Origin of the sequence: Nocardia colli (genome assembly GCF_008704205.1) — a bacterium.
In the GTDB taxonomy this organism is placed as follows: domain Bacteria; phylum Actinomycetota; class Actinomycetes; order Mycobacteriales; family Mycobacteriaceae; genus Nocardia; species Nocardia colli.
Map to the genome: position 1 here is coordinate 230,687 of NZ_VXLC01000014.1, position 56,506 is coordinate 287,192.

Annotated in this window: 53 protein-coding genes; 29 read left to right on the plus strand and 24 right to left on the minus strand. The window is 67.7% G+C overall.

Going from position 1 to position 56,506, the window contains the following annotated elements:
- The first annotated feature begins 131 nt into the window (after positions 1-131).
- Positions 132-293 (plus strand): hypothetical protein, encoded by a 162-nt coding sequence (locus tag F3087_RS46060; RefSeq protein WP_191094131.1) that lies wholly within the window; start codon positions 132-134, stop codon positions 291-293.
- A gap of 7 nt (positions 294-300) precedes the next feature.
- Here F3087_RS46060 and F3087_RS25490 read toward each other — a convergent pair whose 3' ends face one another.
- The gene (locus tag F3087_RS25490; RefSeq protein WP_150404555.1) at positions 301-1,212 is read right to left on the minus strand and encodes a RecB family exonuclease; all 912 of its coding nucleotides are present in this window, start codon (positions 1,210-1,212) and stop codon (positions 301-303) included.
- Between the two features lie 81 nt (positions 1,213-1,293).
- Between F3087_RS25490 and F3087_RS25495 the strand changes: the two genes are divergently transcribed.
- Positions 1,294-2,127: a tRNA (adenine-N1)-methyltransferase gene (locus tag F3087_RS25495; protein ID WP_150404556.1), complete on the plus strand. Its 834-nt coding sequence runs from the start codon at positions 1,294-1,296 to the stop codon at positions 2,125-2,127.
- Positions 2,128-2,184: 57 nt separating this feature from the next.
- On the opposite strand, the gene F3087_RS25500 is transcribed toward F3087_RS25495, so the two are convergent.
- The gene (locus F3087_RS25500) at positions 2,185-2,571 is read right to left on the minus strand and encodes a hypothetical protein (protein WP_223885324.1); all 387 of its coding nucleotides are present in this window, start codon (positions 2,569-2,571) and stop codon (positions 2,185-2,187) included.
- Between the two features lie 311 nt (positions 2,572-2,882).
- Here F3087_RS25500 and arc point away from each other — a divergent pair, with 311 nt between their 5' ends.
- A complete protein-coding gene (arc, locus tag F3087_RS25505; protein ID WP_150404558.1) occupies positions 2,883-4,643 on the plus strand; it encodes a proteasome ATPase in 1,761 nt (586 codons plus the stop codon).
- A gap of 52 nt (positions 4,644-4,695) precedes the next feature.
- Here arc and F3087_RS25510 read toward each other — a convergent pair whose 3' ends face one another.
- Entirely contained in the window at positions 4,696-6,708 is a 2,013-nt protein-coding gene (locus tag F3087_RS25510) for an ATP-binding protein (RefSeq protein ID WP_150404559.1), read from the minus strand.
- Between the two features lie 329 nt (positions 6,709-7,037).
- Here F3087_RS25510 and F3087_RS25515 point away from each other — a divergent pair, with 329 nt between their 5' ends.
- The 6 genes from F3087_RS25515 to F3087_RS25540 all read left to right on the plus strand — a co-directional run bounded on the left by F3087_RS25515 (position 7,038) and on the right by F3087_RS25540 (position 13,120).
- Positions 7,038-8,288, plus strand: a complete 1,251-nt coding sequence (locus tag F3087_RS25515; RefSeq protein ID WP_150404560.1) for a carboxylesterase/lipase family protein — start codon at positions 7,038-7,040, stop codon at positions 8,286-8,288.
- An 18-nt stretch (positions 8,289-8,306) separates the two neighbouring features.
- Entirely contained in the window at positions 8,307-8,942 is a 636-nt protein-coding gene (locus F3087_RS25520) for a TetR/AcrR family transcriptional regulator (protein ID WP_150404561.1), read from the plus strand.
- Positions 8,935-10,449, plus strand: coding sequence for a glycosyltransferase family 39 protein (locus F3087_RS25525; RefSeq protein WP_150404562.1), 1,515 nt, complete (start codon positions 8,935-8,937; stop codon positions 10,447-10,449). Before F3087_RS25520 ends, F3087_RS25525 begins: the two co-directional genes overlap by 8 nt.
- Positions 10,450-10,837: 388 nt before the next feature.
- Positions 10,838-11,788, plus strand: coding sequence for a Fic family protein (locus tag F3087_RS25530; RefSeq protein WP_223885325.1), 951 nt, complete (start codon positions 10,838-10,840; stop codon positions 11,786-11,788).
- Between the two features lie 48 nt (positions 11,789-11,836).
- Positions 11,837-12,583, plus strand: a complete 747-nt coding sequence (locus F3087_RS25535) for a class I SAM-dependent DNA methyltransferase (RefSeq protein ID WP_150404564.1) — start codon at positions 11,837-11,839, stop codon at positions 12,581-12,583.
- Between the two features lie 96 nt (positions 12,584-12,679).
- Positions 12,680-13,120 carry a VOC family protein gene (locus F3087_RS25540; protein WP_150404565.1) on the plus strand — a complete coding sequence of 147 codons (441 nt, stop codon included), beginning with the start codon at positions 12,680-12,682 and terminating at the stop codon, positions 13,118-13,120.
- 86 nt (positions 13,121-13,206) lie between these two features.
- On the opposite strand, the gene F3087_RS25545 is transcribed toward F3087_RS25540, so the two are convergent.
- Together F3087_RS25545 and F3087_RS25550 are read right to left on the minus strand one after the other, a co-directional pair.
- A complete protein-coding gene (locus F3087_RS25545) occupies positions 13,207-13,935 on the minus strand; it encodes a peptidylprolyl isomerase (RefSeq protein ID WP_223885326.1) in 729 nt (242 codons plus the stop codon).
- Between the two features lie 258 nt (positions 13,936-14,193).
- Positions 14,194-15,627 (minus strand): aminotransferase-like domain-containing protein, encoded by a 1,434-nt coding sequence (locus F3087_RS25550; protein WP_223885327.1) that lies wholly within the window; start codon positions 15,625-15,627, stop codon positions 14,194-14,196.
- A gap of 355 nt (positions 15,628-15,982) precedes the next feature.
- Here F3087_RS25550 and F3087_RS25555 point away from each other — a divergent pair, with 355 nt between their 5' ends.
- The 5 genes from F3087_RS25555 to F3087_RS25575 are packed head-to-tail and all read left to right on the plus strand — an operon-like array spanning position 15,983 to position 20,486.
- Entirely contained in the window at positions 15,983-16,819 is an 837-nt protein-coding gene (locus F3087_RS25555) for a nitrilase-related carbon-nitrogen hydrolase (protein WP_150404566.1), read from the plus strand.
- Positions 16,820-16,831: 12 nt separating this feature from the next.
- Entirely contained in the window at positions 16,832-18,253 is a 1,422-nt protein-coding gene (gene hydA, locus F3087_RS25560) for a dihydropyrimidinase (RefSeq protein ID WP_150404567.1), read from the plus strand.
- Positions 18,254-18,292: 39 nt separating this feature from the next.
- The gene (locus F3087_RS25565) at positions 18,293-19,327 is read left to right on the plus strand and encodes a TIGR03842 family LLM class F420-dependent oxidoreductase (protein ID WP_150404568.1); all 1,035 of its coding nucleotides are present in this window, start codon (positions 18,293-18,295) and stop codon (positions 19,325-19,327) included.
- Positions 19,327-19,608 carry a hypothetical protein gene (locus F3087_RS25570; protein ID WP_150404569.1) on the plus strand — a complete coding sequence of 94 codons (282 nt, stop codon included), beginning with the start codon at positions 19,327-19,329 and terminating at the stop codon, positions 19,606-19,608. Before F3087_RS25565 ends, F3087_RS25570 begins: the two co-directional genes overlap by 1 nt.
- Positions 19,605-20,486 (plus strand): ABC transporter permease, encoded by an 882-nt coding sequence (locus F3087_RS25575; protein WP_150404570.1) that lies wholly within the window; start codon positions 19,605-19,607, stop codon positions 20,484-20,486. Before F3087_RS25570 ends, F3087_RS25575 begins: the two co-directional genes overlap by 4 nt.
- A 115-nt stretch (positions 20,487-20,601) precedes the next feature.
- Here F3087_RS25575 and F3087_RS25580 read toward each other — a convergent pair whose 3' ends face one another.
- On the minus strand, positions 20,602-20,793 hold the full coding sequence (locus F3087_RS25580) for a hypothetical protein (RefSeq protein WP_150404571.1): 192 nt from the start codon (positions 20,791-20,793) through the stop codon (positions 20,602-20,604).
- A gap of 257 nt (positions 20,794-21,050) precedes the next feature.
- On the opposite strand from F3087_RS25580, the gene F3087_RS25585 reads away from it, so the two are divergent.
- From F3087_RS25585 to F3087_RS25600, 4 genes are read left to right on the plus strand one after another with little or no spacing between them, the layout of a single operon-like run.
- Complete coding sequence (locus tag F3087_RS25585; protein ID WP_150404572.1) at positions 21,051-21,941, plus strand: ABC transporter ATP-binding protein; 891 nt, start codon at positions 21,051-21,053, stop codon at positions 21,939-21,941.
- Complete coding sequence (locus F3087_RS25590) at positions 21,941-22,726, plus strand: ABC transporter permease (RefSeq protein ID WP_191094132.1); 786 nt, start codon at positions 21,941-21,943, stop codon at positions 22,724-22,726. The genes F3087_RS25585 and F3087_RS25590 overlap by 1 nt, the downstream gene beginning before the upstream one ends.
- A complete protein-coding gene (locus F3087_RS25595) occupies positions 22,723-23,865 on the plus strand; it encodes an ABC transporter substrate-binding protein (protein ID WP_150404573.1) in 1,143 nt (380 codons plus the stop codon). The genes F3087_RS25590 and F3087_RS25595 overlap by 4 nt, the downstream gene beginning before the upstream one ends.
- A gap of 2 nt (positions 23,866-23,867) precedes the next feature.
- Positions 23,868-25,175, plus strand: coding sequence for an aspartate aminotransferase family protein (locus F3087_RS25600; protein ID WP_150404848.1), 1,308 nt, complete (start codon positions 23,868-23,870; stop codon positions 25,173-25,175).
- Between the two features lie 53 nt (positions 25,176-25,228).
- Here F3087_RS25600 and F3087_RS25605 read toward each other — a convergent pair whose 3' ends face one another.
- On the minus strand, positions 25,229-26,710 hold the full coding sequence (locus F3087_RS25605) for a bifunctional phosphatase PAP2/diacylglycerol kinase family protein (RefSeq protein WP_150404574.1): 1,482 nt from the start codon (positions 26,708-26,710) through the stop codon (positions 25,229-25,231).
- Positions 26,711-26,801: 91 nt separating this feature from the next.
- Here F3087_RS25605 and F3087_RS25610 point away from each other — a divergent pair, with 91 nt between their 5' ends.
- Together F3087_RS25610 and F3087_RS25615 are read left to right on the plus strand one after the other, a co-directional pair.
- Positions 26,802-27,170, plus strand: coding sequence for an arsenate reductase family protein (locus tag F3087_RS25610; RefSeq protein WP_150404575.1), 369 nt, complete (start codon positions 26,802-26,804; stop codon positions 27,168-27,170).
- Between the two features lie 62 nt (positions 27,171-27,232).
- A complete protein-coding gene (locus tag F3087_RS25615; RefSeq protein ID WP_150404576.1) occupies positions 27,233-27,913 on the plus strand; it encodes a TIGR00266 family protein in 681 nt (226 codons plus the stop codon).
- Between the two features lie 144 nt (positions 27,914-28,057).
- Here F3087_RS25615 and F3087_RS25620 read toward each other — a convergent pair whose 3' ends face one another.
- Positions 28,058-28,564 (minus strand): NUDIX hydrolase, encoded by a 507-nt coding sequence (locus F3087_RS25620; RefSeq protein WP_150404849.1) that lies wholly within the window; start codon positions 28,562-28,564, stop codon positions 28,058-28,060.
- Positions 28,565-28,655: 91 nt separating this feature from the next.
- Between F3087_RS25620 and F3087_RS25625 the strand changes: the two genes are divergently transcribed.
- On the plus strand, positions 28,656-29,039 hold the full coding sequence (locus F3087_RS25625) for a nitroreductase family deazaflavin-dependent oxidoreductase (protein WP_150404577.1): 384 nt from the start codon (positions 28,656-28,658) through the stop codon (positions 29,037-29,039).
- A 40-nt stretch (positions 29,040-29,079) separates the two neighbouring features.
- On the opposite strand, the gene F3087_RS25630 is transcribed toward F3087_RS25625, so the two are convergent.
- On the minus strand, positions 29,080-29,484 hold the full coding sequence (locus F3087_RS25630) for a hypothetical protein (RefSeq protein WP_223885328.1): 405 nt from the start codon (positions 29,482-29,484) through the stop codon (positions 29,080-29,082).
- A gap of 704 nt (positions 29,485-30,188) precedes the next feature.
- On the opposite strand from F3087_RS25630, the gene F3087_RS25635 reads away from it, so the two are divergent.
- On the plus strand, positions 30,189-30,419 hold the full coding sequence (locus tag F3087_RS25635) for a hypothetical protein (RefSeq protein ID WP_150404578.1): 231 nt from the start codon (positions 30,189-30,191) through the stop codon (positions 30,417-30,419).
- Positions 30,420-30,471: 52 nt separating this feature from the next.
- Here the strand turns inward: F3087_RS25635 and yidC are convergent, their stop codons facing one another.
- The 13 genes from yidC to F3087_RS25700 form a co-directional block, all read right to left on the minus strand.
- Entirely contained in the window at positions 30,472-31,530 is a 1,059-nt protein-coding gene (gene yidC, locus F3087_RS25640; RefSeq protein WP_150404579.1) for a membrane protein insertase YidC, read from the minus strand.
- A 96-nt stretch (positions 31,531-31,626) separates the two neighbouring features.
- Positions 31,627-31,926, minus strand: a complete 300-nt coding sequence (locus F3087_RS25645) for a DUF6412 domain-containing protein (RefSeq protein WP_150404580.1) — start codon at positions 31,924-31,926, stop codon at positions 31,627-31,629.
- A gap of 84 nt (positions 31,927-32,010) precedes the next feature.
- Positions 32,011-32,802 (minus strand): helix-turn-helix domain-containing protein, encoded by a 792-nt coding sequence (locus tag F3087_RS25650; RefSeq protein WP_223885329.1) that lies wholly within the window; start codon positions 32,800-32,802, stop codon positions 32,011-32,013.
- Positions 32,803-32,999: 197 nt separating this feature from the next.
- On the minus strand, positions 33,000-34,379 hold the full coding sequence (locus tag F3087_RS25655; RefSeq protein ID WP_191094133.1) for a condensation domain-containing protein: 1,380 nt from the start codon (positions 34,377-34,379) through the stop codon (positions 33,000-33,002).
- Positions 34,379-35,833, minus strand: a complete 1,455-nt coding sequence (locus tag F3087_RS25660) for a condensation domain-containing protein (protein WP_150404582.1) — start codon at positions 35,831-35,833, stop codon at positions 34,379-34,381. Before F3087_RS25660 ends, F3087_RS25655 begins: the two co-directional genes overlap by 1 nt.
- The gene (locus F3087_RS25665) at positions 35,827-37,272 is read right to left on the minus strand and encodes a condensation domain-containing protein (RefSeq protein WP_150404583.1); all 1,446 of its coding nucleotides are present in this window, start codon (positions 37,270-37,272) and stop codon (positions 35,827-35,829) included. Before F3087_RS25665 ends, F3087_RS25660 begins: the two co-directional genes overlap by 7 nt.
- A gap of 440 nt (positions 37,273-37,712) precedes the next feature.
- Positions 37,713-39,770 carry a CocE/NonD family hydrolase gene (locus tag F3087_RS25670; RefSeq protein ID WP_150404584.1) on the minus strand — a complete coding sequence of 686 codons (2,058 nt, stop codon included), beginning with the start codon at positions 39,768-39,770 and terminating at the stop codon, positions 37,713-37,715.
- A 165-nt stretch (positions 39,771-39,935) separates the two neighbouring features.
- Entirely contained in the window at positions 39,936-41,108 is a 1,173-nt protein-coding gene (locus tag F3087_RS25675) for a PucR family transcriptional regulator (RefSeq protein ID WP_150404585.1), read from the minus strand.
- A 19-nt stretch (positions 41,109-41,127) separates the two neighbouring features.
- Positions 41,128-42,933 (minus strand): AMP-dependent synthetase/ligase, encoded by a 1,806-nt coding sequence (locus F3087_RS25680; protein ID WP_150404586.1) that lies wholly within the window; start codon positions 42,931-42,933, stop codon positions 41,128-41,130.
- Between the two features lie 251 nt (positions 42,934-43,184).
- Positions 43,185-44,807, minus strand: a complete 1,623-nt coding sequence (locus F3087_RS25685; protein WP_150404587.1) for a hypothetical protein — start codon at positions 44,805-44,807, stop codon at positions 43,185-43,187.
- 129 nt (positions 44,808-44,936) lie between these two features.
- Complete coding sequence (locus tag F3087_RS25690) at positions 44,937-45,218, minus strand: DUF427 domain-containing protein (RefSeq protein WP_150404588.1); 282 nt, start codon at positions 45,216-45,218, stop codon at positions 44,937-44,939.
- A gap of 39 nt (positions 45,219-45,257) precedes the next feature.
- Positions 45,258-47,015, minus strand: coding sequence for a DUF4873 domain-containing protein (locus tag F3087_RS25695; RefSeq protein WP_150404589.1), 1,758 nt, complete (start codon positions 47,013-47,015; stop codon positions 45,258-45,260).
- Entirely contained in the window at positions 47,012-47,911 is a 900-nt protein-coding gene (locus tag F3087_RS25700) for an AurF N-oxygenase family protein (RefSeq protein WP_150404590.1), read from the minus strand. Before F3087_RS25700 ends, F3087_RS25695 begins: the two co-directional genes overlap by 4 nt.
- A gap of 100 nt (positions 47,912-48,011) precedes the next feature.
- Between F3087_RS25700 and F3087_RS25705 the strand changes: the two genes are divergently transcribed.
- Positions 48,012-48,722 (plus strand): TetR/AcrR family transcriptional regulator, encoded by a 711-nt coding sequence (locus tag F3087_RS25705; RefSeq protein ID WP_150404591.1) that lies wholly within the window; start codon positions 48,012-48,014, stop codon positions 48,720-48,722.
- 5 nt (positions 48,723-48,727) lie between these two features.
- Here F3087_RS25705 and F3087_RS25710 read toward each other — a convergent pair whose 3' ends face one another.
- Positions 48,728-49,255 (minus strand): NUDIX hydrolase, encoded by a 528-nt coding sequence (locus F3087_RS25710; protein ID WP_223885330.1) that lies wholly within the window; start codon positions 49,253-49,255, stop codon positions 48,728-48,730.
- A 64-nt stretch (positions 49,256-49,319) separates the two neighbouring features.
- Between F3087_RS25710 and F3087_RS25715 the strand changes: the two genes are divergently transcribed.
- Positions 49,320-50,075: a DUF6882 domain-containing protein gene (locus F3087_RS25715; RefSeq protein ID WP_150404592.1), complete on the plus strand. Its 756-nt coding sequence runs from the start codon at positions 49,320-49,322 to the stop codon at positions 50,073-50,075.
- A gap of 6 nt (positions 50,076-50,081) precedes the next feature.
- Here F3087_RS25715 and F3087_RS25720 read toward each other — a convergent pair whose 3' ends face one another.
- Positions 50,082-51,299 (minus strand): DUF418 domain-containing protein, encoded by a 1,218-nt coding sequence (locus F3087_RS25720; protein ID WP_150404593.1) that lies wholly within the window; start codon positions 51,297-51,299, stop codon positions 50,082-50,084.
- A 155-nt stretch (positions 51,300-51,454) separates the two neighbouring features.
- Here F3087_RS25720 and dop point away from each other — a divergent pair, with 155 nt between their 5' ends.
- The 5 genes from dop (at position 51,455) to pafA (ending at position 56,491) form a co-directional block, all read left to right on the plus strand.
- Positions 51,455-52,954: a depupylase/deamidase Dop gene (gene dop / locus F3087_RS25725; RefSeq protein WP_150404594.1), complete on the plus strand. Its 1,500-nt coding sequence runs from the start codon at positions 51,455-51,457 to the stop codon at positions 52,952-52,954.
- Between the two features lie 160 nt (positions 52,955-53,114).
- The gene (locus F3087_RS25730) at positions 53,115-53,309 is read left to right on the plus strand and encodes a ubiquitin-like protein Pup (RefSeq protein ID WP_150404595.1); all 195 of its coding nucleotides are present in this window, start codon (positions 53,115-53,117) and stop codon (positions 53,307-53,309) included.
- A complete protein-coding gene (gene prcB / locus F3087_RS25735; RefSeq protein ID WP_191094134.1) occupies positions 53,306-54,166 on the plus strand; it encodes a proteasome subunit beta in 861 nt (286 codons plus the stop codon). The genes F3087_RS25730 and prcB overlap by 4 nt, the downstream gene beginning before the upstream one ends.
- Positions 54,163-54,933 carry a proteasome subunit alpha gene (gene prcA, locus F3087_RS25740; RefSeq protein WP_150404597.1) on the plus strand — a complete coding sequence of 257 codons (771 nt, stop codon included), beginning with the start codon at positions 54,163-54,165 and terminating at the stop codon, positions 54,931-54,933. The genes prcB and prcA overlap by 4 nt, the downstream gene beginning before the upstream one ends.
- Positions 54,934-55,132: 199 nt before the next feature.
- On the plus strand, positions 55,133-56,491 hold the full coding sequence (gene pafA, locus F3087_RS25745) for a Pup--protein ligase (RefSeq protein WP_186818252.1): 1,359 nt from the start codon (positions 55,133-55,135) through the stop codon (positions 56,489-56,491).
- Positions 56,492-56,506: the final 15 nt, after the last annotated feature.

Genomic DNA, 56,506 nt, shown 5'->3' on the forward strand with positions numbered 1-56,506 from the left:
GCCAATTCCGCGAGTCTTCACGAAAATTTCATGGTGTGTCCGCAACACTGTGCGGTGTGTCGGGCGAAATACACAGAGAGAATGTCGGGGCGCGGCTACCGGTCACGCACCAGAGTTATGAGAGGACGTCGATGATTTCGGACGTCGAGCGGGTGGGCCGATGGCCACGCCTGCGCAATGTGCTGGTCTTGATGGGTGACGTCGTCGGAGTCGTGGTGTTGATCGTCGCGGTGGGGCTCGTCGGATCGCACGGCACGTCATTGGACTTCATCACCTGGCTGACGGGCCGGTAGCGCCCGGTTATTCGGCCACCGCGTCGGCCAGGGTCTCGTCCGGCGACTCGCCGGTCCCGCCGGCCGGCCAGCCGGGGTAGGGCGGGGGCGTGCCGCCGAATTCGGGGCACAGGGGTTTGTAGTCGCAGTACGCGCAGAGCCAACTGGTGTTCGGCTGGAAGTCGCCGGTGCGACCCGCCGCCAGGATGGCCTCCCACAGCGCGGAGAGCGTGCGTTCGAAGCGGCGCAGTTCCTCTTCGTCGGGGGCGTAGGTGAGGATCTGCTCGTCGGACAGGTAGATCAGGCGCAGCTGGGCCGGCAGGATGCCGCGGGTGCGCAGCACGACCAGCGCGTAGAACTTCAGCTGGAACAGCGCCCTGGTCTCCTGCGTCGGTCCGGGCGCGCGGCCGGTCTTGTAATCGACCACCCGTAGCTGTCCGGTCGGCGCGACATCGATCCGATCGACGAAGCCGCGCAACAGAACTCCGTCGTCGAGCTCCACCTCGACCCGCGCCTCGCGCGACTCCGGATCGAAGCGCGTGGGATCCTCCAGCCGGTAGTACGCCTGCACCAGCGAGCCCACCTCGGCCAGGAAGCCGTCCAGCTCGTCGTCGGTGATCAGCTCGGTCACCGCGGGCCATTCGGCCGCCACCCGCGCCCAGGCGGGCACGATCAGGCCCTCCGCCCGCTGCGGCCGGCGCTGCACCGCGGGCAGCCCGTACAGGTCCTCCAGCACCGCGTGCACCACCGTGCCGCGCAGCGCGTTGCGATTCGGCGGCTCCGGGATCCGGTCGATCGCCCGGAACCGGTACTTCAGCGGGCACTGCTTGAAATCCATTGCCCGCGAAGGCGACAGCGCCGGCCGCGACCGGCTCGCCGCCGCACCGGGATCGGACGCGGGCGCGCCGTCGGCAGGGGGCGTGGACACGGGCGAGCTCATACCTGGCAGGCTATCCGGCGGCACCGACACGCCGGTGCGTGACTTTCATTCAGTGCTAGTTCTTCCAGCGAACGGAGATTCATGACGGCCAGACGGACCGGGCCATTCACCCTCGGTGACCGGGTACAGCTGACCGATGCCAAAGGCCGCCTGTACACGGTGGTCTTGGAGGAGGGCAAGGAGTTCCACACCCATCGCGGCGGGATCAAGCACGACAGCTTGATCGGCGCCGACGAGGGCTCGGTGGTCAACTCCACCAACGGCACCCCGTATCTGGCGTTGCGTCCGTTACTGATCGACTACGTGCTGTCCATGCCGCGCGGCGCCGCGGTCATCTACCCGAAGGACGCCGCCCAGATCGTGCACGAGGGCGACATGTTCCCCGGCGCGCGGGTGCTGGAGGCCGGCGCGGGTTCCGGCGCGCTGACCTGTTCGCTGTTGCGTGCCGTCGGGCCGCAGGGCGAGGTCATCTCGTACGAAATTCGCCAGGATCACGCCGATCACGCCATCCGCAACGTCGAAACGTTCTATGGCGAACGTCCGGCTAACTGGTCGCTGACGGTCGGCGACGTCGCCGATTTCGACGGCGAACCGGTGGATCGCGCGGTGCTCGACATGCTCGCGCCGTGGGACGCGCTGCCCGCGGTGTCCAAGGCGCTGGTGCCCGGCGGCGTGCTGATCGTCTACGTGGCCACGGTCACGCAGCTGTCCAAGGTCGTGGAAGCGCTGCGCGAACAGGAATGCTGGACCGAGCCGCGGTCCTGGGAATCGATCGTGCGCGGCTGGCACGTGGTCGGCCTCGCGGTGCGCCCCGAGCACCGCATGCAGGGCCATACGGCCTTCCTGGTGAGCGCACGCAAGCTCGCCGAGGGCACGGTGACCCCCAAGCCGCAGCGCAGGCCGTCGAAGGGCTGACGCGCCGGCTGAACCGGCCGAGGGCGTCCGCACACCGCCCTCGGCCGTCGTCATCGATCAGGCAGGGACGCAGGGCGCCTGCGCGAAGCCGAGCAGCAGGCAGCCGCTCTGGTCCGAGAGCTTCCAGGTGCCGCCGACGTTCTCCCAGGTGATGGGCATCGCGGGGGCGGTGCCGTGCGGCGAGTTGATGGTCACCTGCGCGGTCGCGCTGTTGCCCTGGACTGTGACATCGGCCACTGCGAAGGTCAGCGCGTACCCGGCCAGACCCTTGTTCATCTGATCGATGTTCGCCGTGCGCTTTTCGCCGTCGACGATCAGCTTGGCCTTGTCCGCCGTGGGTACCGCCGGGTCGGACAACTTCACCAGGACCGCCTGCAACGTCTCCGGCGTCGGCGCGCTCGCGGCCGCGGACGGCGCCGCGCTGCTCGACGCACTAGCGGCCACTGCGCTGGAGGAAGAGACTGTGGCATCGGATTTGTTGTCATCGGAACTACAGCCGACGAGCCCGGCGGTAACGGCGAGGGCGGCGGCAGCGGTAGCAAGGGAAACGCGGAGGGTTCTGGCGGGAAGGAGCATCTTCAGCAACCTTTCGGCTCGGTCGGCGAGCTGGCTCACCGAGTGCGGGTTAGGGCAGGCTAACATGGTTATCCGGCGGTCGATCGCAGCCCAGATGTGATCACGACGAAACCATGTCGGAAAGCGAGAACGGTTCGCGCCCGGTAGCGTTGATAGACCGGGACTGGGAGGAGCAGCACATGAGCCCCATCGAGAATTCGGATTCGGCGGCCTGGAGAGAGCTCGAGGCGGTACGCGCCGAAGCGGCTGCACTCCGCAGGCAACTCGCCGATTCGCCGGATCGTGCACGGGAATTGGAAGCCCGCATCGATTCGCTGACGATTCGCAACACCAAGCTGATGGACACTCTCAAGGAGGCGCGGCAGCAGCTGATCGCGCTCCGCGAGGAAGTCGATCGGCTCGGTCAGCCGCCGAGCGGATACGGCATTCTGATCGGCGTCTACGACGATCAGACGGTCGATGTGTTCACCTCGGGCCGCAAGATGCGGCTGACGTGTTCACCGAACATCGAGACCTCGACCCTGGAATACGGGCAGACCGTGCGCCTGAACGAGGCGCTCACGGTCGTCGAGGCCGGCGTGTTCGACGCGATCGGCGAGATCGGCACCCTGCGGGAGATCCTCGATGACGGCCGTCGTGCCCTCGTTGTCGGTCACGCCGACGAGGAACGCGTGGTCTGGCTGGCGGGTCCGCTGGCCAAGGTCGCCGAGTACGACGACATGGACGACCCGGACTCCCCGATTCGCAAACTGCGCCCCGGCGATTCACTCCTGGTGGACACCAAGGCCGGCTTCGCGTTCGAGCGCATTCCCAAGGCCGAGGTCGAAGACCTTGTGCTGGAAGAGGTTCCGGACGTCGACTACACCGACATCGGCGGCCTCGGCCGGCAGATCGAGCAGATCCGCGATGCGGTGGAGCTGCCCTTCCTGCACAAGGACCTGTTCCGCGAGTACGCGTTGCGCCCGCCCAAGGGCGTGCTGCTCTACGGTCCGCCCGGTTGCGGTAAGACGCTCATCGCCAAGGCGGTGGCCAACTCGCTGGCCAAGAAGATCGCCGAGGCGCGCGGTGAGGATGCCAAGGAAGCCAAGTCGTTCTTCCTGAACATCAAGGGCCCCGAGCTGCTGAACAAGTTCGTGGGTGAGACCGAGCGCCACATCCGGATCATCTTCCAGCGGGCCCGCGAGAAGGCGTCCGAGGGCACCCCGGTGATCGTGTTCTTCGACGAGATGGATTCCATCTTCCGCACCCGCGGTTCGGGCGTGTCCTCCGATGTGGAGACCACGGTTGTGCCGCAGCTGCTTTCGGAGATCGACGGCGTCGAGGGCCTGGAGAACGTCATCGTGATCGGCGCCTCCAACCGCGAGGACATGATCGACCCCGCGATCCTGCGGCCCGGCCGCCTGGACGTGAAGATCAAGATCGAGCGGCCGGATGCCGAATCGGCACAGGACATCTTCTCCAAGTACCTCACGGAGACGCTGCCCCTGCACGCCGACGATCTCGCCGAGTTCGGCGGCGACAAGCTGGCGTGCGTGCAGGCGATGATCGAACGGGTCGTCGACCGGATGTACGCCGAGAGCGAGGACAACCGCTTCCTGGAGGTCACCTACGCCAACGGTGACAAGGAGGTCCTGTACTTCAAGGACTTCAACTCCGGCGCCATGATCCAGAACATCGTGGACCGCTCCAAGAAGTACGCCATCAAGTCCGTCCTCGACACCGGCAACCCCGGCCTGCGTCTCCAGCATCTCTACGATTCGATTCAGGACGAGTTCTCCGAGAACGAGGACCTGCCCAACACCACGAATCCCGATGACTGGGCCCGCATCTCGGGCAAGAAGGGCGAGCGGATCGTCTACATCCGCACGCTCGTCACCGGCAAGAACGCCAGTGCGAGCAGGGCGATCGACACCGAATCCAGCACGGGCCAGTACCTGTAGGTTTCAGTACGAAGGGCCGCGTCTCCATTGGAGGCGCGGCTTTTTCGTGTGGTCAGGGCGCATCCCCGGCACCGGTCTCCGCGAGTCCGGCAACGCGATGCCGGACCGCCGAGTTGCGCGCGTACTCGGCGATCGCCGGGGCGGAGTCGGTTTCGATGACCGCGCTGATCGCGCGATGAACGGCTTGGAGTTCTATTCCGCGCCTTGTCATTTCCGTGGTGAGGCCCGGTAGCAACGCGCCGTGCGTGACGCCGAATATTTCGGCCGGGTCTCCGGGGCGGCCGCGGGTGATCAGGACGCCGAGTCCGACGAGCAGGTCGCGGATCTGGGCGGTGGTCAACTCGGCGCCGAGCCGGGCGAGCGCTGCCTCGGCGAGGTCGATCGGCAGCACCGGGCCTACGCCGGCGGCGACGAGCAGGCCGAGTAATGGTCCGAGGGCCGTGCGGATTTCGGGGTCTGCCGAGGTGATCGCGTCGCCGATCCGATGCGCTACGACGGTGTCCAGGCCGATGCCTTCGGTGACCTCGGCCGGGGTGACCATGGAGTCGACCTCGACCAGCAGGCGGGCGACCAGCCAGCCGCTCGCGACCGCGTGCGAGTCGCTGAACACCCGGGTGGGTGTTTCCGCGAGCAGCGCGTCGATCCAGTTGACCCAGGTATCCGAGTGGTACCGAGCGACTTTGGCACGGGTGGATCCCACCAGGATGTCGGCGACGTCGCGAGCGGTGGGTTCCGGCAGGGTGATTCGGTGCATGTGCGCGAGTTCCGGCGTGTCCTCGACGCCGGTTCCGGCGCGGATGCTGATCACCAGGCGGACGTGGGCGAATTCCGCGGCCGTGGTGAGGTTTTCGATCGCGCGGATGAGCAGGGTGCGGCTGCCCGCTTCCGGCTGGTCCAGACCGTCGAGCACGATGGTGACCCGGGTTCCCGGACTTGCCGATCGGGTGATCGGGCGGCCGACCTCGATGTCGAACACGTCGGGCTCGGTCTCGCTGCTCTCGGTCAGTGCTCGGACCTCACGCACCGCGTCGGCGAAGCCCGGCAGGCGGACGCTGAGTTGGGCCGACAGCTCGGTGGCGACGGTCTCCATGGAACTACTGGCGGTCAAAAACACTGCCGCGGTGACGTATTCGGGGGCGATCGGCAGGCTGTCGACAATCGTCGGGCGGATCAGCATCGCCATCAGGGTCGACTTCCCGGCGGCCGGCGGTCCGACGATCGCCCGCAACCGGTGGCTGCCGCTCTCCACGATCTCGGTGAGGCGTTCGCGGATGGCGCCGGTCAGTTGCAGGCGGCGGGTGAGGTGGTCGACGAAACCGGCGGCCGGGCGGCCGGTCAGCGCGTCTCGGCGGCGGGCCGGGTTCGGCAGCAGCCAGAGGCCGGGATCGCCGTCGGGGGAGGCGGATTCGGCGCCCATGGCGTACGAAAGATGCTGCGGGCGTTGCTGAACGCAGCTCGCGGCGATCGGGTCGACCAGGTCGGCGGGGAGCAGGTTTTCGCCGCGGGTGGCGAGTCCGGACTCGAAGGTGGCGAGCATGGTCCTGGTGAAGCAGCCGTTGTAGGCGGGGCCGTCGTCGGAGGCCACCAGGAGTTCCACGCGCCCTGCGGATCTGGCGAGCAGGTCGGTCCAGCGACGGGCCGCGCCGTGCACGCCCTGTTCGGCTTCGCAGGTGTCGATGAGGACGACGAGGCCGTCGAGCGCGGATCGGTTCAGTCGTTCGCGGATCGACTGGGTGAGGTGCACGGCGGTGCGCGAGTCGGGTACCGCGGGGGAGTCGTAGGCGAGGAGATAGAAGTCCTCGGGGCCGGTGGTGACGCCGTGTCCGATGAACGTGACGAGCAGACTGGCCTGTCGCGCAGCGGCCGATTCGAAGGCCGCGGCGATGATGTCGGCGAGTTTGCTTGCGCCAGGGTCGATTACGGGTCCGTCATGGGCGGTTGCCGATTCCCACCCGCCGTCGGCGGTGAGTCTGGCGTACAGGTCTTCGGCGAGTCCGTGCACGAAACCCAATTCGGGTAGCGCCGCGCACTCCGACCCCACCACCAACGCCAATCGCCCACCCATGCGGGAAACATACCCCGCAGACCCGACTCGATACCCCGCCGCTGTGGTGCAACATCAACTGGGTTCAGGTACTGATGTTGCCGCGCTTGCCGGCTAGGTCGGCGTCGACGGCGACCGAACCTTCGGTCGTCGACCTGGTCGGAGAGACTTTGGGTTCGAGCTGATCGGGAGTGGTCGAGTCGGCGTCGTTCGTACCGGCGGAGTCGGGCGTTGGTTCGGATATCGCCGCGCGTGACCCGATCCGCCTGGTTCGGGTCGAGGTTGGCGGATAGCGGTGTGCTGCGATCGATGTGTGGCCCGGTAGGTGCGGGCGCGGCAGACTCGGGCGTATGACCAGTGAGATCAATGTGTCGCCTGTCGTCGAGACGACCGCGGGGGCCGTCCGTGGTGTTGTCGACGGGCCGGTAACGGCCTATCGGGGCATTCCTTATGCGCAGGCTGCAAGATTCGGCAAGCCGCAGCCGAGCGTCCCGTGGACCGATGTCCGGGCGGCCACCGAGTTCGGGCCGGCGGCACCGCAATCGGCGTCGCGTCTGGCGCGGGTGATGGGAGACTTCGAGATTCGGCAGGACGAGGATTGCCTGTCGCTGAACGTGTGGGCGCCGCCGGGCGCGGGTCATCCGGTGCTGGTGTTTCTGCACGGTGGTGGATTCTCCAGTGGCGCAGGGAGTCTCGGGTGGTACGACGGGGCGGAGTTCGCGGCGCTGGGGGACGTCGTGGTGGTGACCGTGAACTATCGCTTGGGCGTGTTCGGGTATCTGCGGCTGCCCGGGGTGAGCGACGGCAACTTGGGGTTGCTCGATCAGATCGCGGCGCTCACCTGGGTGCGGGAGAACATCGCGGCGTTCGGCGGCGACCCCGATCGAGTGACCGCGGCTGGGCAGTCGGCGGGTGCGATATCGCTGGTGGCGATGCTGTCCGGCGAGCAAGGGCGCGGGTTGTTCCAGCAGGCCGTGTTGCAGAGCACGCCGCTCGGCATGCTGCCCGCCACGCCCGATGATGCGGCGCAGACCGGCGGGAAGTTGGTGCAGGAGTTGGGCATCGAGGCCGAGCAGCTCGGAGCGGTGCCGGTGGCCGAACTGCTGGCCGCGCAGTCCGCGGTCGCGAGTCGGGCGCCGTCCCGGATCATCCCGCCGTTCCAGCTGACCGGGGACGGGACGTTGGTCGATGCCGACCCGGCGGGCGCGGTGGGCCGGCACAGCACCATGCCGATCCTGCTGGGCACGACCAGGGACGAGGCGGCGGCGTTCTTCTCCGACGACTGGAACGCCATGGCGCAGGCCACCGAGCAGGGGTTCGGCGGGCCGACCCGGCAACTGGGTGCGGCGCTCGGCGAGCGCGGGGTCGCGCCGTGGCTGTACCGGTTCGATTGGCAGCCGGACGGCAGTCCGTTCGGCGCGTGCCACTGCCTCGAGCTGCCGTTCTTGCTCGGCGACGCGGACGCGTGGCAGCACGCGCCAATGCTGCACGGCGAGCGTCCGCAGCGACTGGTCGACGAGATGCGCCGCAGCTGGATCGGTTTCGTCCGGGACGGCGATCCGGGGTGGGAGCGGGGCAGCACCCGGCACTTCACTGACTGATCGTGCTAATATCTGGCCGTGCGGTCAGAAAATGGTCCAGATGGCCAACAGAGGTCGTTTATCGAGGAAGCGCGGCGGCGGCAGATCATCGCGTCCGCGGTGGAGGTGATCTCCGAGGTCGGGTACGGCAATGCGTCGCTCGCGCGGATCGCGAAGCATGCCGGGATCTCCAAGGGGGTCATCTCCTACCACTTCGCCGGCAAGGACGATCTGATGACGCAGCTGGTCATCCAGCTGTACGTATCGGGGGCGGAGCACATCGGGCCGAAGGTCGCCGCGGCGGTCGGTCCGCGAAACATGTTGCTGGCCTACATCGAAGCCAATCTCGCCTTCATCGCCGCGAACGTGAACTACGTCGCGGCGCTGACGGACGTGGTGCTGAACCTGCGCGACGCGGCGGGCAAGCCGAGGTTCGCCTCGGCCGACGGGGAGCGGGACATCATCGTGCCGCTGGTCGACATCATGAGCGAAGGCCAGCGGGCCGGTGATTTCGCCGACTTCGATCCGCTGGTGATGGCGAAGTCCATCCGGGACGCGATCGACGGCGCGGCCGGGCGCGCGATCCGGGAGCCGGGCTTCGACATGGACGAGTACGCCGCGCACCTGTGCCGGTTGTTCGATTTGGCTACGCGAAAGGTGGGGGCAGATGACTGATATTGCGACAACACAAGTGCGGCAACCGGATACGGCGGCGGCGCAGCCGCCGTTCGCGGTGGTCGGCGTCGCCGCGATCGCGATCGCGGCGGCGATCGCGCTGCTGGCTTCGGCCGGCCGGTACGGATTCTTCGGCGACGAGCTGTATTTCATCTCCGCCGGGCGCAGGCTCGCCGTCAGTTACGCCGATCAGGGGCCGCTACTGCCGGCGATCGCCCGGCTGATGGACCTGATCGCTCCGGAATCATTGGTGGCGCAGCGTATTCCGGCGATGCTGGTGACGGTTGCCGCGGTGCTGATCAGCGCGCAGATCGCCAGGGAGTTCGGCGGAGCGCGCAATGCCCAGCTGCTCACCGCGACCGCTTATGCGACGTCACCTTTCCTGCTGGTGCAGGGAACCCAGTTGGCCACCAACACCGTCGACACCGCGCTGTGGGTGTTGATCAGCTGGCTGCTGATCCGCTGGGTCCGCACCCGGCACGACTCGCTGCTGCTGTCGGCGTCCCTGGTCACCGCCCTGGATATGCAGGTCAAATGGCTGATTCCGTTCTTCTGGATCGCGGTCGCGATCGGCGTGGCGATCTACGGCCCGCGCGACCTGTTCCGCCGCCCCGCACTGTGGTTGGGTGCGGTGCTGGTCTTCTGCATGACGCTGCCGAGCCTGATCTGGCAGTCCGCCCACGACTGGCCGCAGTTGCGGCTCGGCGCGGTGGTCGCCGAGGAACAGGCCACCGTCGGCGGCCGCTACACCTGGCTGCCGCTGGCCATGGCGTCCGCCGGGCTCGTCGGCGGCGTGCTGCTGATCTACGGCATCGTGGCTCTGTTCCGCTGGGAACCGTTGCGCCAGTACCGATTCCTCGCCTTGCTTCCGATCCTGCTCGCCGTCGCGTTCATCGCCACCGACGGCAGGGCTTACTACGCGGCAGGCTGCTACGCCGCGTTGTTCGCCGCGGGGGCGGTGCGCTGGACCGAGAAAACGGGCCGCCTGCGCACCATCGTCACCGCCACGATGATCGTCATATCCATTGTGCTGGCGGCATTCACCATGCCCTGGCAACCTGAATCCAAGATCGAGCCCGCGACCAGCGAGGCCGACGCGGGCCTGTCGATCGGCGTGTACGGCAAGTTCGGCTGGCCCGAGCTCGCCGCCGCCACCGCCGCCGCCTATCGATCCCTCCCCGAAGCCGGCCGCGGCAACGTCGTCATCATCACCGACTCCTATTGGCAGGCAAGCGCTCTCGACGTCCTCGGCACCGACCTCCCCGCCGTCTACAGCCCCAGCCGCGGCTTCGGCTACTTCGGCACCCCACCCGACTCCGCCACCACCGTCCTCTGGGTAGGCAACGACGAATCCGCCATCCGCCCCCTGTTCGCCTCGATAACCCCCATCGGCCGAGCCGACGCCCGCCTAGGCTTCCCCGGCTCCACCCGCGACGTAACCATCTGGCGCTGCGACGAACCCCACGCCCCCTGGTCACAAACCTGGCCCCACCTGATGAAGCTGTGAGCGCCGGCTTCCGCACGCCCTAGCGTTCAGTCGAACCATGCGTTATCCAATCTTAAGGGCATAAGGTTCGGTAAAGATGTCGCTTACCAAACCTTATGCCACTAAGGTTTGGTAACGTAGGAGGATGGCAAACGATCCGGCGGCACCGCTATGGCCTGCGGTCGAGTATGAAGACCGCCCGTGGGCGGTTCGTAACGCCTATGTATCTCGGACCCAGCTGCGTAAGCATGCGGGTCCCTACGCGGCAGCCGTCCTTCCGGCTATCGCAGATGCTGTCGTAGCGCTACCGGCGGGTTTGCTGGCCGAGGCGGAAGAGTCGGCAAACCAACTCGCACGATTCGACGCCCACGTGTCCGCCGCGCTGGGTACAGACTGTGAGCTCGGACCGATGAGCGCCGTGTTGCTGCGCACGGAGAGCGCCGCATCGTCGCAGATCGAGAACCTGACCGTCGGTGCCCGGCAGCTGGCCCTCGCTGAGCTGGGCAAGCACACGAACCGGAACGCGCGAATCGTGACCGCGAATGTCCGAGCGATGGAAGCCGCAGTGGAGCTGAGCCGCACGGTCGATGCCGAAACTCTGCTGACCATGCATCATGCGCTGCTCGAATCATCCAGCCCGGACCATGCCGGGCGATGGCGGACCGAGCAGGTGTGGATCGGCGGTAGCAATATCGGCCCACACCTCGCCGATTTCGTTCCGCCACATCACGAGCGGATACCGGACGCGATCGCCGATCTGGTCGGTTTCGTGCGTCGCGACGACATCCCGCTGGTCGTCCAGGTCGCCTTGGCGCACGCGCAGTTCGAGACGATTCATCCGTTCATCGACGGAAACGGTCGCACCGGACGGGCTGTGGTGCATGCGATGCTGCGAGGCAAAGGGCTGACGCGGCATGTGACCGTGCCGATTTCGGCCGGGCTGCTGGTCAACACGGCGGCGTACTTCGACGCGCTGAACCAATATCGAGCAGGCGATCCCGCACCGATCGTTCGTCAGTTCGTCGACGCCGTGTTCTTCGCCATCGGTAGTGGGACCGATCTCGTAGAGCAGCTGAGTTCGATTCGTGCGGAGTATCGCGAGAAAACAACTGCTCGTAGTGATTCGATCGCGTGGCGGGTGATCGATCTGCTGGTCGCACAACCCGTGATCGACAACGCCTATCTCACCCGGATCTTCGAAGTCAGTGATGTCGCCGCTCAACGTGCCATAGATCGTCTGGTCGAGTCCGGTGTGCTCCACGAGGTTTCTCAACGATCCCGCAACCGGGTATGGCAAGCCGACGACATCCTCACCGCCCTAGACGATTTCGCCGCTGGAATTCGCCGTGTGCGCGGCTGAGCCGAAAATTCAGTAGCGGCAACGCTGTTGCTTTGACACCCTTCGGTCATGGTCGACAGGGCGTTCGGTGAGGCACGGTTGGCTGCGGTTTATGACCAGTTCAATCCGTGGGAGGGGCGGGGGGACTTCGCGTTCTATCTGCCGTTGGTGATGGGGGCGGGGTCTGTGCTCGATGTGGGGTGTGGGACCGGGGAGCTGTTGCGGCGGGCTCGGCGGGACGGGCATGCCGGGCGGTTGTGTGGGGTGGATCCGGCGGTGGGGATGTTGGAAGTCGCGCGGGGGCAAGGGGATGTCGAGTGGGTGCTCGGGGATGCGGGGGCGGTTCGGGGGTGGGGGCGGGAGTTCGAGTTGGTGGTGATGACCGGGCATGCGTTTCAGCAGCTTGTCGGTGATGACGAGGTGAGGTCGCTGTTCGAGGTGATCGCTTCGGTGTTGACCGATGACGGGTGCTTCGCGTTCGAGACGCGCAATCCGCTTGTGCGGGAATGGGAGACGTGGAATCGGCGGTATTCCGATGTGGTGTCGGATGACGAGGGGGCGGTGGTGCATTGTGTGTGCCGAGTGACGGAACCGGTTGCGGGTGACCTGGTTTCGTTCACGCACACCTTCACCTGCGACCGCTGGGATCGGCCCGAGGTGAGTCACAGCACGCTGCGGTTTCTCGATCGGGATGGGTTGGCGGCGTTCTTGTCCGAGGCGGGGTTGGTCGTGGCGGAGCAGTTCGGGGATTGGGATCGCAGCCCGGTGACGGCGGCCAGTCCGGAGATCATCACCGTCGCCCGCCGCGGTGCGTGAAGCCGGCGACGCGCCGGTGTCCGAATCGTTCAAGACCAACCGCCACTGCGCGGGTTGACTGGCTGTGTAGTCGACGTTGAGCGGAGGAGTGCGCGCATGCAGGTCCATATCAACGCGATCACCCTGGGAGTGAGCGATCTCGAGCGCGCACTGCGCTTCTATCGCGACGGCCTCGGCCTCACCTCGCCGGGCATCATCGGCACCGAGTATGTCGCGGACGGCGATATACCGGGCGGCTCGGCGGCCATGTTCACCCTGGGCAACGGCCTGATGCTGTCGCTGTACTCGCGCACCGACTTGGCCACCGACGCCGCGCTCCCGGTCGATCGCGTGGCCGGTTCGCCGATGAGCCTCGGCTTCTTCGTCGACGCCCGCGAAGACGTCGACCGCATCCTCGATCAAGCCCAGCAGGCGGGCGGCACCATCGTCCGCGCGCCCCTCGAACGCCCCTGGGGCATCTATTCCGGCTACTTCACCGACCCCGACGACCACCTCTGGGAAGCCGTCTATTTCCTGAACGGCCAGCCCCCCAACTGATTTCGCGCATATCACCCCGCACAAATAGGCCCCGCGAAACGACAATGGCGGCGTCGGGGACGCCGCCATTGTCTCGAGGGGAGAAACTAGATCTTGGTGGTTTCGACCTTGTTCAGGACGACGTCGTCGCGCGGCGTGCCGTCCGGGCTGCCGTCACGCGTGCCGGCCGCGGCGACGCCCTGGAGGACGTCGAGGCCGGCGGTGATGCGGCCGAACGGGGTGTAGCTCGGGGGCAGCGGGCTGTCCTTGTAGACCAGGAAGAACTGGCTGCCGTTGGTGTTCGGGCCCGCGTTCGCCATCGCGACGGTGCCCGCCGGGTAGGTCGCGCCGGCCAGGTTCTCGTCCGGGATCTGGTAGCCCGGGCCGCCGGTGCCCTGCGCGGTCGGATCGCCGCACTGCAGGACGTAGATGCCCTGGGTGGTGATCCGGTGGCACTTGGTGTGATCGAAGTACTGCTCGTTGGACAGGAACGCGAACGAGTTGACCGTCTGCGGTGCCCGCGGATCGAGCGCGATCTGGATTGCGCCGCAGGTGGTGTCGAGCGTCGCCGAGTAGGTGGCGCCGGGTTCGGTGGCCGGGCCGGGCGCCGGGTAGGTGCGCGCGGTCACCGCGCCCTCCGCGGGCGCGCTGCATTGCCCGGGCTGTTGCTGGGTGCGCACAGTCCACGTGTTGGCCGAGACCCCGCCGGACGCGAACGCCGCGAGCGCCGCCGCGACGGCCGCGACACCGACGACGCGCAGCACCCCGCGCGGGACGCCGAACCGCCGTCCACGTTTGCTGTTGCCGAACTGCCGCCCCTGCACTTCGCTGCTCACCGCTAGGAATCTCCTTCATTCGGATTGCGCACCGGCTGATGCCGAGCCGAATCATCCCATCTCGCCGCCGTTCGCGTGCCGGGACGGTCCCGATCTCCGCGAAATCGAACACCAGGTTGCCGGGTCGATAACTGACGGGTTCCTCCGGTTACCGATAGATGTCCGTGGGCTATGGAATCCGACGCAACGGTGCCGCCGACTCGACGACAGATGTCCCTGAGCTATGTGTGGCGGCCGAAACGACTGTGCGAGAACGGCTCAGGTGCGCCGGATGCGGCGGTAGGTGGGGACCGCGGTGGTCGCGGCGGCCAGTTCGGTGGCGAGCCAGTCGAGGTCGGCGTCGGCGAGGGGGGAGATGGTGATCCGGAGGTGGTCGGTGGGCGGCGGGTCGCCGACGATGAAGGGCCCGCCGGGGGCGGCTTTGATGCCTGCGGCGGCGAGGGAGATCATGGCGGCGTTCTCGTCGGCCACCGGGAGCCAGAGGTTGATGCCGTCGCCGCGGGCGACGGTGATGCCGCGGCGGGTCAGGGCGCGGCGGAGTTCGGCTGAGCGCCTGCGATATTCGGCGCGGGCGGTGGTGACGGCGTGGATGGCGGCGGCGTCGTCGAGCATGCTCAGCAGGACGCGTTGCAGGAGCCGGCTGGTCCAGCCCGCGCCGAGCATGCGGCGTTCGACCACCGGGTCGAGGAGGTCGGCGGGACCGCCGGCGACGGCGAGGCGCAGGTCCGCACCGTGCGATTTGGAGTACGAGCGGATGTGGACGGTGCGGCGGGGAAGGCGGCTGCCGAGGGATCGCAGCGGGGCGGCGGCGATTCCGGCGGAGTGATCGTCCTCGATGACGAGAGTGCTTGTGTCGAGCAGGATGTCGGACAGCTCGCGGATGCGGCGGGCGGTGATGGAGACGCCGGTGGGGTTCTGGCCGCGGGGTTGCAGGATGAGCGCGGTGGCGCCGTGGTCGGTGACGGCGCGGGCGAGTTCGGCGGGCAGCAGGCCGGATTCGTCCATCCGAACGGGGACGGGCCGCGCGCCGAGTCCGGCGAGCAGGTCGAGAAACGGTGGGAAGCAAGGATCTTCGACCGCTACCGCGTCACCGAGCCGGATGTGCGCGGTCAGGAGCCGATCGACCGCGTCGAGCGCGCCGTCGAGGACCGCGATCCGTTCGGCGCGAAAGGGCCAGTCGGCCCGGACTTTCGCGGCCAGCTCCGGCAGCACCGCCTCGCCGAGATAGTCGGCGGCGAGGTCACTGGCTCCGTCCCGGGTCAGATCGCGCAGTGCCGCACCGAGATCGGGCAGTAGGTCGGGATCAGGCGTGCCGCGGGAGAGATCGATCCGAAAAGCGCTGTAGGACGGTGGATGCAGCCGTTGGTAGCGCCCGACGGCGGTAACCGGCCTGGTGGCGACGGGCGCACCGACGAAGGTCCCCGCCCGTCCGCGTGCGACGATCGCCCCGGCGGAGGCCAGCGCGCGCCATGCCTGATTCACCGTCGCGGGCGAGACCTTGAGTTCGCGAGCGACTTCGCGAACGGTGGGCAGCCTGGATCCCGGCGTCAACGCCCCCGAACGAATCTGCCTGCTGACCGCCGCCGCGATCCCCGCCGGCGTCCGATCGTCCAGGTCCGCAATGAACCGCCCGGTGTCTTTCGCGGTGGCCGCCTCCCCGCCCGCATCGGCAATCGTCGGCTCGATCGTCACACCCCCACCTCACCCGCAGACGGCTTCGCCAGACGCACTCTCTCTAGGGACCCGCACCCGGAATAGGGCCCCATACCCGGTGCAGATCCCGAGACAGGGTGCGGGGATCCGGCATCGACCCGCAGAGTGCGCTCGCTGAGGTCCAGCCTCCGCGAGTCTCGGACTCCACCCCTGGCGGCGGCGCGCGCAGGCGTCGGGCGCATGGGCGCTGTGCCTCCGATTCGCTCGCTCACACCGTCATTCTGCGTCGGGTGTGGCGCCGGAACTACGACCAGGCTCGAGGTTTACGGCAACGAAACTGTTTCCGCAATCTTGTAACACAACCGAATTGGTTCGGCGTGAAGTATAACAAAGCATGGGAATCGTTCGAGCCGCGCTCGTCCAGACGAACTGGACCGGCGACAAAGAGTCCATGATCAAAGCGCACGAGGATTACGCGCGCCAGGCGGCCGCGCAGGGCGCGAAGGTGATCTGCTTCCAGGAGCTGTTCTACGGCCCCTACTTCTGCCAGTTGCAGGACACGAAGTTCTACGAGTACGCGGAGTCGGTGCCGGGTCCGACCACGGACCGATTCGCCGCGCTGGCAAAGGAATTGGGCATGGTGATGGTCCTGCCGGTGTACGAGCAGGAGCAACCGGGCCTGCTCTACAACACCGCCGCGGTGATCGACGCCGACGGCAGCTACCTGGGCAAGTACCGTAAACACCATATTCCGCACGTCAACGGCTTCTGGGAGAAGTTCTACTTCCGGCCGGGCAATCTCGGCTGGCCGGTTTTCGATACCGCGGTCGGCAAGGTCGGCGTCTATATCTGTTACGACCGGCATTTCCCGGAGGGCTGGCGCGCCCTCGGCCTGGCCGGCGCGGAGATCGTGTTCAACCCGTCCGCGACCTCGCGCGGCCTGTCCGGCTACCTGTGGAAGCTGGAGCAGCCGGCGTCCGCGGTGGCCAACGAGTACTACATCGGCGCGATCAACCGGGTCGGCATCGAGGAGTACGGCGACGACGACTTCTACGGCACCAGCTACTTCGTCGACCCGGAGGGCAAGTTCGTCGGCGAGGTCGCCTCGGACACCGATCCCGAACTGGTGATCCGCGACCTGGACCTGGATCTGATCAAGACGGTGCGCGACCGGTGGGCCTTCTATCGCGACCGCAGGCCGGATGCCTACGGTCCGCTGGTGGCTCCCTAGATCGGCGACGACATGACTCTGACCTTCATCCACGGCGGCACGGTGGTCTCGGCCACCGGATCGCAACTGCTCGATGTGCTGGTGGACGGCGAAACCATCGTCGCCGTAGTGCAACCCGGTTCCACGGCCCTCGGCGCGGACCTCACCGCGACCGCCGAGGTGGTCATCGACGCGACCGGGAAATACGTGATTCCCGGTGGCGTGGACGGACATACGCACATGCAGATGCCGTTCGGCGGCACCGAGGCGTCCGATACCTTCGAGACCGGCACCCGCGCCGCCGCGTGGGGTGGCACCACGACGATCGTCGACTTCGTCGTGCAGACGCCGGGGGAGCGGTTACAGGACACGCTCGGCGCCTGGCATCAGAAGGCCGCGGGCAAGTGCGCGATCGACTACGGCTTCCACCAGATCATCGGCGAGGTCAACGACGAATCCCTCAAGGGCATGAGCGAATTGGTGTCCGAGGGCGTCACCAGCTTCAAGCTGTTCATGGCCTACCCTGGCGTCTTCTACTCCACCGACGGCCAGATCCTGCGCGCCATGCAGTCGGCCGGCGATCTGGGCGCGCTGCTGATGATGCACGCGGAGAATGGGATCGCCATCGACGTGCTGGTCGAGCAGGCCATCGCGCGCGGCGACACCGCCCCCTACTTCCACGGCACCAGCCGGCCGTGGCAGATGGAGGAGGAGGCCACCCACCGCGCGATCATGCTGGCGCAGTTGACCGGTGCGCCGCTCTACGTGGTGCACGTGTCGGCGAAGCAGGCGCTGGAACAGATCGCCACCGCACGGGGCAACGGCCAGAACGTCTTCGGCGAGACCTGCCCGCAGTATCTGTACCTCTCGCTCGAAGAGCAGCTGGGCGCACCGGGTTTCGAGGGCGCCAAGTGGGTCTGCTCGACGCCGCTGCGCTCACGCGCCGAGGGCCATCAGGACGAGCTGTGGCGCTACCTGCGCACCGGCGACGTGACCACGGTCAGCACCGACCACTGCCCGTTCTGCATGAAGGACCAGAAGGAAATGGGCATCGGCGATTTCAGCAAGATCCCGAACGGGATCGGCGGCGTCGAGCACCGGATGGACCTGATGTTCCAGGGCGTCAAGAGCGGAAAGATCTCGCTCGAACGCTGGGTCGAGGTCTGCTGCACCACCCCGGCCAGGATGTTCGGCATGTACCCGCGCAAGGGCGTGATCAGTCCGGGCGCCGACGCGGACATCGTGATCTATGACCCGAACGGGCACACCAGCATCGGCCTCGGCAAAACCCATCACATGAACATGGACTACTCGGCCTACGAGGGCTTCGAGATCGACGGCCACGTCGACACCGTGCTCTCCCGCGGCCGCGTCGTCATCGACGACGGCAACTATCTCGGCAGCGCCGGGCACGGCCGGTTCGTCAAACGTGAACTGTCGCAGAACCTGATCTGACAGCCCAGCTGTCTCCGACTTCGAAACGGAGAGTGCCGCATGGACATCGGTGTGGTGCTGCAATGCACACCCCCCGCTTCCAGGGTGGTCGAACTGGCCAGACAGGCCGAGACCCACGGGTTCTCGCACGTCTGGACCTTCGACTCGCACCTGCTGTGGCAGGAGCCCTACGTCATCTACAGCCAGATCCTGGCCGCCACCAGGAAGGTCGTCGTCGGCCCGATGGTGACCAACCCGGCCACCAGGGACTGGACGGTGACCGCGTCGACCTTCGCCACGCTGAACGACATGTTCGGCAACCGCACCGTGTGCGGCATCGGCCGCGGCGACTCGGCGGTGCGCACACTCGGCGGCAAGCCGACCACCCTGGCTACCCTGCGCGAATCCATCGAGGTGATCCGGGAACTCGGCAACGGCCGCAGCGCCCGGGTCGGGGACACCATCGTGCGCTTCCCGTGGGCCGGCGCGTCCCGGCTCGAGGTCTGGATGGCCGGATACGGCCCGCGCGCACTGGATCTCACCGGCGAGGTCGCCGACGGGTTCATCTTGCAGCTGGCCGATCCGGACATCACCGCGTGGACTATCGCGCGGGTGCGGTCCGCCGCGGAGCGCGCGGGGCGTGACCCCGGCTCGGTGAAGATCTGCGTCGCCGCACCGGCTTACGTCACCGACGGATCGGCGGCCGCGCTGACGCACGCCCGCGAACAGTGCCGCTGGTTCGGCGGGATGGTCGGCAACCACGTGGCCGACATCGTCGCGAAATACGGTGCGGGCAGCGATGTTCCGGCCGCGCTCACCGAATACATCGCGGGCAGGCAGGGTTACGACTACAACCAGCACGGGCGGGCGGGCAATACGCACGCGGACTTCGTCCCCGACACCATCGTGGACCGGTTCTGCCTGATCGGCACGCCCGACGACCAGCTGACCCGGCTGCGTGAACTGGAGAAGCTCGGCGTGGACCAGTTCGCGGTCTACCTGCAGCACGACGCGAAAACCGCGACGCTCGAGGCGTACGGCGAATCGGTGCTGCCCCGGCTGGCGCATCCGGTCACGGCAACGGAGGGCGCGTGATGACGTCGCTGATCCTGGGAGTTCTCGCCGCGACGGCTTTGGCGCTGATCGAGTTCGGCCCGCACCAAGCCGCTACCCGACAGTCGACGCGCACGAATCGTGCGGCTGCGCACGGGATTGCGGGCGATTTTGTGCGCGGCTCGCGAGAAGGTGCGCGGCAGGCACTCCCCGAACATCGACAGTCGACGCGCACGAATCGTGCGGCCGCGCACGGGATTGCGGGCGATTTTGCGCGCGGCTCGAGAAAAGGTGCGCGTCTCGCGCGGCGGGAGGGGAGATGAGGCCGCGGGCGGGCCGGGTGGTTTACGCGGCGGGGGTTTTGGGGCTGGTGCTTGCGGTGTGGGAGTTGGTGAAGTTTGCTGTCCCGGAACGCGGTGTGAGCGTCGGTGACCAGCGGATCTTGCCGCGCACCGGCGATGGGGCGCTGCCACACGTGTGGTCGGTGGTGACGGTGCTCGGCGAGCGGGACAATTCCGGCACCGTCGGTGAAACCTTGCTCAGGACAGCGGGGTTCACCTTCGGACTGGCCTTGCTCGCGTTGCTCATCGGCACCGTGGTCGGCGTCGCTCTGGCGATTCTCATGCAACGCTTCGGCTGGGTCGAACGCGGTCTGCTGCCGTACATCATTGTGTCGCAAACGGTTCCGCTGATCGCGCTGGCCCCGCTGGTGGCCGGGTGGGGCGGCAAGATCGTGATCGCGGGTGAACCGTGGCGGCCGTGGATGAGTATCGCGGTGATCGCGTCGTATCTGGCATTCTTCCCGGTGGCGGTCGGCATGCTGCGTGGGTTGCAGGCGCCGTCGAAGGCGTCGGTCGAACTGCTGCACAGCTATTCGGCGATCTGGTGGGAAACGCTGGTGCACTTGCGGTTTCCCGCCGCCGTCCCGCACTTCCTGCCCGCCTTGCGCTTGGCCGCCGCCGCCTCGGTGATCGGCGCGGTGGTCGCGGAGATCTCCACCGGCACCGCGGGTGGAATCGGCCGCCAGATCATCGTCTTCGCCCAGCAGGCCACCGGCGACGCATCGCGGCTCTACGCCGCCGTGCTCGCCGCCGCCCTGCTCGGCGTCGCGGTCACCGCCGTCGTCGGCCTCGCCGAACTGGCGTTGCGTCGCTACAGCCGGCCCGCGGGCGCGTCGCGCTCGCGAGGTGGAACCCGATGAACAATCATGCCGGGATCGTCGAACCCGGACCGGCACATCGCGATGATCGTCCCTCCCCGCGGGTTCTGCTCGACTCCCACGGGAGACCGATGGGCATGCGCGGGCCGATCGCACATCAGGTGTGCGAAGCCACTGCGGTACGCACAGTGTCTCGGCCTGAGATCGCCACGGGCAGTTCGGGTCCGCCGCCGCCGGGCAGGCCGAACCGGCCCTGCGCCGCTACCCGCCGATCCGCGGGCACCGCACGCTCGTCGGGTGGAACCTCATGAACCACCGCGCCGCGACTACCGGCACCGAACGGATGCATCGCTATGACCGTCCGCCCCGCCGGGCGGCCGCCGAGCGCAGGTCGGCACCTGGGGCTGCGGCTGTGCTCACCCCATCCTGCCGTGAGACCGCAACGCGCAGTACCTATCTCGGACACCCATCTGGTCGCCGTCGACCCAGCTGCCGCGGTGCGCTGCTCGGCGGATGTCCGCTGACCGTATCCGCCCGGACCCTCGAATCCGCGCACCGCTACAACCGTCCGCCCCATGCGGCGGGCAGCTTTTCAGGAGGTATCCGTTGACCGCCAAAGCCCAGCCGGCCGTCGCCACGGCGACACCAGCGCCGGATCCGGCGGCCGAGCAGTCGGGTGCCGACCTCGCCGAGCGCATCGCCGCGGTGGAACTCGCGGACGTGGGCAAGATCTACGCCGCCGGTTCGGTGACCGCGCTGTCGGAGGTCTCGCTGACCGTCGCCGCGGGCGAATTCGTCTCGCTGATCGGCCCTTCCGGCTGCGGCAAGTCGACCCTGCTGCGCATCATCGCCGACCTCGAGCAGCCGACCGGCGGCACCGTCACGGTGCACGGCAAGACCGCCCGCCGCGCGCGGATCGACCAGGACTACGGCATCGCCTTCCAGCAGTCCGGACTGCTGGACTGGCGCACGGTGCAGGCGAATGTCGAACTGCCCCTGGAACTGCACAAGGTATCGAAGAGCGAACGCCGCGCGCGCAGCGCGGAACTGCTGGAGATGGCCGGGCTGACCGACTTCGCCAAGCGCTATCCCGCCGAACTGTCCGGCGGCATGCAGCAGCGGGTGGCGATCGTGCGCGCGCTGGCCCCGAAGCCGTCGCTGTTGCTGATGGACGAACCGTTCGGCGCGCTCGACGAGATGACCCGTGAACGGATGCAGGGTGAGCTGCTGCGCATCGCGGGGGAGACCGAGGCCGCGGTGGTCTTCGTGACGCACTCGATCCCGGAGGCGGTGTTCCTGTCCGACCGGGTGGTCGTCATGTCGCCGCGACCGGGGCGGATCACCGAGATCGTGCCGACCGGCGGCTGGGGCAGGCGCGACGCGGCGGAGGCCGGCGACGACGTGCGGTCCAGTCCGGAGTTCTTCGAGGCGGTGGCCGCGGTGCGCGAGGCGCTGCGCGGCGGTCACGGCGACCCGCTCGCCGGGCGGGAGGTGTGATGTCCTGGAAATCGGTGCTGCCCTGGCGAACGGTGTTGCCGCCGGTGCTGTTCGGCGTCGGCGGGCTGGCGCTGTGGCAGGTGCTCACCGTCGTCGCCGGGGTGCCCTCGTTCCTGCTGCCCGCGCCCACCGCGATCGCGAGCGAGTTCACCGGGAACTTCGGTCGCATCGCCGACGCCGCGACCGCCACCGGAACCAATGCGCTGATCGGCCTGCTGGTCGGCGCGGTGCTCGGCATCGTCGCGGCGATGCTGGCCGTGCGGTTCCAGCTGGTCGAGGGACTGCTGACGCCGCTGTCCGCCGCCGCGGCCGCGGTGCCGATCGTTGCCCTTGCGCCCCTGCTGAATTCGATGTACTCGACCACCACCGACACGCCGCGCCGGATGGTCGTCACCATCGTCGTGTTCTTCCCGATGTTCGTCAGCACCGCGCGCGGCCTGCGCCAGGTCCCGCAGGTCCACACGGACCTGATGACGTCGTACGCGGCGGGCGGCTGGCAGATAACCCGCACCGTCCGGCTGCCCGCGGCGCTGCCGTACCTGTTCACCGGCCTGCGCATCGCCGCGCCCGGCGCGGTGATCGCCGCTATTATCGCCGAATATTTCGGCGGATTGCAGAACGGTCTGGGCAGCCGCATCACCTCCGCCGCCGCCAACACCGCCTACCCGAGAGCCTGGGCCTACGTGGCGGGCGCCGTGCTCGTCGGCCTGCTGTTCCTCGCCGCCGTCCTACTCCTCGAACAACTCACCCGTAGACCCCGCACCACCCTCTGGAGAGCTAGATGATGAAGTCCCCCAAGCGATTCCGTGCCTGTTTGGCGCTCGCCGCGCTGGCCGCGGCCGCGCTGACCGGTTGCAGCACCACCGACGGCGGGTCCACCACCACCGCCGACGGGCTCACCAAGGTCAAGTTGCAGCTGCAATGGTTCAAACAGGGACAGTTCGCGGGCTACCTGGCCGCGGTCGACCAGGGTTTCTACAAGGAACAGGGCCTGTCCGTCGAAATCCTCGACGGCGGAACGGATATCGTCCCGCAGACCGTGCTCGCCCAGGGCCAGGCCGACTACGCCATCGCCTGGGTGCCGAAGGCGCTGGCCTCCCGCGAGGCGGGCGCGGGCATCACCGATGTGGCGCAGATCTTCCAGCGTTCCGGCACCAAGCAGGTCTCGTTCAAGTCCGAGAACATCCCCGACGCGGCCGCGCTGCGCGGCAAGACGGTCGGAAACTGGGGCTACGGCAACGAATTCGAGCTGTTCGCCGGCATGACCAAGGCGGGCATCGACCCGGCCAAGGACGTCAAGCTGGTGCAGCAGCAGTTCGACATGAACGCCTTCCTGGGCAAGGATATCGCCGCCGCGCAGGCCATGTCCTACAACGAGTACGCGCAGCTGCTGGAGACCAAGAACCCGGCCACCGGAAAGCTGTACACGGCAGACGATTTCGCGACCATCGACTGGAACGCCGAGGGCGTCGCGATGCTCCAGGACGCGATCTGGGCCAACACCGAGAAGCTGAAGGACACCAAATATCAAGAGCAGACGGTGAAGTTCATCGCCGCCTCGCTCAAGGGCTGGATCTTCTGCCGGGACAACGTGGACAAGTGCCGAGACATCACCGTCGCCGCGGGCAGCACACTCGGCGCGTCCCATCAGCAGTGGCAGATCAACGAGGTGAACAAGCTGATCTGGCCGTCGCCTGCGGGCATCGGCATGGTCGACAGCACGGCCTGGTCCCGGACCGTGAAGATCGCCAAGGACACCAAGAACCAAGAGGGCGCAACGGTTTTGAAGAAGGACCCCGATGCGAGCGCCTACTCGAGCGACTACGTGATGAAGGCGCTGGAGCAGCTGATGGCGGCCGGCGTCGATGTGACCGGCGCGGGCTACGCCCCGAAGCAGGTCACGCTCACCGAAGGGGGTAAGTGAATTTGACCGATCACGTCTTCTATCCGTGGGCCGCGCAGGCCGAACTGAATCCGCCGACCATCGCCGGCTCGTCCGGCTCCTACTTCTGGGACGACAACGGCAACCGCTATCTCGACTTCTCCTCGCAGCTGGTGAATGTCAATATCGGCCACCAGCATCCGGACATGATCGCGGCGATCATCGCGCAGGCCCAGCTGCTCACCACCATCTCGCCGACCGTCGGCAACGCGGCGCGCAGCGAGCTGGCCGGGTTGATCGTCGAACGCGCGCCGGGCGAGCTGAACCGGGTCCTGTTCACCACCGGCGGCGCGGAAGCGGTGGAACACGCGGTGCGGCTGGCCCGTAGCTTCACCGGCCGCACCAAGATGCTCTCCGCCTACCGCTCCTATCACGGCGGCACCGGCGTGGCGATCGGGCTGACCGGGGAACCGCGCCGCTGGGGCGCGGAGCCGACCAACGTCGACGTGGTGCGGTTCTTCGGGCCGTACCCGTACCGATCACCTTGGGGGACAAGCACTCCCGAGGAGGAGACGGCGGCCGCGCTGACCCATCTGCGGCAGGTGATCGAACTGGAGGGTCCGCAGAACATCGCCGGGCTGATCCTGGAGACGGTCGTCGGGACCAACGGCGTGCTGATTCCGCCGCCGGGCTATCTGGCCGGGGTGCGGGCGCTCTGCGACGAATTCGGCATCGTCTACATCGCCGACGAGGTGATGGTCGGCTTCGGCCGGGTCGGGGAGTGGTTCGCGGTGCAGGCGTTCGACGTCGCGCCGGATCTCATCGCCTTCGCCAAAGGCGTTAATTCGGGCTATGTTCCGCTCGGCGGCGTGCTGATCGCCGAACGGATCGCGCAGCGCTACGACCACACCGTCTATCCCGGCGGCCTCACCTACGCGGGCCATCCGCTGGCCTGTGCGGCGGGCGTCGCCTCGATCGGCATCTACGAGCGGGACGGGATCCTCGAGCACGTGCGCTCGGTGGGCGCCGATGTGCTCGGAAAAGGCTTGCAGGAGTTGGCAACCCGGCATCCGAGCGTCGGCGAGGCGCGCGGGCTCGGCTTCTTCTGGGCCCTCGATCTGGTGCGGGACCCGCGGACCAGGGAACCGCTGATCCCGTTCGCCGCCGCCGGTGCGGCCGCCGAGCCGATGGCGAAGGTGACCGCCGCCGCGAAGGCCCGTGGGCTGTGGCCGTTCACCGCCGGCAACCGTTTACAGATCGCGCCGCCGCTCACCACGTCGGCCGACGACTTGCGGATCGGTCTGGAGATCGTCGACGAGGTGCTGGAGGTCGCCGACGAGTACGTGGCCTGACCGGCCGCGAGGAGGCCCCGCGATCGATCGTCTCGCGGGGCCTCGGCGTGGGGTCACTCGTCGTCGGCGTCGAGTTCGCGGAACACGGCCAGCGCGGCGGGTTGACTGGCGAAGTACAGTCGCTTGGCCTTGTGGTTGACCTCGCCGTCGGTGGCCAGCGAGACCGGATCGCCGTCGACCTGAACGTCCAGGCGTCCGACGCGCTGATGCACGTATGTGTCCGAGCGGTTCAGCGTTCCGGTGAAGGTGGCGAAGATCAACCGGAGGCGGGAGAAGCGAAGGTCCGCGCGGAGATAGCGGACGTCCAGGGTGCCGTCGTGTATGCGCGGACGCGACATCGGGATCTGGTCGGCGGGGTGGTACGCGCCGTTGCCGAGGAACAGCATCCAGAGGGCGCTGTGCTTGCCGTCGAGCGTGGCGTGCAGCGGTTGCGCGCGGAACAGCACGCACAGCATGGCGATTCCGGCCGCGGGCCACTTGCCGATCCGGCGTTCCCAGCGCTCGCGCAGGCGGACGAAGTCGGGGTAGCCGCCGAGGCTGGCGGTGTTGATGAAGGTGCGTTCCTCGGCATCGTCCAAGCGGACCCGGGCGGTGTCGATGAGCACGAGCTGGCCCGAATCGAGGGCGGCCAGGGTGGTGACGGGGTCCTCCACGCCGATGTCGCGGGCGAAGTGGTTGAGCGTCCCGCCGGCGAACACCGCCAGCGGAAGGTTTTGGCGCACAGCGGCTTCCGCGACCGTCGACACCGTCCCGTCGCCGCCGAGCACGCCGAGCGCGGCGACCTCGTCACTCTGCACCCGCGCATCGATCTCGGCGACCAGGTCGATATCACCTTCGAGTTCGAGGATCTGCGCCGCGGGCAACCGGCCGCGCAGCAGATCGGCCAGCTCACCGCCGTCGTCGGTGCCCGAGGACGGGTTGACCACGAACAGCAGCCCGCGCCCCTCGGGCAGCGGCTCGGTCCGCTTCGCCGGACCCAGCGTGGCGGGCTCGTCGTCGCGCACCGCCCACCACCGCCTGGTCGCCAGCGCGACCCCGGAACCGAGCGCCGCCCCGACCACCACGTCGGAGGGCCAGTGCACGCCGATATGCACCCGCGAATAGGCCACCGCGACCGCGAGCGGCGCGATCACCGCGGCCGTGCCGGGCGACTCCAGCGCTACCGCGGTGGTGAACGCCGCCGCCGAGGCCGCATGGCCGGACGGGAACGACGACGACACCGGCGGTTTGACCAGCCGCCGCAGCAGCGGCACCGCCTCCACCGGCGGACGCCGGCGCGGGAACAGCGGCTTGGCGACGCCGTTCGCGACGCCGCTGGCCAGGCTCACCGCCGCGAGACCGCGCACCGCGCCGCGCCGCTGGGCCCGGCCGCCGGCCACGAACAGGACGGCGGCGATGCCCATCCAGAGGCGACTGTGGTTGGCGCTCATGCTGAGTGAGCGCAGGAGCTGGTCGGCGGGCGACGGCCGCAGGCGCGCGGTGCGCTGCACCAGGCGGCGGTCGAAGGCGTTGATCGTACGGAGTCGTTTACGCATCGAATCGAGCTTATCCAGCGGACGGACAATCAAACGGTGTCGCGGCTCCTTTGTCGGCCGTGGCGTGAATGCCGCTCGGTACGCTGCTCGCATGACATCTGGGCCGACGGAGATCTGGCACAACCCGCAGTGCTCGAAGAGCCGCACTGCCACCAAGTTCCTGGACGAGGCCGGCGTCGAGTACTCGGTGCGGCGCTATCTCGACGCGCCGCCGACCGCCGACGAACTGCGGGATGTCTTGCGGCGCCTGGACGCCGGGCCGTGGGACATCACCCGCACCGGCGAGCAGATCGCCAAGGACCTCGGGATGTCGAAGTGGGGGCGCACGCCCGCCGATCGGGACCGGTGGATCGCGGCGCTGGCCGAGCATCCCCGGCTGATCCAGCGGCCGATCGTGCTGACCGCGGACGGTGGCGCGGTCGTGGCGCGCGACGACGCCGCGTTGCGGTCGCTCGAATAACCCGTCAGTACCCCGACAGTGGTGTCCCTGCCGCCGCGAATCAGGCGGTAGGGTCGGCTTTTATGAAGGTACAACTGCGCCACAACCCGGCGTCCACCATCGCGCGGTGCTTCCTCGCCGGCGGCGAGCCGATGCGGGTCGAAAGTGGCGCCATGGTCGCCCATTCGGCGGGAGTCACGTTGGCGGCCAAGGCCGAAGGCGGCATCCTGGCCGGGCTGAAGCGCTCGGTGCTGGCCGGCGAATCGTTCTTCGTCTCGACATTCACCGCGCCGCAGCAGGGCGGCTGGGTCGACGTCGCGCCCGCGCTGCCCGGCGACATGCTGAACTTGCAGATCACCCAGGACCGCCCGTTCTTCATCAGCCGCGGCGGCTGGATCGCGAATTCCCATGGCGTGCAGGTGGAAAGCAAGTGGGGCGGGTTCGCGAACCTGTTCGGCGGCGAGGGCGGCTTCGGTCTGCGCGCGCACGGCGAGGGCGAGATCGTCGTCGGGGTGTTCGGCGCGATCGACGTCATCGATCTGCAGCCGGGGGAGCCGATCACCATCGACACCGGGCACGTGGTGGCCTACGACCTGGCGATGAACTTCACCATCCGGCGCGCGGTGGTCGGGCGGTCGATCCAGTCGCTGAAGTCCGGCGAGGGTTTCGTTTTCGACTTCGTCGGGCCGGGGCGGGTGCTGCTGCAGACGAGAAATCCTGGCGCTTTCGCTGCGTGGGCGAGTTCGGTAGCCTCCTCCGGGTAATCGCCCCATTGATAGACCCGACTTACGGAGAACCATGGAATTGCTCGAAGTTTTTGCCAACATTGCCACCACCCTGCTGTCCCTGGGGAGCGGCAGCGCGGCCTGACCGCGTAGTTGAGTAAGGCGAGCGTCCGGGGGTAGCGCTCAGGTGAGAAGATCGCCGACGAGTACCCGGGTGTCCGGCACGAACGGCCAACCCGGGTCTGCCAGGTGGGCACGCAATTGCGCGTCCGTCCACCACCAGCCGTCGGCGATCTCCTCGACCTGGTGGCGGATCGGTCCGTCGTAGCGCAGTTCGTAAGCGAAGAGATGGCAGCGCATGGGGCGGCCCTGCCACTCACCATCCCAGGCCACCTCGGCCGCGGGCCGCAGCGCATCAGCGCTGGTCAGCGTGATGCCGAGTTCTTCGGCCAATTCCCGGACGGCCGTGTCCTCCGGCGATTCTCCGGGGTCGATCACCCCGCCCGCCAAGCAGTCGTGCAGGCCGGCGAAGACCATCTTGGTGTCGGTGCGGCGATGCACGTAGATCCGCTCGCCGTCGCCGGAACGCAGCAGCACACCGGCACTGGCGTGCCACATTCCGTCGCGGTAGACCGCGGCCCGATCGGCGGCGCCGACCGCCTGACCCGCCGCGTCGTAGACGGCGATCATCTCGGACTTCTGCTGCACTGGTTCCGGCTGCGCTGACACCGGTCGAGAGTAGCGTTAGGCTCGCTCGCAGACTCGAGAGAGGATCGCGCCGATGGTGCTTCCCCGCGCACTGGCGAAATTCAACCGGCATGCCACCAATCCCGCGGCGGGTCTGTTCGCCGGCCGCGTCCCCGGGTTCGCCCTCTTGCAGCACAAGGGCCGCAATTCCGGTCGCGAGTACCGGACTCCGGTCGCGGTGTTCCGGCGCGGCGGCGTCTACCGTATCGGACTGACCTACGGACGCAACGTCGACTGGGTCAAAAACATCAGTGCGGCAGACGATTTCACAGTGCACACCCGCGGCCGAACCATCAAGCTGACGAATCCGGCTGTGCTGCACGACCCTTCGGCCCAATGGGCGCCCGCGGCCGTCCGTCCATGGTTGAAGGCGTTGTCGGCCGAGTACTACGTCGAAGCCCGGCCCGCGGACGAATAGCGGTTCGCCGCAGATCAATTGCGTCGGTGGCGCCTGGAAGTCACCTCAAGCTCGACGTGTCTTTCGCCGACTGGAGTGCATGATGCGAAACGTAGCGGTGTCGTTGGACGAACGCTCGTCCTCGGCCGCATGGCAAATGCGGTATCGCGGCCTTGAGTTCGATGTGGCCAGGGTGCCCGGTCGAACTGAGAATGAAGACTTGGTACCGGCCATCGGACCAGGTCGGTGAGGCAAGGCTGGCGTTGATCGCAGCGCCGATCTTTCGATCGTTCCGGTGCGAGTCGCCGGTCAGGCCGGACAAACGCGTTGCCTCGGCGCTGCTCCATTCGACGTTGTCGCGGTGATGGAGGATGCGCGCGACCGCCGGCTTGATCTCTTTGTCCGCGTAGAAGGCGATGTACTTGCTGGCTGACCCTCTCGTGGCGCTCGAGCCACTCCCGGGCATCCGGGCTGATCCATTCAACGAGAGTGAGCATCTCCTCCAGTTGGAACAGGATGTCTTGGGAGAGTAGGGAATCGTGGTGGGCGAGTCGATTCCGAAACGGCCGAAGCCGCTCCAGCTTGGCGGTGACGTTCTTCCGCCAGCCCCGTCCAGAACCCGAAGGAGACTCCCGCGATGATCTGGTCGCGGGAATCGCGGTTGGGGCTGACTCCGCGCAGTCGTGTGCGGGTGGCTTCGATGGCATTGCTGATCGCTTCGTGGGATCCGCCGGTGACGGACGGGAGCCCGCTGTGATCGCTGCGTTCCACGCGTAGAGCTGAAGGGCTAGGTCGGTGTCGCCCCCGCACTCGCGCAGGTAGGGAGCCATACGCTCGTCGGTGAGGAGTGCGACGAGGTTGGCTTGTGTGGAGGTAGACACAGCGGCGGTCACGGCGCTAGATGATATCGTTAACGACGAACGCCCCAGGCCGCCTCTGCTCGCAAGCGACCTGGGGCTCCCTTGTTTCTGTGGGACATGTGCCTGTTCTCACTCGTTCGCCGACCACGACCCACGCGCTGTGATCGGTCGGCAGATTGTCGCTCGGCGTCGAATCTTCTTGTCGGGCAATGCTGTCGGTGCCTCGCGATACAGTTCGGCGATGATCTTGCGAGGGAAACGCTGCTCCGGCCGAACGGGGGAGACGCGCGTGGGAAAACGGGAGGGAATCATGGTGACGAAGACTGTGGCAATGGGGTTCGTGGTGCTGGCGGCGAGCGGGCTCGCGATGCTGGGCGGGGCGGGTTCGGCGGTGGCTGACGCGCCGCAGCCCAGGGTCTATCCCGGGCTGTCGATGAGCGAGTGCTTGAAGCTCACCGATGATGCGCGGCGTAAGGGTGCTGTCACCGCGCAGTGCCTGCCGGATGGTCCGAACAAGAAGGCTGTCATCACCTTTCGGTAGCTGATGGCCGGGGCGGAACCGCTGGGTTCCGCCCCGGGCGCGACTCAGTACCTCATCGGCGACGGGACGCCTTCGCGCCGGGTTTCGGGGCCGAGCCCGCGTGCACCGACTTCGCCCTGGGTTTCCGCGCCGACTGGGTGCGGACGGGTTTTGCCTCGGTCGTCGACTGCGCATGGGCCGGCTTGGCAGCGGACTGCGCGCGGACCGGTTTGGCACCCGGCTTGGGGGTCGACGGTGCGCGGTTGGGCTTCGCGCCCGGCTTGGGCGCGGACTCCGCGCGGGCCGCCGCGACCCGCGCTGCCTCGGCCGCGGCCTCCGCATCGAGGCGGTGGTACACGAAGTGTTGTTGGGCCAATGTCCACGCGTTGTTCGTGACGAAGTAAAGCAGGATCGCCACCGGCACCAGCGCGCCACCGATCAGCGCGAACGCCGGGAAGGCCCACAGGCTCAGCGGACGCATCAGCGGAATCTGGGTGGTTTGCTGCCGGTTCAGCGACGCCCGCGCGGTGAAATGCGTTGCGACAGCGGCGATCAGCATCAGCGGGACGGCCACGACGGCGACCGTTGCCAGGAGATCGCCCGCACCGCCGAGGATGGCCGAGAGCGGGGCGCCGAACAGCTTCGCGTGCAGGAAGGACTGCACGTCGGTGGCGCTGAACACGTAGTTGGGCGTCGCGGCGTTCTGCTCCGGCGTCATCGGGGTCGGGGTGGCCTGGAAGGGCAGATGGCTGAGGCCCGCGGTGCGGTCGAACGAGCGCAGTACGTGGAACAGGCCGATGAATACGAAAACCTGACCGATCATCGGAATCAGTGTCGCGAAGCTATTGATGCCGTTCTCTTTGTACAGCTTCTGCATTTCCTTCGCTTGCAGCGCGCGATCATTTTTGTATTTTTGTTTCAGTCTGGAAACATCGGGTTGCAATTTTTTGACAATTGCTTGGGTGCGCGCTTGTTTCAAGAAAGGTACAAACAGGACGGCGCGGAGTGTGAGTACGAGAAATATCACCGAAAGCACCCAGGCGAGACCGCTGGCGGGCCCGAAGGCGGCGGCGAAGAGGTAGTGCCAGACCCAGAGAATGGCGGACACGGGGTAATAGACGAAGTCGAGCATGGACAGCACCTGACTGTGGGCGTGCGTACGCGCACGAGAACGGAAGGGGTTGACGACAACGCCGACGACGCCCCGCAGCAGGTGCGGAGACTGTCGTCAGGCGGTCGGGAACCCTGGTGCTCGTGGGCGCGGACGCCCGGGAGTGTCCGGATTGCTCTGGCGCAGGAAAGAACCACGCCGGCGTCGCTGCGCGGACGGTGGCGGGCCGGAACCGACCTGGACCAGCGGCAGCGCGGCGGTGGTGTGCAGGGTGGCCAGCGCGACGAACAGCGACGCCGCGACCACACCGACCACGGCCACCGAGCCGGGCTCACCCGCCGGTATCGCGAAGAGCACGAGCGCGGGCAGCACGAATGCGACAACCGCATACGCCATCAGCTGAGCCCGCGAGATCATCCTCCGAGCATACTGGCTCCGGGCGCGACAATGCCCCGCCGTCCCGGCGGATACCGGAACGACGGGGCAGTCGAGGAGTTCAGCTCAGAGGCTGATGTCCCAGTCCACGTCGCGGCTCATCATCGACGGCGGCAGCCCGAACGTGCGCCGGCACGTCCGGGTCAGGTGCGAGCTGTCCGCGAAACCGGCCGAGTCGGACGCGGTGTCGACGTCGTCACCGGCCATGACGCCGTTCATCGCGATGTAGAGGCGCAGCCAGAGGATGTAGCGGCGCAACGGGATCCCGACCTGTTCGGTGAACAGATGGGTCAGCCGGGTCGCCGAGATCCCCAGCTGCCGCGCCACATCGGAGCCGCGGACCGACCCGTCCTTGACCATGTCGGGCAGCAGCTGCAAGGCCGCGGTCACCACGCCGTGCCGGTCGTCGAGGCCGACGGTCGCGTTGTCCCGCAGCAGATCCGCGAGCACGTCGGCCACGTGCCCGGCCAGCCTGCCGTGCGCGGGATCGACGTTCAGTGCCTGCACCCAGCCGTGCAGGTGTGACCGCCGGTCGGCGGCCGCACCGGCGATGGTCTCCGGATCGAGATAGATCGCGACACCGTGCCTGGCCCCGCCGCAGACCCGGTGCGGCGCGTCGGTGGGAATGATGATGTGCGTGCCCTGCTGGCGCACGCCGCTGCCGTCCACCACGGAGATGGGGGTACAGGCGGCCATGATCTGCACGGCGTGATGGGCGTGTAGTTCCGTCGGTAGGATTTCGCCCTCGAACGCCAGAATGCCGGGCCGGAGTAGCGCAGTGCCCTGCCACTGTGCCGTGTCGGTGGCATCGGCGTCCGATGACGTCGAGAAGTCGTTGCTGACCAGAGCCTTCATCATCGGACGCTCCCGGCTTTCACGAGGGAATCCCTCGCTGGATCCTGTGCTGAGACTATCGGGTTCGGCTCGTCGGCCGTCGTAGTTTGTCGATCGCCGGAGGTCGAACGGGTCTATCGTTCCGCGACCCGGCACCCACGTCGTAGCGGGTGCCGGACCGACGGGTCGAGACGGGTTGACGCTGGGCGAGTATCGGCCCGTCATACCCGGACCGAGATCGCGGCGGACAGGGTCGCGGCGACCTTGTCGAGGAACTCACCGATCAACCGCCCGGAGGTAGGGGTGGTGGGGAAACGGGTGCGCAGGGCGAGCCCGTCGTCGGTGCGGGTGAACCACAGCTGCACGTCGTCCAGTGGCGCGCTGCGACTGAGCTGGCCCGGATTCCGGGGCACCGTGCGGGTCGTGTCGCTGCGCGAGCCGCCCGGTAGCCGCCGGTAGTCGGTGTAGGAGACGCTGAACAGATCCTGCCGGCTCCGGCGCAGGTCAGCGCCCATCGCGGCGAGTACGCGGCTGGCCGGGACCTGCGCCAGCCGCTGCCCAGACCGGACCGCGTCGTCCGCCGACTGCGCGGTCGCGCAGAAGTCGTGCGCCACCGGCACATGCGCCGGCGCGTTCGACACCAGCCAGCCGAAGGTGTTGTGGTGCCGCGGTTCCCGCCGGGTGTGCACCGGGAACACCAGGTCGATCCCGGTGCGCCCGCCGAGCTCGGCCGCGGCCATCGCGACCGCGGCCAGCAGCGCCGCGAACATCGAGTACCCGTCGGCCCGCGACTTGCGATGCAGCGCGTCGGTGGCCATCGCGCCGAGCAGCAGCCGGACATCGCTGCCGAACGGCGCCAGCGTCCCGGCCGGGACGCCGAGATCGAGCGGGAAGTGCGGCAGGTCGTTGCCCGCGGCGTGCAGGAAGTCCCGCCACGAACGGATCAGCGGACCGGTCGCCGCCGCCGGAATGGCGGCCTCCCTGGTCGAGTAGGACAGGAAGCTGCCCGGCTCGGGCAGCCGGTCGGCGGCCGCGACGGCAGCGTCGTGACCGTCCTCGCAAGCGGCCCGGTAGAGCTCGTCCAGCTCGGCCACCGCGATGGTGATCGACCAGGCGTCACACACCGCGTGGTCGAATCCGCAGACCACCGTGGACGTTTCCGCCCGGCTGATCGCGCCGAGGAAATACGGCGCGAAGGTGAACGGCGAGCACGCCTGATCGAGCCGGCCGCCGAGGACGGTGCGCAGGTCCTCGGTGGTCGCGGTCTCGACGGCGGGCTGCGGGACGAGCCGGATGTCGCTGTCCACCACCACGTGCACCGACGCAGGCTTGCCGTCGGCGGGCGGTTCGAAGCTGCAATGCAGCGCGTCGTGGCGGGGCAGCCACACCGAAAAGGCCGTCTGCAAGGCGGATTCGTCGATCGGGCCTGCCACGTCGAAGGTCGCGGCGAGCCAGGTCGTCGGCCCGCCCGAGGACAGGTGGATCGCCTGGTTGGAGGACGGGGGTGTGGCGTCGGGCGTCGGTCCGGGCTCGGCGACCGCGGACCATTCGAGCAGGGTGCCCGGTGGTGCATTCAGTTGGTCGAGAAAAAGCAACTGCATCATGACCTCGCGAGAGCTGGTGCGGTGACCGCGAAATCGCCGGTTTCGGCGATGGCGCGCAAGGTGGTCCGGATCTGCCCGAGATAGTCGGCGGCCGACTTGTGCGCGACCGGCGTGTCCGGGTACATCATCGTGACGTGCAGCCGCTCCAGCTCGCGGTTGAACCAGATGGGCGAGGTCTGCCCGATCTTGCTGCGCGAGCCGAGACCGTTGATCCCGGAGACGCCGGGCATCGCGGCCTCCAGCGCCGGTCCGGACACCGCGCGCATGTCCAGGTAGGACACCCAGGGCCAGTCCGTCGTGACCGGCAGCGGCGATCCGGTGAGCGCGGCCGCCCGGTCGAGCGCGGCATGGATCGGCACGTTGGACAGCGGCTTGGTCCAGTCCAGCGCGACCCCGGCCCGGCCGATCAGCTCGGTGAACCGGTGCGCCCCGTCGAGCTCGAACGCGATCGGCATCAGGTTGATGAACCAGCCCTGCGCGAGCTGATACTGCGGCTCGCTCCGGGTGCCGACCACGTTCATGCCCAGATAACTGGTCCGGCCCGCGAATTCGAGCTCGGCCAGGGCGACCGCGGCGTAGAGCCCCGCGGAGAACGAACCGCCCGCGTTCTTGCAGGCCGCGGCGAACGCGTCGATCTCGGCCGCGTCGAGCATGTCGACCTTGGTGCCGAAGCTGTCGGCGACCGCACCGGGCTCCAGGCCCAGCTCGATCGGCAGCGGACGCACCTGATGCCCCTTCTCGGCGAGCAGGCCCGCCAGCTGCTCCAGCTCCGGCGGCTGGGCGGCGACCGCGGCGCGCTCGGTCCTGGCGAACTCGACGTAGCTGCCGACCGGCGGCAACACGGGCTCCTGGCCGGTGCTGAACGCCGTGTACAGCGCATGGAATTCGTAGGTGGAGGTGAGCACCGACATACCGTCGGTGAACGCGTGGTCGGCGCTGTAGACGATGGTGAATCCGTCCGCGCCGTGGTCGATCGCGCAGCAGACGATCGCGGGCCAGCGGGTCGGATTCGCGTTGGCCTTGAACTTCGCGACCAGGGTGTCGCGCAGCTCGCCGCTATCGGTGAAGGTGGCCAGGGTATGGGTTTCCAGGTCGACCGCCGCCGGGTCGAGCAGGTACCTGGTCAGCCCGAATCCGCCGTCGGACTCGTCGATCCGGAACCACGAGCGCAGCGTCTCGTGGCGTTGCAGGAACGCGACGTAGGTGCGGCGCAGCGCCTCCGCGTCGAGCGGGCGGGCGACCGTGAAGCAGAACGACAGCTCGGAGGCGAGCGGGTCGTTGGACTGCCTGCGCGCCGACCAGCGGCGGATGTGCGATTCCTGCAGGTAGGTCGCGGGAATGTCGGAGGGCGCGGTGGTTTCGGTGGCCGCCTGGCTCGCCGCCGTGGTGGTGAACTCGAGTAGCACGCCGGGTTTCGGCTGCCAGTGTTCGGTGAGGGTCATCTCTACCATGACAGCGGCGCTCCTTCGATCGGACGGATTCGGGCATCGCCGTAGCGGGTGAGCTCGGCGAGGAGGTCGCGCATGCGCAGCACATGGCGGTGGACATCGCGGGTTGCCTTGGTGGTGCCCGGATAACGCATGTTGAGCGTCACGCCCAAGGGGGTACGGGCGATCCAGAAGTAGAACTCGTTGGTCGAGACGTTGCTGCTGCGCAGGATGCAGGCACCGGTCTCGGTCCAGGTCGCCGCGCAGGGTGCGGAGCGGATGTCCATGTAGGAGACCATGAACGAGATGCTCGGCTGGGTGCCGAGCAGTTCGCACACCCTGGCGAACGGCACCGTCGCCGCGCTGTTGGTGCGACGCAGTTCCTCGCCCGCCGGGGCGATCAACTCGGCGAGCGTGCGCGCCGTGCCGCAATCGAGCTGGAACGGGGCGAGCCCGACGAACCAGCCGAGGGTCTCGGCCCACTGCGGGTCGGATCGGGTGTGCAGCGGGATCACCGTGCGGAAATCGCGCCCCGCGCCGAGCTCGGTGGTGGTCACCGCGAACGCCGCGAGCAACAGGGCGAACAGGCCCTGGCCGTGCTCGCGCGCTATCCGTGCGGCGGCGTCGGCGGCATCGGCGTCGAGCACCTCGACGGACAGGGTCCGCTGCGGTGCCCGGCGGGGTGCCTCGGCGGTGTCGACCAGATCGATCGGCGCCGCCGCGACCCGGCTGAGCGTGCCGGCCGGGCTGTCGTTGTAGGTGTCTTCCAGGAAGAACGTCCGCCAGGTGTCGACCGCGGGATGGTCGGCGGTGGTCGCCGCGGCGCGAATGCGTTCGTCCTGGCTGAAGTCGACGTAGCTGCCGGTGTCGCGCAGCTGTGCGGGTTCACCGGCTCGGGCGGCGTTGTACAGCGCGAGCAGTTCGCCGCTGGTCGAGACGCTGGAGTAGCCGTCCATGATCGAGTGGTCGGCGGCGAAGATGACGGTGACGCCGGCCCGGCCCGCGATGGTCACGCAGACGTAGGACGGCCACCGCAGCGGTGACGTTCCGTCGTCGATCAGGCTGTTGACCAGTCGATATGTCGCCATGGTCGAGGTCGGCGCGCCCGCGTCGACCGGTTGTACCCGGATCTCACCGGGCGGCAACGTGTATCTGGCCGGTCGGCCGCCCTCGATGGCGACATGCGAGCGCAGACCCTCGTGCCGGTCGATCCAGGCGTCCAGGGCGGTACGCCAGGCTTGCGGGTCGAGCGGTCCGTCGATCCGGAACGCGTGACCGAGCCAGTAGTGGCGGCGATCCCGTATTCGACTGTGTTCCACCGCATCTCGAAGATGATGCTCGTGATTATAGGAAACGGCGCGAGTATCTCGCGGCCAGTCGGCCCAGTGCGAAGTGGCAGTCGGGAGCCACTCGATCACACGGCCGCTCGGCAGCGGATAATCGGCCAGTTCGATGAATTCCATGACACACCTTCAGCTGCCCATCGGCGATCCCCTCAGCGCGGTAAGGGAAATGCCGATCCGAATAGTGACAAGAATTTCGGCCTGCATCCGAGAACTTTGTCCGAACGGTCCCGGGACGTCATCGTCGGACCGGAACGAGACAAACTGTAGAAGAAATTCTCGGTGAATGTGACGGTGAGCCTGATCACCGGTATTTGCCCCGGAATCGCGGACAACGGCGTTGCGGGCGGTGCAATAGCCGGTCTCAGCGCCGCTGCCAGCGAGGATGTGAAACGCTTAATGTTCAGGTAGCTGAGAGATTGCCGGACAATGTGTCTCAATGCACCTGGAATTCATCCCAGGTTTGCATGATCTTTACAGCTCCCGCTGTTGAAGGCTGGCTAAACGTGACCTGGGACGCACCCGGATCGGGCGATTCCGACCCGGGTGCGCCCGGTGTCTCAGCCGCCGAACGCCGAGGCCGGCGCGAGCGGAACGATCAGGCCCGACGGCCGGGCCGCGTCCCGGTGCAGCTGTTGGGACGAACCGAGCAAACGCGGCAAATCAGTCGGAATGGGCATAGTGGATGGGAAGGTACCGCTGGTGATCCGCAGCCGCAGTGCGTGTCCGGGCTCCAGGCGGTAGAAGGTCGGGCGGATCTTGATGTCCAGTTCGGTCACTTCCCCCGGGGTGAGCAGCTGCTCGGCGTCCTTGCGGATCACGTGTTCCGGCGCGTAGATCGTGCCATCCGTTGTACGCCAAGTCTTTTCGTCGTTCAACGTGCGCTGGCTGGCCAGCTGCGACCCGCCGGTGATGTTCACCGCCGAACCGTCCGGGCCGACATCGTCGAGCCACACCTGGAAGGCGGCATCGTTGCTGGTCGAGGACGCGTACAGGGTTACGCTGCTCGGCCCGGCCAGCACCGTCGGCTCGGTGACCGGGTCCATCGTGTAGCGGCGACCGGCGACCGGTTCCCGCACCCACTCCGTACACGGGTTGTAAGCGTTTAGCAGGCGGAACAGGAAGTCGAACAGCCCGGCGCTGTACTGGCCGAGGCTCTGCCGGTTACAGATGGTGTCGATGCCGGTGTAGTCCAAGCGATCCGACGCGTCCGCGACCGTCGGCGGCTGCGCGACCAGCCGGTCACCGTCGAAGTACCGCTGCTGCACGGCGGCCTGCTCGAACGGGTAGCGCGCGGTGGCGACCGCCATGTTGTTCGGGTCGATGACGTGCAGCGGGGTCTCGGTCCGGTCGATGCCGTTCGGAATGTCCTTGAGCCAGCGGTCGAACCAGGCCAGCGTGATCATGTCGGTGTCCATCCGCGACCCGGGCCCGAAGCCGAGCCCGACGTGATACCACGGACCCATCAGCAGCTGGAACCGTCCATCGGTGGCCTGCCCCGGCGCCATCGGCGCGAACTGGTCCTTGCCCGCCGCGAGGTTCTGCAACTGGGAGTAGTTGCGCCACGGGCCTTCCTGATACAGATCCCAGAGGCCGCCGACCTGGTACATGGCGATGCCGTTGTCGACGACCTTGTTCAGGTCGGTCTCGAACCGGCGGTCCTGCCAGAACTGGCCGTCGTAGGCCAGCGGGCCGCCGCCGTACGCCTCGATCAGCAACTGGATCGTGCTGTCTGAGGAGACCGCGGCCTGGAGATGGTCGACCAAGGTCTTGATGAACATCTGCGGCGACACCACCGCGGTGATGAACGGACCGATCAGGCTCAGGTACGGCACCAGCACCGAGATGGCGGTGAGCAGGATCGGGCTCATCATGCCGTCGTGGCCGAGCACCTCGTTGAAGATGTTGTTCGGCATGGCCATCGGCACGATCGCCTTCAACGGCGAACCGGGCGATACGGATTCGGCCGTGCGCAACGCGGACAGCGCGGGGAACGAGTACCCGTACATGCCGACCTTGCCATTGGAGCCGGGCAGCTTCGCGGCCCAGTCGACCAGCTGGGCGCCGTCCAGGCCGTCCTGCTGAGACGCGGGGTTCCACGCGCCGGTGGATCCGCCGGTGCCGCGTACGTCCGCGATCACCTCGATGTAGCCGCGGCGCACCAGCATGTCCTGAGCGCTGGTGGCCTGGTTGATGATTCGGCGCGCGTCCTTCAGCTGATCCGGCAGCGCGATGTGCAGGGTGTCGACCACGCTGGTCACCGCGGCCGCGAGCGCGCTCGACACCGCGCCGTAGGTGGTGAAGTTGACGACCACCGGGAACTCGCCCGCGGCGCGCTGACCGGTGGCGGGGTCGGTCGGGTAGCGCACCTCGGTCTGCAACTGGGTGCCGTCGGTGAGCGGAACGATATGTCCCAGTTCGTAAGCGATGCCGTAGCGCTCCGGCGTCGGGTGATAGTCGGCGGGCAGGCCGAAGTTGGCCGGTGCGTTGGGAACTGGGCCGGCGGTGGGCACCGCGTTTGCCGCGGGGGCGAGCTGAAGGATCAGTCCGACGGCGGTGACGGCGGCGGCAACCGGCAGGGAGCAGCGGAATGTCCGCGCCCGGAACGCAATTCTCAACTACCTGAACCTTTGCTGGGCTAGAGGGCGGTCCGACAGTCCACACCTGACTTCATCGTCGCTACACAGCACAACGCATAAGCGGGGTGCCGCAACACCGGCAATTCCCAGAGGGATTCGCCGTGTCTTTGTAAGAGTGCCTAAAAGTTGTGTTGCCGCAGTCGATTACGGCGCGAACGCGGCGGATTCGAGCCGCCGGGCCAGCCGGGCGGCGGACAGGGTCATCGCATCGGCGGGCCGATGCGGGTCGAGTCCGGTCAGCTCGTGTACCCGAGAAAGGCGGTAGGTCACCGTATTTCGGTGCACGTTGAGCTGTCGTGCGGTCGCCAGCTGATTGAATCCGCTGTCGACGAACACCTCCAGGGTCTCCGCCAGCATCGGCTGCGCATCGAGCGGCGCGAGCACCGAAGCGAGTCCCGGGCGGGCCGCGTCACTCACCGCGACCGTGTATTCGAACTGCAAATCCTTTCGGCGGCACAGGATTTCCCGCCGGGTAAGGCAGCGGCCCAGTTCGGCGAGCACGCGCGCCTCGGCGTACATGACCGGGATCGCGTCCTTGCTGCGCGCCGCGCCGACGCCGACCCAGTACGGCGGCGGTTCGGCCGGGTCCTGGGCAGGCAGCCGGGAGGTGAGCGCGGACAGCGTGGCCGAGCCGTCGTCGCCGGCTTGCAGCGGGATCAGCGCGGTCCAGCCGCCGGCGTCGAGTCGCAGGAACACCCCGGGAATCGCCTCCACCCGGTGCCGCAGCGCCGACGCGGGCCCGCCCCGGGTGCCGCACAGGCGGAACACCGCGACCAGGAAGGCGTCGGCCACCGGGATCACCGGATCGTTGGCCCACTCGACCGGGTCGCGGCCGGTGAGCAGCGCGTCGGCGATGCCGCGCCGGCGTTCGAGCAGTTCCCAGCGCGGGTCGTGCACGCGTTGGGTGGCCGCGGTGGCGATCCGCGAGGTGATCAGCGTGACGTACTTGAGCAGCATGAGCGAGGCGTCGAAAAGCAGCTCGCGCTCGGCCGGGGTGGCCGAGGCGCGCAGCCGCTCCCAGATGAACGCCGCGCCGAACCGGTAGCGCTCCAGCACCTCCGGCAGCGGGGTGCCGTCGCGCAACCGGTCCATCGCCAGCTCGACGAGTTCCCTGGTGTCCTCTTCCGCGGGCTCCTCACCGCGGACGAGGTAGTCGAAGAACAGGTCGACGTTGAGCTTGGTGCCCCGGGCGAAGTCGGTCTCCACCATCGACTGCGGCAGCCGCTGGTACGGCGGCAGCGCGGCGTAGAACGCTTCGAGCATCGACGCGGTCCGCCGATGGAGATCGTCGAACACCCGAGTCCGCGATGGCATCATGCTGTTCTTCTTCCCGGACTTAAGTCGAGTACAAGGTTTCGATGGTATCTGTGTAACCGCTGGAGATGGGCTTTCGCTTGAGTTTGCCAGTAGCGGTCAGGTAGTCGCTGCCGTTCTCCCAGACCTCCGGGAGCACGATGTACTTCCTGATCTGCTCGACCCGGGACAGCTTGCTGTTCGCCGCGGCGATGCCCTGCTCGACAGCGGTCAGGATGTCCGGGTCTTTGGACAACTCGGCGACGGTCTTGCCCGGCAGGTTGTGCCGCTGCGCGTAGGCGGCGGCCAGGTCCGGGTCGAGCACCAGCAGCGCGGTGTTGAACGGGCGCTGCTCCCCGATGACGACCACCGTGCCGATCAGCGAGCAGTTGTCGGTGACCGTGTTCTCGATGTTGGCCGGGGACATGTTCTTGCCCGACGCGTTGATGATCAGCTCTTTCTTGCGATCGACGATCGAGAGGTAGCCGTCGCTGTCGATGGTGCCGATGTCGCCGGTGTGCAGCCAGCCGTCGCCGTCGATCGTCTCGGCGGTCTTGGCCGGGTCGCCGCGGTAGCCGCGCATCACCATCTTGCCCCGGATCAGCACCTCGCCGTCGTCGGCGAGCTTGATCTCGGCGCCCGGGATCGTGGGACCGACCGTGCCGATCTTGACCCGTTCCGGCGGGTTGAGCGTGGCGCCCGCGGTGCACTCGCTCATGCCGTAGCCCTCGCACAGCGGGATGCCGAGGCCGAGGAAGAACTCGTGCACCTCCGGCGGGATCGCGTTCGAGCCGGTGACCGCGACGCGGACCCGATCGAGGCCGAGGCCGGTGCGGATCGAGGTGAGCACCAGCCGATCGGCGAGCGTGTACTGGAGCCGGTCGAGCGCGCCGAGGGTGCGGCCGTCGGAGGTGGCCCTGGCCTTCTTGCGGCCGACGCCGATCGCCCAGTCGATCAGGCGGCGCTTGACCGGCGACTCGGTGGCGAAGCGTTCCTCCAGTGCGCCTTTGACTTTCACCCACACCCGGGGAACGCCGAGGAACACGCTCGGGTGCACCTCGGCCAAAGCCGTTGCGACCTGCTTGAAGTCGGGCACCGTGGTGATCTGGCAGCCCTCGAGGATGGTCAGGTAGTGCGCGAACCAGCGGTTCGCGGCGTGCGCGTCGGGCAGGTAGGAGATCACCCGGTCGTCCGGGCCGCCACCGCCGAATGTGTCCAGGACACGGGCGTTTTCGATGAAGTTGGTGTGGATGAGCTCGACCCCCTTCGGCGGGCCGGTGGTGCCGGAGGTGTAGACGATGGTGAGCAGATCGTCCGGCTGCACCTTGCGCCAGGTGGCGTCGAAATCGAAGCCGCCCGCGGTGGCCCGCTCGACATCGGCGAGCGCGACGGTGCCCTCGGGCGCTTCGTCCACGCAGATCACGTGCTCGACGACGATGCCCTGCTCGGCGGCCTTGGCGACGGCCTCCAGGATCTTCGGCGCGAACTGCTTCTCGCAGACGACCGCCTTGTTGCCCGCGTTGCCGAACTGATAGACGAGCAGGTCGACCGGGTTGGTGTTGTACACCGAGAACGGTGTCGCGCCCGTGTGCAGGATCGCGGTGTCGCAGAGGTGGAACTCCGGGCGGTTGGTCAGCATGATCGCGACCGTGTCGCCGGGCTCGATGCCGAGCGCGGCCAGACCCGTCGCGATCGCCTGCACCCGTTCGCCGTACTCGCGCCAGGTGATCGAGATGGCCCCGCCGAGCGTGCGCAGCGCGACCGCGTCCGGGTACTTCGCGACGTTTGACTGGAACGCCGCACATAGCGTGTCCGGGCGGGCGGCCGCCGGGACTGTCGATGAAACCAAGAACCTAACCTCTGCTAGCGAAGGGCCGAGGTCATGCCCGGTCGTGTGGGGACGGGGATGACCTCATCGTCATCTATCAGCAGAACGCATGAGAGAGCGTGTGCGCTAGCGACAAACGCGCAGAGTGTGGCGCACGGCATTGTGCACTTGACCAAATTCGCGTCCGGTTGGTCGCTAACGACCCGCGTAGCTCAGCCTGCCTCGCGCGCCCGGGGCGCGCGAGGGCAGTTCCGGTCAACGGGATGACATTTTCAGCCGCAGGCCGGCCAGTTTCCCGGGTGGTCGAGCGGCAGGCCCGGGGTGGCCATCGTGGCGGCGACGGCCGGTGCGAAGCAGTTGTCGCCGGCGCTGCCGAGGCGGCCGCCGCCGAAGTCGAGCACCGAGCCCGGGCCGAGGGTGCTGTCGCTCCGCCCGAGGGTGATGGGGCCGGTGAAGCGGGAGCGCTCGATCTTGCCGGTGATCTGGGCCAGGTCGCCGACGGCGCGGACGTGCAGGTCGGCCACGGTGGTGTCGGCGACGGTGGTGTCGGAGATGTCGAACCGCATGGTCGCCTTGGCCGGGGCCGGACCGGCGGGGGAGTAGGCGTAGACGCCGATGCCGTCGGCGCTGCACCGGCTCAGCTGCGCGTTGCGCAGGGTGAGGGCGGTGGTGTTGTCCCGGCCGAAGCTGGCGGAGAACAGGCAGCTGCCGAGATTGCCCGGCACCAGCGGGTTGAGCGCCGCGCCGGGGAAGCTGGAGCCCGACGCGGTGAGGCCGTCGATGGTCATGACGTGCCGGGCGCCCTCCGTGCTGAGATTCAGGTTCTGCACGATATCGCCTGGGACATCGAGGAATTCGCTGTCGGTGAGGGTCACCTCGCTGTCCGGGGTGCCGTTGCTGGTGACGAATTCGATGCCGTTGGCGGAGAGATGGCCGCCACCGTGCCGATAGCTGTTGCGGTCGATGGTGATTCGCATGCGGGCGCGGTCGGCGGCGTTGACGAAGATGCCCTCGCTGTCCGCGGCGGCGTTGAGCGGATCGTTCGCCGGGAGCGCGATGCCGCGCTGGGTGTTGCCGCGCAATGTGGCCGTGAGCGAAGAGGTTCCGGTGCTCTGCAAGCCCAGGGCCAGGACCGACAGCTTGGCGATGCCCTCGTTGATGTTCTGGGTCAGGTTGTCGGTGATGGTGGCCTCGACCTCGGCCGAGCCGGTGGTGCGCACGTCGATGCCGTCGCCACACACGGTGTCGTGCACGGTGTTCCGGTCGAGGGTGAGGGTGCTCGCGCCGGCGTCCGAGTCGATCATGATGCCCGCCCAGCCGTTGTTCAGTGCGACCACGTTCGGGGCGACCGGGAGCGACATGCCGAACGGGACGCCGATCATCGGCGGGAACGGCTGCACCACGAATCCGTCGTGGCAGGCGCGGTTGGTGGCGGCGACCGTGTTGCCGGTCAGGACCGCACTGCCGACATTGCGGCCGTAGATGCCGCCGCGCTGGGCGCTGGTGACGGTGAGGTCGCGGACCTCCGTGTCCGGGGCCAGGCGGACCGCGTCGCCGTCGTTGGCGGCGGTGGTATTGGCCACGGCCGCAACGCTTCCGGGCGCTTCGCGGCCGAGGAGGCGCTGGCCGGGCTTGAGCGCGAGGCCGCCGTCGAGCGGGGGCGTGCCGACCGGCGCGGGCAGCACGACGATCGTGTCACCGGCGCCCGAGGCCTGCTGCACCGCCTGCAAGGAATTGAAAGGCGTTGCTTCCGTGCCGTTTCCGCCGGCCGCGGCGGTCGCGCTCACGAACCAGGTCTGGCCGGGATCGGCGTTCGCGTGCAGCGGAGCGGCGCCCACGGCGAGCGCGCAGCACAGCACGCTGGCCGCGGCGAACCGCGGTGACGACAGTGTCATGGGGGCCTTCCGGAGTTCTCGGCGATGCCGCGCACCGCCGTGAACTCCAGCCCACCCCATGACCCGACCGCGTGGTATTGACAGATTGCCGAACCTGCCGCCGATTCTTTGTGCCGATGCCCGGGGGCGTCAGGCGACGTCTACGCCCCGCCAGAAGGCGACGTAGTTCTTGATGTGCGCGGCTTCGGGTTTGGGATCGGGGTAGTACCAGGCCGCGTCGGGGTTGGTTTCGCCGTCGACCACGACGGTGTAGTAGCTCGCGGTGCCCTTCCACGGGCAGAACGTGTTCGTCTCGGATGGCTTGAAGAACTCGGTGTGCACGGAGTCGGGTGGGAAGTAGTGGTTGCCTTCGACGATGACCGTGTCGTCGCTGCTCGCGAGGACGCGGCCCTGCCAGGTTGCCGTTGCCATGACATCGATTCTGCCTGAGTGCCGGAAGTGCCCCGGTGCTCAATGCGCCTCGGCGGGCTCCAGCGGGTACGGCGGGTCGCCGATGCCGACGATGCGTACGTTGCCCCACGGATCGCGCTCTTGGAGGCGGCCGGGGGTGGGAAAACGGCCGGGGAGGGTGAGCAGGACCTCGGCGCGGCCGGGGTCGGGCAGGTCGTCGCCGGTGATCCGGCCGTACCAGTGGTACTGACCGTCGATCGGGTCGGCGTGGCCGCTGAGCGAGACCGTCACCGAGAGCAGCGAGCCGGGGGAGTCGAGCGTGGCCGGGCCCGAATACTCGTGTGCCGGTTCACGATCGGCCGCCACGGTGAGGTCGTAGTGGCCCGGATCGGGGTGGCGCATGGTGCGCCAGTAGGAGACGCTGGAACCGGGCCAGGCGGCGCGGTTGACGCCGTGCTCGTCCAGGTACCAGCTGGCGCAGCCGCCCGCGTTCCACACGGTGCCCGCCAGTTTCTGCTGGGTGCGGCGATTGAACTCGTGCTGGGTCGCGGCGCGCACTTCCATCCGGGTACTCGACGTCTTGCGCAACAGCTCGACGCACTGGCGGATGTAGCGGGCCTGCGCCTCGATCATGAACACGATCGACTGATGCCCGCCGCCGGAGTTCGGGCCGACGATCAGGAACATGTTGGGGAACCCGTGCACCGCGACACCGAGGAAACCCTCGACCCCGTCGCGCCAAGCCGCTTGCAGCGCAAGGCCGTCGGCCCCGACGATGTGCTGATCCGCGAACCGGTCGGAAATCTTGAAACCGGTGCCGTAGACGATCGCGTCGAACTCCGTCTCGGCTCCGTCGACGGTCGCGACGCCGGTCTCGGTGAGACCCGAGATGGGCGTGGTCTCCAGCCGCACATTGTCGCGCTGCAACGCGGGATAGAAGTTGTTGGACACCAGGATTCGCTTACAGCCGAGCCGGTAGTCCGGGGTCAGCCGGTCGCGCAGCTCAGGGTCGTGCACTTGGCGGCGCAGCTGGCCGCGGGCGACCTTCTCCACCTGACGCATCAGTTCCGGATTCATGAACGCCGGAATCATCGACTCGTAGCCCCAGTAGATGGCCCACCGGTAAAGCCGTTGCGCGCCGGGCAGATACCGGAACATGCCGTGCTCTATCGCGGAGAGCTGTCGATCCGGTTTCGGGATGATCCAGTGCGGGGTGCGCTGGAACACCGTCACCTGCGCGGCCTCCTTGGCGATCTGCGGCACGAATTGCACCGCGCTGGCCCCGGTTCCGATCACCGCGATCCGCTTGCCGCGCACGTCGAAGTCGTGATCCCACTGTGCTGAATGGAAACTCGTGCCGCGGAACGTGTCCCGGCCGGGGAACGCCGGCACCGACGGTTCGTGCAGCGGTCCGGGCGCCAGCACGACCAGGCGCGCCCGCAGGGCCTGCCCGTGCGCGAGGCCGATATCCCAGCGGTCGGCGTCGTCGTCGAAGTCGAGGGTCACCACCTCGGAGTTCAGCCGGATGTGCCTGCGCAGGTCGTATTTGTCCACGATGCGGCGCAGGTAGTCCAGGATCTCCGGCTGCCGGGCGAACATCCGCGACCACCGCTTGTTCGGCTCGAACGAGTACGAATACATCAGCGACATCACGTCGCAGCCCGCGCCGGGATAGGTGTTCTCCCGCCAGGTGCCGCCGATCTCGCCGGCCTTCTCCAGCACGACGAAGTCGTCGATGCCCGCCTTGCGCAACTCGATGGCCATGCCGAGACCGCCGAAACCGGCACCGACTATGACGATTTCAGGGTCCTTGCTCATGCGAGCAGCCCCCGTCGCCGCCAGATCCACTCGCCGACCGGCCCGATGAGGCCCTGCTTCTGCAGGAACACACCGAGATTCGCGGCGCCGATGCCCAGCGCCTTCTTGGCGTCCGGGTTGCCGGCCGCGATCCGCCGGGCGGCGCGCCCGTCCAGGCCCGCGCGGGTGTACATGTGCCGGTTGGTCAGCAGATAGACGAACAGCGGGGCCGCGACCGCGACACACAGTCGGGTGTAGGCGAGTTCGGCCCGTGACATGGTCGGCACCATCCTGGCCAGCGCGTCCCTGGCGAAGCCGATGTGGCGCGCCTCCTCGGTGACGTGGATGCGCATCGCCCGGGAAACCAAGGGCTGCAACTCCGGATCGTCCAGGGTGCGCCGCTGGATCGCGTCGAAGATCTCCTCGCCGACCAGCGCGCCGACCCAGGTCATGGAGCCGCGCAAGAAGATCGGCAGCACGCCGATGGCCAACCGGCCCGCGCGCCGCGGCCAGTACGGCCGGGCCTCGATGCGGTCGATCAGCTTGCCGAACATCATCATGTGCCGGCACTCGTCGCCCATCTCGACCAGCGTGTAGTGCGAATGCCGGGTGGTCGGATCGTCGGCGAGCAACTCGCGCAACAGAAGTCGGTTCAGCAGGTTCTCGAACCAGATGCCGACCGAGAGCACGTTCGCCAGTTCCTGCCGGGACAGTTCGCGCTGCTGCTGCGGCGTCATCGACTCCCACAGCTCGGTGCCGTACAGCGACACGACCTCCGCGGGGAGGAAGAGTTTGTCCGGGTCCAGCGGCGCGTCCCAGTCCATGTCGACCACCGGGTCGTAGGACTTCTTGACCGATCCGGTCAGTAAGCGCTGCGCGAAGGACTCTTGCGGGATCAGTGCGGCCTCGTTGCCCATGACTGCTCTCCAACATTGTCGACTAACCGATACAAGCTGTCACATTTAGATTAGTGAGACGGTATGTCGCAGTCAACCTACTTGCGGGTATCGTGACTCTGTGACCACGACCAGCGGAAATCTCGAGCCTCCCGTCCCGGACGGTCGCGCTACCCGCTGGAACGGGCACAAAGCGCAGCGTCGAGCAGACGTCATCGATGCCGCGATCACGGTCATCGAGGAGCACGGCGTCGAGGTGTCGGTGCAGCAGATCGCCGACCGGCTCAAGCTGCCGCGCCCGGTGGTCTATCGGCATTTCGACGGCCGCACCGACCTGGACGAGCAGATCCGCCGGCAGATCCTGGAATCGCTACTGGCACAGATCATGCCGAAGCTCGACCCGGAGGGCACGGTGCGCGACGCCGTGCGCGGCGTGGTCGGCACCTACGTCCGCTGGGTCGAACGGCACCCCAACCTGCACCGTTTCATCGGCGGCGCGGCGCCCCAAGGGGATTCGTCGCTGGCCGGCGCGCGCGACCGGATCGGCGGTCGGCTGGCCGACCTGTTCGCGATCTGGCTGTCGCGCTTCGGCATCGATCCCGGCCGGGCCCGGCCGATGGCGTTCGGCATCATCGGCTTCGTCGACGGCGTGGTGAACAGCTGGCGGGCCGACGCGGCCACCACGCTGTCCTCGGATCAGGTCGAGGGCATCCTCACCGAGTCGGTGCTGGCGCTCTTCGAAGGCAACGCGCGCAGTCTCGGCGTCCCGCTGGAACGCGACGTGGTCGTCGGCGATCTGCTCGTCCGGCCGGAAGCGTTGCGCGCCAGGTAATCCCGTCAGGGCCGATGCAATTCGACTGCCAGAGCAATCAATTCGGCCAAATGCTCGCCGTCGGTGCGGGCCAGCCGCATGGCCTCGGCGACCGGGAAAGTCCGGACCTCGAGGATTTGCTCGGCGTCGTCCGGATTCGTCGGCGCGGAATCCAGCACGACATCGGCGGCACACCAGAGCCACGCCTTGTGCGGATGCGGCTGCCAATCGCGAAACGGCGCAGCCTGATTGCTGGTGGCATAGTGCGCGCCGATCCAGCGGATCGGGCCGGTAGGGTGGGCGCCTGCTTCTTCGCGGAGTTCGCGGCGGACGCATTCGTCGATGGATTCGCCGCGCTCGCGGGTGCCGCCGGGTAGCAGCCAAATGTCGCGGTCGTCGCGGCACAGCACGATATCCTCGCCGACGAAGCAGACGAGGTGGATGTTGGTGACCAGTTCGTCGGGTGGTGCTTCGGTGGCGAACTGGACGTCCATATCACCCCAGGCCCAATGGGTCGGGGTGTGCAACAACGGATAACGGTCGGCCAAGGTCACCTCTTGAAACTAATGGGATCGGGCGTTACATACGAGGGGGAGTGCGTTGACTACGCTCATGCCGGTGTCCGAACCTGTGCCCTTGACGAGGCTGCTCGATGACGCGGGGTTGCTGTCGCTCGAACACCGGCTACACGTCGAAGAACTGCTGGGTCCGCACCGGTGGCAGGCCGATATGGAGGGGGGCCGGCTCGAATTCGTCGGCGAAGCGCAGACATTCGAGTGCACCGACTTTCACCTGCTCGGCACCGCCGACGCGGAGACCTGGCTGTGGGCCTGGGCGAATCCGTGGGGCTTCCCCAAGCAGCTGATCGCGGTGGCGCGGATGGTGCGCGAGTTCGGTTTCCGCTACGGCGTCGCCGAATTGTGCGCCGCGGAAATGCCGGTCGCGCTCGGGCGGGCGGCGCCGCAGCCGCACCAGGTTGCCGAGCTGCTCGCCGACGCCGCGAAAGTGATTTCCGGGCATTGGAGTTCGTACTGCGGCGTCACCGACGGCACCTGTGTGGCGTTTCTCGTCGAGCATCCCGCGTTCGAGCTACCGCCGCCCAGCGCGTCCGGCATCGCGCGGGTATTGGCGCACGGGATAGGTGCGCTGCCCCTGGTCGACTATCGGCGCGCCACCCAGAGTTACCTGAGCAGACGGGGATTGACGACCGAGTTCGTCGAGAACCACCGGCTGCTCGAATTCAGCGGCTCCGGCATGGCGGGGAGCATCGAATTCGACGCCGACGGGCTCGTCGCGAACCTCGACGTCGGGGTCGTCATGGATCGCATCGAGCTGCCGTCGGAGTCGAAAGCGCACTCGGCCAACTCGTTGTGAGCTGGCTCAGGCCTTGCCGCCGGTCAGCGCCTGGAAGCTGCGGTTCCACGCCCACTCGACCGGCCCGCGCTCGAAGCGGCGCAGCCAGATGTGCGCTCCGGTCGCGATGATCAGCGAAACCAGCAGGTAGATGCCCACGGTGAACGGCACCCGCGCATCGGGGGAGACGCGGGCGGCGAGCCCGAAACCCCAGCCGTAGCACAGGATCGACGCCACCAAGTTCTGCAAGATGTAGCAGCTCAGCGCGGTGCGCCCGACCTCGGTCATGCGCCGGCCGAGGAATCCGACCTCGGTGCGCCGCAGGTAGAAGTGCGCGACCAAGGCCAGGATGCCCAGCGCGACAACGGGTGCGGTGCCGTAGCGGGTGAAAAGGAAGTAGTCGCCGTTGCCCGCGATACCGGCGATCAGGTCGATCGGCGCCGCGACCCCGAACCCGGCGACCATCAGCCACTTGCGCATCCGCGCCCCCTCCGGCCGGAACACCCCGGCCCGGAACAGCCGGGCGCCGAGCAGGAACAACGCCACCGACATGGCGAACACGAACACCGTCTCCGAGCGGAACTCGCCCGCATTGTGCAGCCGGAACACCACGAGATCCCAGAACGACCCGTCCGCATAAGGATTCGGATCCAGCGGTGTCCGCGGCGCCGGTTCGTCGCGCGGCGCGAACGCCATGGCCAACCCGATCGCGGTGAGCATCGCGAGATGGATACCCGCCGAGACGATCAGCCAACGCCGTTGCGCCCGTTCACTTGTCGCGAGCACGAACGCGACAAGCAGCCCGGTCACCGCGTACCCCATCAGCACGTCGAACTCCGCGACGAACACGAAGTTCAGCAGACCGTCGAGCAGCAGCAACCCGGCCCGGATCGGATACTTGCCCGGCCAGCGCCGTCCGCCCCGCTGCGCCGAGCCCTGCTGAATGGCCAGCCCGATGCCGAACATGATGGTCAGCAACCCGAGGAACTTGCCCTGCGCCAGCTGCTGCAACACCCGCTCGGCCCACAGCCAGCCGGTCGCGGGGTCCTTCAACTCGTCGATGTAGCCGACGAGCCCCTCGCGGTTGGTCATGATCCAGATATTGGTGCCGAGCGTGCCGAGGATCGCGATGCCGCGCAGCACGTCCAGCGCGACCAGTCGCGAGTGCGCCGCCTCGGCGGGGGCGTCCGGCGCACGGTGCCGCGCCGCGGTGCCGACCTGCGGATCGGCGAGAGATTCGGTCATACCAAGACTGTCCCGCCGACCGGCGCTCGCGCGGGTCCTCCGGAAGTACCACCCGCGGTATGAGATTGGGCTCCACCAGTGCCGACAACGCCGACACCCGGCCCGGCGCGGGCAGCCCACGGACTTCGCCCGGCGATGCCCGTTAGGCTCGACCCATGCAGCGCATCATCGGAATCGAGGTCGAGTACGGCATTTCGACCCCAACCGAGCCGTCGGCCAACCCGATCCTCACCTCCACGCAGGCCGTGCTCGCCTACGCCGCCGCCGAGGGTGTGCCGCGGGCGAAACGCACCCGCTGGGACTACGAGGTGGAGTCGCCGCTGCGCGACGCGCGCGGCTTCGACCTGAGCCGGATGAACGGGCCCGCGCCGGTGATCGACGCCGACGAGGTCGGTGCCGCGAACATGATCCTCACCAACGGCGCCCGGCTCTACGTCGACCACGCCCACCCCGAATACTCCGCACCCGAGGTGACCGACCCACTGGACGCGGTCATCTGGGACAAAGCGGGCGAGCGGGTGATGGAGGCCGCCGCGCGGCACGCGTCCAGCGTGCCCGGCGCGCCACGCCTGCAGCTCTACAAGAACAACGTCGACGGCAAGGGCGCCTCCTACGGCACCCACGAGAACTACCTGATGAGCCGTGACACCCCGTTCAACCAGATCATCCTCGGCCTCACCCCGTTCTTCGTCTCGCGTCAGGTGATCACCGGTTCCGGCCGGGTCGGCATCGGTCAGTCCGGCGACCACGCCGGCTTCCAGCTGTCCCAGCGCGCCGACTACATCGAGGTCGAGGTCGGCCTGGAGACCACGCTCAAGCGCGGCATCATCAACACCCGCGACGAGCCGCACGCCGACGCGGACAAGTACCGCAGGCTGCACGTCATCATCGGCGACGCCAACCTGGCCGAGATGTCCACCTACCTCAAGGTCGGCACCACCGCGCTGGTCCTCGACCTGATCGAGGCCGGCGAGGACCTGTCCGAATTCCAGCTGGCCCGCCCGGTCACCGCAGTGCACACGATCAGCCACGACCCGACGCTGCGCGCCACCGTCGCGCTCACCGACGGCCGCGAGCTGGCCGGCCTTGCGCTGCAGCGGATGTACCTGGACCGGGTGATCAAGTTCGTCGATCGCACCGGCAACGACGACAAGCGCGTGCAGGACATCATCGAGAACTGGGCGATGGTGCTCGATCTGCTCGAGCGCGACCCGATGGAATGCGCGAGCCTGCTCGACTGGCCGGCCAAGCTGCGCCTGCTCGAGGGCATGCGCCAGCGCGAGGGCCTGGGCTGGGCCGCGCCGAAGCTGCACCTGATGGACCTGCAGTACTCCGACGTGCGCCTGGACAAGGGCCTGTACAACCGCCTGGTGGCCCGTGGGTCGATGAAACGGCTCGTCACCGAGCAGCAGGTGCTGGACGCGATGACCAACCCGCCCACCGACACTCGGGCCTACTTCCGCGGCGAATGCCTGCGCCGCTTCGGCGCCGACATCGCCGCGGCGAGCTGGGATTCGGTGATCTTCGACCTGGGCGGCGATTCGCTGGTCCGCATCCCCACCCTGGAACCGCGGCGCGGGACAAAGGCGCACGTAGGCAAGCTGCTGGACGGCGTGACCTCGGCCGCTGATCTTGTGGAACAGCTCACAACCTGATCACGAGACCGGTACCGACTCGGCCCACATCGGCACGGAATACGACACTGCGTCGGTCGGGCTGGGTAGTGTTGAAGAACGAGCACGGACATTGCTCATGACCGGGGCCGTGCTCAGAATTGAGCTCCGGTCATGATGAGGACAGAGGAGGTCGGCTGCCATGGCACAAGAGCAGACCAAGCGCGCCGGGGGCGGCGACGAGGATGATGGCCCGGAGGGTGCGGACGCCGCCGGTCAGGAGCGCCGCGAAAAGCTGGCGGAGGACACCGACGACCTGCTCGACGAGATCGATGATGTGCTCGAGGAGAACGCCGAAGACTTCGTCCGCGCGTACGTTCAGAAAGGCGGCCAGTGACAGTAGGTGACCCCTCGCGTCTCCACCTGGGGTACGCCCTCTCGTCCTTCTCCGAATACCTTCGCATGCACGCTCCGGAAATGTTGCCCGGCAACAAGTTCGGACCGATCGATGGCGCGGCTCTGAGCGTCACCGGTGCGAAGGACATCGCGCCGCATGGCACCACCATCGTCGCGATCAGCTACCGCGGTGGCGTGCTCATCGCCGGTGACCGGCGGGCCACCCAGGGAAACCTGTTGGCCAGCAGGGACATCGAGAAGGTCTACATCACCGACAGCTACTCCGCGGCCGGCATCGCCGGCACCGCGGGCATGGCCGTCGAGATGGTGCGGATCTTCGCGGTGGAGCTGGAGCACTACGAGAAGCTCGAGGGCGTATCCCTGACCTTCGACGGCAAGTCCAACAAGCTGTCGAAGATGGTGCGCGAGAACTTGCCCGCCGCCCTGCAGGGGCTGGCGGTGGTTCCGATGTTGGTCGGTTACGACGTGAATGCCACCGATCCGGACAAGGTCGGTCGCATCGTGTCCTATGACGTGGTGGGTGGACGCAGCGAGGAGCGGTTCGGTTACGCCGCGGTGGGATCGGGTTCGGTCTTCGCCAAGGGGTCGCTGAAGAAGCTGTACGCCAAGGGAATTGATCAGGAGCGCGCGCTGCGCATCGCCGTGGAGGCGCTGTTCGACGCGGCCGACGACGACACCGCGACGGGTGGACCCGATCTGATGCGCGGGATCTATCCGACGGCGATCGTGATCGATGAGGAAGGTGCGGTCGAGGTGACCGAGGACCGCCTCGAGGTGATCGCGCGCGGCATCGTCGCCGATCGTGAGGCCGCTGAAGAGGGGAGTGCCCGCGCATGACACTGCCTTATTACGCGTCCGCAGAACAGATCATGCGGGACAAGACCGAGCTCGCCCGCAAGGGCATCGGTCGGGGTCGCAGCGTCGTGGTCCTGGTGTACGACAAGGGTGTGCTGTTCGTCGCGGAGAACCCGTCCGCGACGCTGCACAAGGTGAGTGAGCTCTACGACCGGGTCGGTTTCGCCGCGGTCGGCAAGTACAACGAGTTCGAGAATCTGCGCCGCAGCGGAATCCTGCAGGCCGACATCCGCGGTTACCAGTACGACCGCCGCGACGTGACCGGCCGCGCACTGGCCAACGCCTACGCCCAGGTGCTCGGCTCGATCTTCACCGATCAGCTCAAGCCCTACGAGGTGGAGATCTGTGTGGCGGAGGTGGGTTACCCGGAGCAGCAGCCGACCTCGGTGCTGTACCGGATCACCTTCGACGGGTCGATCGTGGACGAACGCGAATACGTGGTGATGGGCGGCACGACCGAGCCGATCCTGACCGCGTTGAAGGCGTCCTACAAGCCGGGTCTGGACCTGGCCGGCGCGATCAAGGTCGCGGTCGGGGCGCTGCAGGCGGGCGTGCCCGAGGGTGCGGAGAAGGAAAAGCGGGTGCTCGACGTGAACTCGCTCGAGGTCGCGGCGCTGGAGCAGGCGCGGCCGCGGCGGGCGTTCCGCCGGGTCACCAACTCCGCGCTGGAGCAGTTGCTGAGTCCAGCCAAGAAGGCCACCAAGGCCAAGGCGGCCGAACCGGCGGCGGAGACTCCCGAGGCGGAGTAACCACCGAGCAGAAGTCAGGGCCCGTGCACGGGTGCGTCGCACCAGTGCACGGGCCCGAACTGTGTCCGCCGCGAGGCCGGATCGAGGGTGATACTGCCCACTCGCGCCGGTAGGCCGAGCCGAATCGTTGTGAAGACGTATGCGTTCGTGTTGTCCGCAGCCCCACGCGAGCGCATGACATGGCTGTAATGTCGATAGTGTGCAGCGACGAATCATGGGGATCGAGACCGAGTTCGGTGTGACATGCACCTTCCACGGTCACCGTCGGCTGTCCCCCGACGAGGTAGCCCGGTACCTTTTCCGCCGGGTGGTGTCCTGGGGCCGCAGCTCGAACGTGTTCCTCCGCAACGGTGCTCGGCTCTATCTCGATGTCGGGTCCCATCCGGAGTACGCGACTGCCGAATGCGACAGCCTGCACCAACTGGTGACCCACGACCGAGCGGGCGAGCGGGTCCTCGAAGAGTTGCTGATCGACGCCGAGCAGCGGCTCGCCGAAGAAGGCATCGGCGGCGACATCTACCTGTTCAAGAACAACACCGACTCCGCGGGCAACTCCTACGGCTGCCACGAGAACTTCCTCGTGGTGCGCGCCGGTGAGTTCTCCCGGATCTCCGACGTGCTGTTGCCGTTCCTGGTGACGCGCCAGCTGATCTGCGGTGCGGGCAAGATCCTGCAGACGCCGAAGGCGGCCACGTTCTGCCTGTCCCAGCGTGCCGAGCACATCTGGGAGGGTGTGTCGTCCGCGACCACGCGCTCGCGACCGATCATCAACACCCGCGACGAGCCGCACGCGGACGCGGAGAAGTACCGCCGCCTGCACGTGATCGTCGGCGACTCGAACATGGCCGAGCCGACCACCATGCTCAAGGTCGGCACCGCCGCGCTGGTGCTGGAGATGATCGAGGCGGGCGTCTCGTTCCGGGACTTCGCCCTGGACAACCCGATTCGCGCCATTCGCGAGGTAAGTCACGATCTCACCGGTCGTCGTCCGGTGCGGTTGGCCGGCGGTCGTCAGGCGAGCGCTCTGGATATCCAGCGCGAGTACTACGCCCGCGCGGTCGAGCACCTGCGCAACCGGGATCGCGATCCGCAGATCGATCAGGTCGTCGATCTGTGGGGCCGCACCCTGGATGCCGTCGAGGCGCAGGACTTCGCCAAGGTCGACACCGAGATCGACTGGGTGATCAAGCGCAAGCTGTTCCAGCGCTACCAGGATCGCTACAGCATGGAGCTGTCCGACCCGAAGATCGCTCAGCTCGACCTCGCCTACCACGACATCAAGCGTGGCCGCGGCGTGTTCGACCTGCTCCAGCGCAAGGGCCTGGCCAAGCGCATCACCGAGGACGAGGCCGTCGACGCCGCCGTCGACACCCCGCCCCAGACCACCAGGGCCAAACTCCGCGGCGACTTCATCACCGCCGCCCAGGAGGCGGGCCGCGACTTCACCGTCGACTGGGTCCACCTCAAGCTCAACGACCAAGCCCAGCGCACGGTCCTCTGCAAGGACCCGTTCCGCTCGGTGGACGAACGCGTGGACCGCCTGATCGCATCCATGTAGGTCCGGTAGAAACGG

What these genes read in the sequence shown, in the direction of transcription:
- F3087_RS46060 (WP_191094131.1), top strand. Translation starts at nt 132, where the DNA reads ATGATTTCGGACGTCGAGCGGGTGGGCCGATGGCCACGCCTGCGCAAT.
- F3087_RS25490 (WP_150404555.1), bottom strand. Translation starts at nt 1,212, where the DNA reads ATGAGCTCGCCCGTGTCCACGCCCCCTGCCGACGGCGCGCCCGCGTCC.
- F3087_RS25495 (WP_150404556.1), top strand. Translation starts at nt 1,294, where the DNA reads ATGACGGCCAGACGGACCGGGCCATTCACCCTCGGTGACCGGGTACAG.
- arc (WP_150404558.1), top strand. Translation starts at nt 2,883, where the DNA reads ATGAGCCCCATCGAGAATTCGGATTCGGCGGCCTGGAGAGAGCTCGAG.
- F3087_RS25510 (WP_150404559.1), bottom strand. Translation starts at nt 6,708, where the DNA reads ATGGGTGGGCGATTGGCGTTGGTGGTGGGGTCGGAGTGCGCGGCGCTA.
- F3087_RS25515 (WP_150404560.1), top strand. Translation starts at nt 7,038, where the DNA reads ATGACCAGTGAGATCAATGTGTCGCCTGTCGTCGAGACGACCGCGGGG.
- F3087_RS25525 (WP_150404562.1), top strand. Translation starts at nt 8,935, where the DNA reads ATGACTGATATTGCGACAACACAAGTGCGGCAACCGGATACGGCGGCG.
- F3087_RS25530 (WP_223885325.1), top strand. Translation starts at nt 10,838, where the DNA reads ATGAGCGCCGTGTTGCTGCGCACGGAGAGCGCCGCATCGTCGCAGATC.
- F3087_RS25535 (WP_150404564.1), top strand. Translation starts at nt 11,837, where the DNA reads ATGGTCGACAGGGCGTTCGGTGAGGCACGGTTGGCTGCGGTTTATGAC.
- F3087_RS25540 (WP_150404565.1), top strand. Translation starts at nt 12,680, where the DNA reads ATGCAGGTCCATATCAACGCGATCACCCTGGGAGTGAGCGATCTCGAG.
- F3087_RS25555 (WP_150404566.1), top strand. Translation starts at nt 15,983, where the DNA reads ATGGGAATCGTTCGAGCCGCGCTCGTCCAGACGAACTGGACCGGCGAC.
- hydA (WP_150404567.1), top strand. Translation starts at nt 16,832, where the DNA reads ATGACTCTGACCTTCATCCACGGCGGCACGGTGGTCTCGGCCACCGGA.
- F3087_RS25565 (WP_150404568.1), top strand. Translation starts at nt 18,293, where the DNA reads ATGGACATCGGTGTGGTGCTGCAATGCACACCCCCCGCTTCCAGGGTG.
- F3087_RS25570 (WP_150404569.1), top strand. Translation starts at nt 19,327, where the DNA reads ATGACGTCGCTGATCCTGGGAGTTCTCGCCGCGACGGCTTTGGCGCTG.
- F3087_RS25575 (WP_150404570.1), top strand. Translation starts at nt 19,605, where the DNA reads ATGAGGCCGCGGGCGGGCCGGGTGGTTTACGCGGCGGGGGTTTTGGGG.
- F3087_RS25580 (WP_150404571.1), bottom strand. Translation starts at nt 20,793, where the DNA reads ATGCATCCGTTCGGTGCCGGTAGTCGCGGCGCGGTGGTTCATGAGGTT.
- F3087_RS25590 (WP_191094132.1), top strand. Translation starts at nt 21,941, where the DNA reads ATGTCCTGGAAATCGGTGCTGCCCTGGCGAACGGTGTTGCCGCCGGTG.
- F3087_RS25595 (WP_150404573.1), top strand. Translation starts at nt 22,723, where the DNA reads ATGATGAAGTCCCCCAAGCGATTCCGTGCCTGTTTGGCGCTCGCCGCG.
- F3087_RS25605 (WP_150404574.1), bottom strand. Translation starts at nt 26,710, where the DNA reads ATGCGTAAACGACTCCGTACGATCAACGCCTTCGACCGCCGCCTGGTG.
- F3087_RS25610 (WP_150404575.1), top strand. Translation starts at nt 26,802, where the DNA reads ATGACATCTGGGCCGACGGAGATCTGGCACAACCCGCAGTGCTCGAAG.
- F3087_RS25615 (WP_150404576.1), top strand. Translation starts at nt 27,233, where the DNA reads ATGAAGGTACAACTGCGCCACAACCCGGCGTCCACCATCGCGCGGTGC.
- F3087_RS25620 (WP_150404849.1), bottom strand. Translation starts at nt 28,564, where the DNA reads ATGATCGCCGTCTACGACGCGGCGGGTCAGGCGGTCGGCGCCGCCGAT.
- F3087_RS25625 (WP_150404577.1), top strand. Translation starts at nt 28,656, where the DNA reads ATGGTGCTTCCCCGCGCACTGGCGAAATTCAACCGGCATGCCACCAAT.
- F3087_RS25630 (WP_223885328.1), bottom strand. Translation starts at nt 29,484, where the DNA reads ATGCCCGGGAGTGGCTCGAGCGCCACGAGAGGGTCAGCCAGCAAGTAC.
- F3087_RS25635 (WP_150404578.1), top strand. Translation starts at nt 30,189, where the DNA reads ATGGTGACGAAGACTGTGGCAATGGGGTTCGTGGTGCTGGCGGCGAGC.
- yidC (WP_150404579.1), bottom strand. Translation starts at nt 31,530, where the DNA reads ATGCTCGACTTCGTCTATTACCCCGTGTCCGCCATTCTCTGGGTCTGG.
- F3087_RS25645 (WP_150404580.1), bottom strand. Translation starts at nt 31,926, where the DNA reads ATGATCTCGCGGGCTCAGCTGATGGCGTATGCGGTTGTCGCATTCGTG.
- F3087_RS25650 (WP_223885329.1), bottom strand. Translation starts at nt 32,802, where the DNA reads ATGATGAAGGCTCTGGTCAGCAACGACTTCTCGACGTCATCGGACGCC.
- F3087_RS25655 (WP_191094133.1), bottom strand. Translation starts at nt 34,379, where the DNA reads ATGCAGTTGCTTTTTCTCGACCAACTGAATGCACCACCGGGCACCCTG.
- F3087_RS25660 (WP_150404582.1), bottom strand. Translation starts at nt 35,833, where the DNA reads ATGGTAGAGATGACCCTCACCGAACACTGGCAGCCGAAACCCGGCGTG.
- F3087_RS25665 (WP_150404583.1), bottom strand. Translation starts at nt 37,272, where the DNA reads ATGGAATTCATCGAACTGGCCGATTATCCGCTGCCGAGCGGCCGTGTG.
- F3087_RS25675 (WP_150404585.1), bottom strand. Translation starts at nt 41,108, where the DNA reads ATGATGCCATCGCGGACTCGGGTGTTCGACGATCTCCATCGGCGGACC.
- F3087_RS25685 (WP_150404587.1), bottom strand. Translation starts at nt 44,807, where the DNA reads ATGACACTGTCGTCACCGCGGTTCGCCGCGGCCAGCGTGCTGTGCTGC.
- F3087_RS25690 (WP_150404588.1), bottom strand. Translation starts at nt 45,218, where the DNA reads ATGGCAACGGCAACCTGGCAGGGCCGCGTCCTCGCGAGCAGCGACGAC.
- F3087_RS25695 (WP_150404589.1), bottom strand. Translation starts at nt 47,015, where the DNA reads ATGAGCAAGGACCCTGAAATCGTCATAGTCGGTGCCGGTTTCGGCGGT.
- F3087_RS25700 (WP_150404590.1), bottom strand. Translation starts at nt 47,911, where the DNA reads ATGGGCAACGAGGCCGCACTGATCCCGCAAGAGTCCTTCGCGCAGCGC.
- F3087_RS25720 (WP_150404593.1), bottom strand. Translation starts at nt 51,299, where the DNA reads ATGACCGAATCTCTCGCCGATCCGCAGGTCGGCACCGCGGCGCGGCAC.
- dop (WP_150404594.1), top strand. Translation starts at nt 51,455, where the DNA reads ATGCAGCGCATCATCGGAATCGAGGTCGAGTACGGCATTTCGACCCCA.
- F3087_RS25730 (WP_150404595.1), top strand. Translation starts at nt 53,115, where the DNA reads ATGGCACAAGAGCAGACCAAGCGCGCCGGGGGCGGCGACGAGGATGAT.
- prcA (WP_150404597.1), top strand. Translation starts at nt 54,163, where the DNA reads ATGACACTGCCTTATTACGCGTCCGCAGAACAGATCATGCGGGACAAG.